This is a genomic window from Vibrio lamellibrachiae (assembly GCF_050337265.1).
GTDB lineage: Bacteria > Pseudomonadota > Gammaproteobacteria > Enterobacterales > Vibrionaceae > Vibrio > Vibrio kyushuensis.
This window is the reverse complement of record NZ_JAKJSU010000010.1, coordinates 170,450-228,120: the sequence shown is the minus strand read 5'-3', so window position 1 is coordinate 228,120 and position 57,671 is coordinate 170,450. Positions and strand designations below refer to the sequence as shown.

General features: G+C 41.4%; 52 protein-coding genes (2 of these 52 running past the window's edge). 35 read left to right on the top strand and 17 right to left on the bottom strand.

The window, feature by feature from the left end:
* From L4C54_RS17850 to frdA, 5 genes are all read right to left on the bottom strand, one after another.
* On the bottom strand, positions 1-461 hold the 5' portion of the coding sequence (locus L4C54_RS17850) for a porin family protein (protein ID WP_428809207.1). 142 nt of this gene lie to the left of the window's left edge; 461 of the gene's 603 nt are visible here — the first part of the coding sequence; it begins with the start codon at positions 459-461; its stop codon lies beyond the left edge, outside the window.
* A 283-nt stretch (positions 462-744) separates the two neighbouring features.
* Positions 745-1,125: a fumarate reductase subunit FrdD gene (gene frdD, locus L4C54_RS17845; protein ID WP_428809206.1), complete on the bottom strand. Its 381-nt coding sequence runs from the start codon at positions 1,123-1,125 to the stop codon at positions 745-747.
* Between the two features lie 10 nt (positions 1,126-1,135).
* Positions 1,136-1,519: a fumarate reductase subunit FrdC gene (gene frdC / locus L4C54_RS17840; RefSeq protein WP_428802730.1), complete on the bottom strand. Its 384-nt coding sequence runs from the start codon at positions 1,517-1,519 to the stop codon at positions 1,136-1,138.
* A gap of 2 nt (positions 1,520-1,521) precedes the next feature.
* Positions 1,522-2,280: a succinate dehydrogenase/fumarate reductase iron-sulfur subunit gene (locus L4C54_RS17835; protein ID WP_428809205.1), complete on the bottom strand. Its 759-nt coding sequence runs from the start codon at positions 2,278-2,280 to the stop codon at positions 1,522-1,524.
* On the bottom strand, positions 2,280-4,091 hold the full coding sequence (gene frdA / locus L4C54_RS17830; protein ID WP_428809204.1) for a fumarate reductase (quinol) flavoprotein subunit: 1,812 nt from the start codon (positions 4,089-4,091) through the stop codon (positions 2,280-2,282). Before frdA ends, L4C54_RS17835 begins: the two co-directional genes overlap by 1 nt.
* A gap of 418 nt (positions 4,092-4,509) precedes the next feature.
* On the opposite strand from frdA, the gene epmA reads away from it, so the two are divergent.
* Positions 4,510-5,484: an elongation factor P--(R)-beta-lysine ligase gene (gene epmA, locus L4C54_RS17825; protein WP_428809203.1), complete on the top strand. Its 975-nt coding sequence runs from the start codon at positions 4,510-4,512 to the stop codon at positions 5,482-5,484.
* A 74-nt stretch (positions 5,485-5,558) separates the two neighbouring features.
* Here the strand turns inward: epmA and L4C54_RS17820 are convergent, their stop codons facing one another.
* From L4C54_RS17820 to L4C54_RS17800, 5 genes are all read right to left on the bottom strand, one after another.
* Complete coding sequence (locus tag L4C54_RS17820) at positions 5,559-6,275, bottom strand: S1 family peptidase (protein ID WP_428809202.1); 717 nt, start codon at positions 6,273-6,275, stop codon at positions 5,559-5,561.
* 259 nt (positions 6,276-6,534) lie between these two features.
* A complete protein-coding gene (locus L4C54_RS17815; protein WP_428809201.1) occupies positions 6,535-8,712 on the bottom strand; it encodes a YjbH domain-containing protein in 2,178 nt (725 codons plus the stop codon).
* Positions 8,713-8,720: 8 nt separating this feature from the next.
* A complete protein-coding gene (locus L4C54_RS17810; RefSeq protein WP_428809200.1) occupies positions 8,721-9,497 on the bottom strand; it encodes a capsule biosynthesis GfcC family protein in 777 nt (258 codons plus the stop codon).
* Positions 9,494-10,183: a YjbF family lipoprotein gene (locus L4C54_RS17805; protein ID WP_428809199.1), complete on the bottom strand. Its 690-nt coding sequence runs from the start codon at positions 10,181-10,183 to the stop codon at positions 9,494-9,496. The genes L4C54_RS17810 and L4C54_RS17805 overlap by 4 nt, the downstream gene beginning before the upstream one ends.
* Positions 10,184-10,254: 71 nt before the next feature.
* Positions 10,255-10,491, bottom strand: coding sequence for a hypothetical protein (locus tag L4C54_RS17800; protein WP_428809198.1), 237 nt, complete (start codon positions 10,489-10,491; stop codon positions 10,255-10,257).
* A gap of 786 nt (positions 10,492-11,277) precedes the next feature.
* Here L4C54_RS17800 and L4C54_RS17795 point away from each other — a divergent pair.
* The 27 genes from L4C54_RS17795 to cysE all read left to right on the top strand — a co-directional run bounded on the left by L4C54_RS17795 (position 11,278) and on the right by cysE (position 39,933).
* Complete coding sequence (locus L4C54_RS17795) at positions 11,278-11,694, top strand: hypothetical protein (protein WP_428809197.1); 417 nt, start codon at positions 11,278-11,280, stop codon at positions 11,692-11,694.
* 1 nt (position 11,695) lies between these two features.
* Positions 11,696-13,429 carry a polysaccharide biosynthesis/export family protein gene (locus L4C54_RS17790; protein ID WP_428809196.1) on the top strand — a complete coding sequence of 578 codons (1,734 nt, stop codon included), beginning with the start codon at positions 11,696-11,698 and terminating at the stop codon, positions 13,427-13,429.
* Between the two features lie 31 nt (positions 13,430-13,460).
* Entirely contained in the window at positions 13,461-14,246 is a 786-nt protein-coding gene (locus L4C54_RS17785) for an ABC transporter permease (protein WP_428809195.1), read from the top strand.
* A 31-nt stretch (positions 14,247-14,277) separates the two neighbouring features.
* Positions 14,278-15,714 carry a KpsE/RkpR family capsule polysaccharide export protein gene (locus L4C54_RS17780; RefSeq protein ID WP_428809194.1) on the top strand — a complete coding sequence of 479 codons (1,437 nt, stop codon included), beginning with the start codon at positions 14,278-14,280 and terminating at the stop codon, positions 15,712-15,714.
* 36 nt (positions 15,715-15,750) lie between these two features.
* Positions 15,751-16,917: a nucleotide sugar dehydrogenase gene (locus tag L4C54_RS17775; protein WP_428809268.1), complete on the top strand. Its 1,167-nt coding sequence runs from the start codon at positions 15,751-15,753 to the stop codon at positions 16,915-16,917.
* Between the two features lie 389 nt (positions 16,918-17,306).
* Positions 17,307-17,948 (top strand): alginate O-acetyltransferase AlgX-related protein, encoded by a 642-nt coding sequence (locus L4C54_RS17770; protein WP_428809193.1) that lies wholly within the window; start codon positions 17,307-17,309, stop codon positions 17,946-17,948.
* Positions 17,949-18,243: 295 nt separating this feature from the next.
* Positions 18,244-19,389: a hypothetical protein gene (locus L4C54_RS17765; protein WP_428809192.1), complete on the top strand. Its 1,146-nt coding sequence runs from the start codon at positions 18,244-18,246 to the stop codon at positions 19,387-19,389.
* Positions 19,379-20,365 (top strand): glycosyltransferase family 2 protein, encoded by a 987-nt coding sequence (locus tag L4C54_RS17760; RefSeq protein WP_428809191.1) that lies wholly within the window; start codon positions 19,379-19,381, stop codon positions 20,363-20,365. Before L4C54_RS17765 ends, L4C54_RS17760 begins: the two co-directional genes overlap by 11 nt.
* Positions 20,362-21,639, top strand: coding sequence for a glycosyltransferase family 2 protein (locus tag L4C54_RS17755; protein ID WP_428809190.1), 1,278 nt, complete (start codon positions 20,362-20,364; stop codon positions 21,637-21,639). Before L4C54_RS17760 ends, L4C54_RS17755 begins: the two co-directional genes overlap by 4 nt.
* Positions 21,640-21,643: 4 nt before the next feature.
* Positions 21,644-22,780: a UDP-galactopyranose mutase gene (gene glf, locus L4C54_RS17750; RefSeq protein WP_428809189.1), complete on the top strand. Its 1,137-nt coding sequence runs from the start codon at positions 21,644-21,646 to the stop codon at positions 22,778-22,780.
* 49 nt (positions 22,781-22,829) lie between these two features.
* Positions 22,830-23,726 carry a glycosyltransferase gene (locus L4C54_RS17745; protein ID WP_428809188.1) on the top strand — a complete coding sequence of 299 codons (897 nt, stop codon included), beginning with the start codon at positions 22,830-22,832 and terminating at the stop codon, positions 23,724-23,726.
* Between the two features lie 67 nt (positions 23,727-23,793).
* Positions 23,794-25,131 carry a sulfotransferase family 2 domain-containing protein gene (locus L4C54_RS17740; protein WP_428809187.1) on the top strand — a complete coding sequence of 446 codons (1,338 nt, stop codon included), beginning with the start codon at positions 23,794-23,796 and terminating at the stop codon, positions 25,129-25,131.
* A 30-nt stretch (positions 25,132-25,161) separates the two neighbouring features.
* Positions 25,162-26,184: a glycosyltransferase family 2 protein gene (locus L4C54_RS17735; protein WP_428809186.1), complete on the top strand. Its 1,023-nt coding sequence runs from the start codon at positions 25,162-25,164 to the stop codon at positions 26,182-26,184.
* 2 nt (positions 26,185-26,186) lie between these two features.
* Positions 26,187-27,335 carry a glycosyltransferase family 4 protein gene (locus L4C54_RS17730; protein WP_428809185.1) on the top strand — a complete coding sequence of 383 codons (1,149 nt, stop codon included), beginning with the start codon at positions 26,187-26,189 and terminating at the stop codon, positions 27,333-27,335.
* A 16-nt stretch (positions 27,336-27,351) separates the two neighbouring features.
* A complete protein-coding gene (gene galU, locus L4C54_RS17725; protein ID WP_428809184.1) occupies positions 27,352-28,236 on the top strand; it encodes a UTP--glucose-1-phosphate uridylyltransferase GalU in 885 nt (294 codons plus the stop codon).
* Positions 28,237-28,274: 38 nt separating this feature from the next.
* Positions 28,275-28,925 (top strand): ABC transporter ATP-binding protein, encoded by a 651-nt coding sequence (locus L4C54_RS17720; RefSeq protein WP_428809267.1) that lies wholly within the window; start codon positions 28,275-28,277, stop codon positions 28,923-28,925.
* Positions 28,926-28,971: 46 nt separating this feature from the next.
* Positions 28,972-30,708, top strand: a complete 1,737-nt coding sequence (locus tag L4C54_RS17715; RefSeq protein ID WP_428809183.1) for an SLC13 family permease — start codon at positions 28,972-28,974, stop codon at positions 30,706-30,708.
* Positions 30,709-30,740: 32 nt separating this feature from the next.
* Complete coding sequence (gene cysD / locus L4C54_RS17710) at positions 30,741-31,655, top strand: sulfate adenylyltransferase subunit CysD (protein ID WP_428809182.1); 915 nt, start codon at positions 30,741-30,743, stop codon at positions 31,653-31,655.
* Entirely contained in the window at positions 31,656-32,312 is a 657-nt protein-coding gene (cysC, locus tag L4C54_RS17705) for an adenylyl-sulfate kinase (protein ID WP_428809181.1), read from the top strand. It abuts the gene before it with no gap.
* The gene (locus tag L4C54_RS17700) at positions 32,302-33,264 is read left to right on the top strand and encodes a DHH family phosphoesterase (RefSeq protein ID WP_428809266.1); all 963 of its coding nucleotides are present in this window, start codon (positions 32,302-32,304) and stop codon (positions 33,262-33,264) included. Before cysC ends, L4C54_RS17700 begins: the two co-directional genes overlap by 11 nt.
* Before the next feature lie 56 nt (positions 33,265-33,320).
* Positions 33,321-34,730: a sulfate adenylyltransferase subunit CysN gene (gene cysN / locus L4C54_RS17695; protein ID WP_428809180.1), complete on the top strand. Its 1,410-nt coding sequence runs from the start codon at positions 33,321-33,323 to the stop codon at positions 34,728-34,730.
* 80 nt (positions 34,731-34,810) lie between these two features.
* A complete protein-coding gene (gene wecA / locus L4C54_RS17690; RefSeq protein ID WP_428809179.1) occupies positions 34,811-35,893 on the top strand; it encodes a UDP-N-acetylglucosamine--undecaprenyl-phosphate N-acetylglucosaminephosphotransferase in 1,083 nt (360 codons plus the stop codon).
* A 190-nt stretch (positions 35,894-36,083) separates the two neighbouring features.
* Positions 36,084-36,617, top strand: coding sequence for a hypothetical protein (locus L4C54_RS17685; RefSeq protein WP_428809178.1), 534 nt, complete (start codon positions 36,084-36,086; stop codon positions 36,615-36,617).
* Between the two features lie 83 nt (positions 36,618-36,700).
* Complete coding sequence (locus tag L4C54_RS17680) at positions 36,701-37,135, top strand: rhodanese-like domain-containing protein (protein ID WP_428802708.1); 435 nt, start codon at positions 36,701-36,703, stop codon at positions 37,133-37,135.
* 172 nt (positions 37,136-37,307) lie between these two features.
* Positions 37,308-37,787: a protein-export chaperone SecB gene (secB, locus tag L4C54_RS17675; RefSeq protein ID WP_428802707.1), complete on the top strand. Its 480-nt coding sequence runs from the start codon at positions 37,308-37,310 to the stop codon at positions 37,785-37,787.
* Positions 37,788-38,008: 221 nt separating this feature from the next.
* Complete coding sequence (gene gpsA, locus L4C54_RS17670; RefSeq protein ID WP_428809177.1) at positions 38,009-39,046, top strand: NAD(P)H-dependent glycerol-3-phosphate dehydrogenase; 1,038 nt, start codon at positions 38,009-38,011, stop codon at positions 39,044-39,046.
* A 65-nt stretch (positions 39,047-39,111) separates the two neighbouring features.
* Complete coding sequence (gene cysE / locus L4C54_RS17665) at positions 39,112-39,933, top strand: serine O-acetyltransferase (RefSeq protein WP_428802886.1); 822 nt, start codon at positions 39,112-39,114, stop codon at positions 39,931-39,933.
* Positions 39,934-40,054: 121 nt separating this feature from the next.
* Here the strand turns inward: cysE and L4C54_RS17660 are convergent, their stop codons facing one another.
* The 3 genes from L4C54_RS17660 to argE form a co-directional block, all read right to left on the bottom strand.
* A complete protein-coding gene (locus L4C54_RS17660) occupies positions 40,055-40,594 on the bottom strand; it encodes a PadR family transcriptional regulator (RefSeq protein ID WP_428802705.1) in 540 nt (179 codons plus the stop codon).
* Positions 40,595-41,093: 499 nt separating this feature from the next.
* Complete coding sequence (gene ppc, locus L4C54_RS17655; RefSeq protein ID WP_428809176.1) at positions 41,094-43,727, bottom strand: phosphoenolpyruvate carboxylase; 2,634 nt, start codon at positions 43,725-43,727, stop codon at positions 41,094-41,096.
* A gap of 258 nt (positions 43,728-43,985) precedes the next feature.
* Positions 43,986-45,122, bottom strand: coding sequence for an acetylornithine deacetylase (gene argE / locus L4C54_RS17650; RefSeq protein ID WP_428809175.1), 1,137 nt, complete (start codon positions 45,120-45,122; stop codon positions 43,986-43,988).
* A gap of 173 nt (positions 45,123-45,295) precedes the next feature.
* Here argE and argC point away from each other — a divergent pair, with 173 nt between their 5' ends.
* From argC to L4C54_RS17625, 5 genes are all read left to right on the top strand, one after another.
* Positions 45,296-46,300: an N-acetyl-gamma-glutamyl-phosphate reductase gene (gene argC / locus L4C54_RS17645; protein WP_428809265.1), complete on the top strand. Its 1,005-nt coding sequence runs from the start codon at positions 45,296-45,298 to the stop codon at positions 46,298-46,300.
* A 68-nt stretch (positions 46,301-46,368) separates the two neighbouring features.
* On the top strand, positions 46,369-47,160 hold the full coding sequence (argB, locus tag L4C54_RS17640) for an acetylglutamate kinase (RefSeq protein WP_428809174.1): 792 nt from the start codon (positions 46,369-46,371) through the stop codon (positions 47,158-47,160).
* Between the two features lie 153 nt (positions 47,161-47,313).
* Positions 47,314-48,534 (top strand): argininosuccinate synthase, encoded by a 1,221-nt coding sequence (locus L4C54_RS17635; RefSeq protein ID WP_428809173.1) that lies wholly within the window; start codon positions 47,314-47,316, stop codon positions 48,532-48,534.
* A gap of 284 nt (positions 48,535-48,818) precedes the next feature.
* The gene (argH, locus tag L4C54_RS17630) at positions 48,819-50,693 is read left to right on the top strand and encodes an argininosuccinate lyase (protein ID WP_428802700.1); all 1,875 of its coding nucleotides are present in this window, start codon (positions 48,819-48,821) and stop codon (positions 50,691-50,693) included.
* A gap of 327 nt (positions 50,694-51,020) precedes the next feature.
* Positions 51,021-52,484, top strand: a complete 1,464-nt coding sequence (locus L4C54_RS17625; protein ID WP_428809172.1) for an alkaline phosphatase family protein — start codon at positions 51,021-51,023, stop codon at positions 52,482-52,484.
* A 73-nt stretch (positions 52,485-52,557) separates the two neighbouring features.
* Here L4C54_RS17625 and L4C54_RS17620 read toward each other — a convergent pair whose 3' ends face one another.
* Entirely contained in the window at positions 52,558-52,851 is a 294-nt protein-coding gene (locus L4C54_RS17620) for a DUF3624 domain-containing protein (protein WP_428809171.1), read from the bottom strand.
* Between the two features lie 66 nt (positions 52,852-52,917).
* On the opposite strand from L4C54_RS17620, the gene L4C54_RS17615 reads away from it, so the two are divergent.
* Positions 52,918-53,265 carry a RidA family protein gene (locus L4C54_RS17615; protein ID WP_428809170.1) on the top strand — a complete coding sequence of 116 codons (348 nt, stop codon included), beginning with the start codon at positions 52,918-52,920 and terminating at the stop codon, positions 53,263-53,265.
* A gap of 102 nt (positions 53,266-53,367) precedes the next feature.
* Here the strand turns inward: L4C54_RS17615 and L4C54_RS17610 are convergent, their stop codons facing one another.
* A complete protein-coding gene (locus L4C54_RS17610) occupies positions 53,368-54,840 on the bottom strand; it encodes a dihydrolipoyl dehydrogenase (RefSeq protein ID WP_428809169.1) in 1,473 nt (490 codons plus the stop codon).
* Between the two features lie 197 nt (positions 54,841-55,037).
* Complete coding sequence (locus L4C54_RS17605) at positions 55,038-55,766, bottom strand: glutathione peroxidase (protein ID WP_428802695.1); 729 nt, start codon at positions 55,764-55,766, stop codon at positions 55,038-55,040.
* Positions 55,767-55,974: 208 nt separating this feature from the next.
* Here L4C54_RS17605 and oxyR point away from each other — a divergent pair, with 208 nt between their 5' ends.
* Positions 55,975-56,871 (top strand): DNA-binding transcriptional regulator OxyR, encoded by an 897-nt coding sequence (gene oxyR, locus L4C54_RS17600; protein ID WP_428802694.1) that lies wholly within the window; start codon positions 55,975-55,977, stop codon positions 56,869-56,871.
* Positions 56,872-56,960: 89 nt separating this feature from the next.
* On the opposite strand, the gene L4C54_RS17595 is transcribed toward oxyR, so the two are convergent.
* Positions 56,961-57,671 carry the final stretch of a penicillin-binding protein 1A gene (locus tag L4C54_RS17595; RefSeq protein ID WP_428809168.1) on the bottom strand. It continues 1,905 nt past the right edge of the window, so only the last 711 of its 2,616 coding nucleotides appear in the window; the start codon falls outside the window, past its right edge; it ends in the stop codon at positions 56,961-56,963.

The window sequence follows — 57,671 nt, the reverse complement described above, 5'->3', positions numbered from 1 at the left end:
GCGCCAAGAGTAAAATCAGTCTCGCTTTCTTTATGCTTTTCTTTGCCTAGGTCATCTTCGTAGGTAAATGTGACTTTGTTCTTAGTTAATCCTGCCGTTACCCCACCAAAAATAGAAAACTTTTCATTTAGAGAGTGGACGTAGTCGTATGAAGCGAACCATTCATTTTGGTCGTATTCTCCTTTCAGTGAAATCCCTGAAGGCTCGTGAGCGACAGAAAATAACTCATTATCACCAGCAAAATTGGCAGTTAAAGTAACACGGTGAACGTTATTGATGTATGCACCACCACGAATGTGAAAAGCACCTGCACGGTCGGACTCTTTCCAGTCTGCTGCATCAACTTTCAATGTGGAAGAGTGAGAACCAAAGCCACCACCTGCGAAGTAGTCAACAGATGTAGCGAATGCAGAAGGTGCAGAGACAGCAGCGAGTAGAGCAAGACCAATAACTTTTTTCATTTTCAAGTACCGTATAAATTGTATTTAAACAAATATTGAACACTGTTCAATTCTATGCGGATAATTATGAACACTGTGCAATTGAAAATAAAGTTATCTCGATCATAAGCGATAGTTATCAGGCGGGCATGAGCATTAAGATGAAATAGTAAGAAAGGTGTTATTTGAAGAAGTGTTGTTGCTTTACAGGTAGAACGAGCAACGTGGTGAATATTAGGCAATAAAAAAACCACCTAGAGAGAGCTAGGTGGTTTAAGTAGGTGTTAACGTATTTGGCGGCTAATTAGATCATCAAAATAAAGATAATTGATAGCGCACTAATTAAAGCAGCAAAGAAGTAACAGCCTACTTTGCCTACCACACCGGTATGGAATTTGAGATCGTGCATACCATGGTGCAGTCGGTGCATAGCATGCCACATAGGCAGGGCTAGCGTACCGATGATAAACAGCGCACCAATAATGCTGGTGGCAAAGCTGCTAACACGCTCATAGCTAAGAGATTCAGCGTCAATAATCCCCAGTGGTGCAAGAATACCGAGTACTAATATCGTTACTGGCGTGATCATGGCAAACCATGTACCGCCTGCGCCAAATAGTCCCCACCAGATAGGTTCATCTGAGCGGTTTGGAGTCTTATTCACTGCGTAGTTATTCGTCGTCATAATAAACTCCTTAAACGATGATGAGAACAATGAGTGAGATAAACGCAACCGCTGCCCACTGAGTTAATACAATCACTTTCTTATCAACGGTTTTACCCTTCAAGCGAATTGGCATCACTTGCGGCATCATGCTAAAGAAAGTCTGAGCATGGAGTAGGCTACCCGCTAGCGCCACAATATTGATGGCGATAACAACCGGATTTGCCATGAAGCCTAGCCATGTTTGCCATGCGTCAGGACCTTTGACTAGTGATGCTAATCCAACTGTTAGAAATAGCGTAAATAGGATCAGAGGCAGTACCGTTGCTTCACGCAACATATAGAAGCGGTAGAAGGGGTGATTACTCCACCACGTACGCTTCATTTCACGAACGTAAGGTTTACGATTACTCATCCTTATGCCTCCTCTTTCTGTTTTGTTCCGTCAGGCTTTAGCATTGCAATGACAAAATCCATTGAAGATTCGATCTTGCCTTGGTTTACCGCAGCGGCAGGGTCGACATTTTTCGGACATACATCAGAGCAGTAACCGACAAAAGTACAGCCCCAAGCGCCATTATCACCGTTGATGATCCCCATACGCTCACTTTTACCGTTGTCGCGGCTATCAAGATTGTAGCGATGAGCCAGCGTTAACGCTGCAGGACCAATGAACTCAGGATTTAAGCCAAACTGAGGACATGCTGCGTAGCACAGACCACAGTTGATACAGCCTGCAAATTGCTTGTACTTTGCCATCTGCTCTGGAGTTTGAATGTTGGTACCATCTTCAGGCGTACGGTCGTTACCAATGATATAAGGTTTAATTGCTTCAAGACGCTCAATGAACGGCGTCATATCAACAATCAGATCCTTTTCAATTGGGAAGTTAGCAAGAGGCTCAATAGTTAAACCATCTGGGTAATCGCGTAAGAAGCATTTACAAGCTAACTTAGGTACGCCGTTGACCATGATTCCACACGAACCACAGATAGCCATACGACAAGACCAACGGTAAGAGAGGTCTTTGTCTAGGTTGTCTTTGATGTAACCAATCGCGTCAAGAACTGACATGGTGTCATCAAATGGGATCTCAAAAGCCTGCTTATGAGGCTCGCTGTCTTTTGCTGGGTCATAGCGCAGTATGTCTATTTTTTGAATTCGATTCGCTGGCATTACTCTTGCTCCTCTTTCTGTTTCGCTTGAGCAGCTTCCTCTGCCGCTGCTTTTTCAGCAGCTTCACCGTATAGGCGCGCTTTCGGTTGAGATTTAGTGATCGTCACTTCGCGGTAATCGATATTTGGAACCGCATCTTCTTGGTAGTAAGCCAAGGAATGCTTCAAGAAGTTCTCATCATCACGCTCGGTGCAGTCTTCATCCAAGCGTTGGTGAGCACCACGAGACTCTTTACGTAGAATTGCCGAGTGAGCCATCGCTTCTGCCACTTCAAGACCGTAGCCAACTTCAATGGCGTAAAGAAGGTCAGTGTTGAACACTTTACCTTTATCTTTAATACCGATGTTTTTGTAACGCGCTTTTAGTTCAGTGAGTTTCTCGATCGTCGCTTGCATCAGATCTTCTTGGCGGTAGATACCACAACCTGCTTCCATGGTGTGACCCATTTCAGTACGGATATCAGCCCAGTTCTCTTCGCCTTCTTGAGCCAAGATAGAAGCAATGCGTTCTTCCACTGCTTTCACTTGTTTATCAATAGACTCATCATTCCAGCCTTTGAACTCTTCAGCACGTTTAACGGCGTTTTCACCAGCCACGCGACCAAAGACAACAAACTCAGCCAGTGAGTTCGAACCTAAACGGTTTGCACCGTGCAGACCAACAGAGGCACATTCACCAACAGCAAACAGACCTTTGATTTGTGTTTCACAATCGCCATTAGTTTCAATACCACCCATGGTGTAGTGAACGGTAGGGCGAATTGGAATAGGTTCTTTAGCAGGGTCAACGTTAACGTATGCTTTTGAAAGCTCACAGATAAACGGTAAACGCTCTTGCAGGTACTCCTCACCTAAATGACGAAGATCTAGGTGTACCACATCACCGAGAGGGTGCTTGATGGTGTTGCCTTTCTGCTGCTCGTGCCAGAACGCTTGAGAAACTTTGTCACGCGGACCCAGTTCCATGTATTTATTCTTAGGTTCGCCAACTGGTGTTTCAGGGCCCATGCCATAATCTTGCAGGTAACGATAGCCATTCTTGTTGACGATAATACCGCCTTCACCACGACAACCTTCGGTCATCAAGATACCAGTACCTGGTAGGCCGGTTGGGTGGTATTGAACAAACTCCATATCACGAAGCGGTACGCCATGACGATAAGCCATTGCCATGCCATCGCCGGTTACGATACCGCCATTGGTATTGCAGTGATAAACACGACCAGCACCGCCAGTTGCCAAGACAACCGATTTTGCTCTGATGGTGATTAGCTCGCCTTCTGCCATATGAATAGCAATCAGTCCTTGAATCTCACCCTCTTCAACAAGAAGATCGACAACAAAGTACTCATCGAAGCGATTGATTTGGCTGTACTTCATTGAAGTTTGGAATAGGGTATGCAGCATGTGGAAGCCGGTTTTATCTGCGGCAAACCATGTACGCTCTACTTTCATACCACCGAAACGGCGAACGTTAACTTCGCCATTTTCTTTACGACTCCACGGACAACCCCATTGCTCCATTTGGATCATTTCACGGGTTGCGTTTTTAACGAAATATTCAACAACATCCTGTTCACAAAGCCAGTCACCACCACCAACGGTATCGTTGAAATGATTGTCTAGGCTATCTTCATCCTTGATAACAGCAGCGGATCCACCTTCTGCAGCAACCGTATGGGAGCGCATAGGATAAACTTTGGAAATAAGTGCAACTTCTAGTTCAGGGTTTGCTTCCGCAGCTGCAATAGCAGTACGAAGACCAGCGCCACCAGCGCCGATGACTGCGATATCTGTGGTGATTGTTTTCACAGTTATCCTCCAGTGAGTGATTGTTATTATTGAATGCTAGGTGCGTTCTTCTTGCTGCCCCTAGAGTCTTTATATTGAGTTTAGAGTGTTGAAGTAAAACAACTTTTCGTTTACTCAGCTCAAGCCGTTTTTTAATGGCAATGTTTCAAGAGCCAAGCCAGTTTAGAAGAGCGGAATGACGAATAAATTGACTCAGTCATCCTTTTTACTCGGAAATGCAAACATGAGCATACTTATTCCACTTTGTGTGATCGATGTCATAATTTTGTCTAATTTGAACGGTGAGATATATTGATAGAATAAAAGGAGCGAAAGGATAAATTCCATTTTAGAAATCAGCGTTTATCGCTAGAATACTTAACGTGTAACTATTTTCGTATAATCATTACCGTTAAAACGAACAGAGAAATGTAGAACCATGACAGAGCAAACTTGGCAACCGACCGCCTCTATTGAGCAGTTAAAACAGCGCGCAGCTTTACTGGCTAAGATACGTCAGTTCTTTGCCAAGCGAGATGTGATGGAAGTGGATACGCCAGCAATGAGTCATGCCACAGTAACCGATGTTCATTTGCATACCTTTCAGACCAACTTTATTGGCCCAGAATACGCGCAAGGGTGTTCGCTCTACTTTATGACAAGCCCTGAATTTCATATGAAGCGTTTGTTAGCGGCGGGCAGTGGTTGTATTTATCAAATCTGTAAGTCATTTCGTAACGAAGAGAACGGTCGTTACCATAACCCTGAATTCACCATGCTTGAGTGGTATCGAGTCGGTTTTGATCATCATAAGTTGATGGATGAGATGGATGAGCTTCTCCAGCTAATCTTAGGTTGCCCTCAAGCTAAGAGAATGACGTATCAACAAGCCTTTATTGATGTGTTAGGAATGTGCCCACTTGAAGACTCGATGGAGAAACTTAAACAAGCTGCGAGCACTCTAGGTTTGAGTGACATTGCAGATAATGAACAAGATCGAGATACACTGTTACAGCTTCTATTCTGTATTGGTGTGGAAACCAAAATAGGTCAAGACGCACCTGTTATGGTTTATGACTTTCCTGCTTCACAAGCGGCATTAGCGAAGATTAATAAAAAGGACAGTCGAGTTGCCGAACGATTTGAGGTCTATTTCAAGGGCATTGAGCTTGCCAATGGTTTTCATGAACTTGATGATGCCAAAGAACAACTCGCACGCTTTGAGCAAGATAATCAGAAGCGCCTTGAGGTGGGGTTAACTAAGCAACCCATTGACTTGAATTTAGTCTCTGCACTGGACGCTGGTCTTCCTAACTGCGCAGGCGTTGCGTTAGGTATTGATCGCTTGGTTATGTTAGCACTCGATTGTAAGCATATTGATGAAGTGACTGCGTTTGCATTTTCTAGGGCTTAGGGTAGGAAGAGAGAGGATGAAAAGCAGGAGGGTAAAAGCTAGAGAGAGGTTGCCAACGCTAGCTTTTACTTTGATCAATGCTGATTGTAGTCAGGCAGAGTAACTGTGGATGTCTCTTTTGTTGACTGCTGAGCAATCGATAAGTTACTTCGATAGTAATTCGCCATATTCTCTTCTAGCCAAGGCTGTAAATAGTGAGTCGGAATGAAAATACTGAGTCGTTCAATGTCTAATGGCTCTCCGTTTAAAAGCCTTGTGTCTCTTTTATCTGCAATGCCAGTAAGAATTCCAACCAGTTCGTCTTTCTCATTGTAGGCACCGCCACCACTCATGCCACCTTGTATAGCCGCATCCGTAATACTCGAAGGGCATTCTGCGTAGTTCTTGTCATTCACAAAGTTGAGATCAAGGTGATAAATACCACTACTGGTAATGACATCACCCGTAGCATTCATACCGAATGCCTTTACTAGCTCACCAGGATACACAGACCCTAATGGAGAAAGGTTATCAAGAGTATTATCAGACTGGATGAGTGCTATATCGCAATGTGGATGATAAGCAATGACTTTGTTGTAGCTAAGCAGGGCAACGTGAGCAGCTGTTAGGCTTAGCTCATTGGTGATGGGTACACTGGTTCCGTACCCCTGAAAGAGTATCGGAACACCGAGAAATTCATAATTGATATCAGGATGTTTCATCGCTGATTGAGTTGCTCCGTTACTGTGAACACAACCTGATAAAGCGATTGAGGCTAAAATAACGATAAATATCGTTCGAATAGTATGCATCTTCTCTCCTCCATGGCTCGTTGGCCTCGGATGGTTGATTTATATAGAGAAGTAATGCGCACTCTTCTTTTATTGACGTTCCATATCTAATGAAACCATAGTTGAATAACGACGAGTTGACGATGGAAATGTAACGAAAGTGTGACTATTTATGAATTTATCATTAGAGGTGTGATATTGAGTCAGGAATCAATAAGATGAAGTTCAGGAGTGAGGTTATCACTCCTGAAGCAAGATCACATAAGGTTTTGTGTGGTTTTTATTTGGCTGGGCGAGTATTCCATGGAGAGCGAATATCAGTTGTATCGTAAAGGTGGTACTTACGATTTAACATTTGCCCACCATCGCGTTGAAGTGGTAACCAAGAAATCGCAACGCGCTCTCGGCTTGGTTTAACCGTCATTAAATCTAGTGGTATCGACACATAAAACCCTTTGGTATAACTACCTTCACCATACTCTTCAGCAGATAAATTGGTTTTAGTAATAAATGCCCCAGCGGTTACACCACTATCAAACTGCTTAGAGTAGTCCAGAGTGAAACCTACATCGTCTGAAAGATAGCGACCCGCACTTAGTTTCATTTGAGTATCGTCAATGAGGCTCCAGAACTTTGGTTGCCAATATAATGTGGCGTGGCCAGTCAATGTGCCTGTTTGGACGTTATAGTAACGACTTGTTTGCTCATCAAAATGGCGTTCTTCGGTAAAGAGACCGAAAGTTGAGTCAGGATCTCGCTGAACAACGTAGTTGACGTCGGCACCAATCGCCCAGTTTTTTCCGAATGGGCGATACATGATTTCGGTACCCACACCAGCAAACATAGCTTCTAAATAGCCACCATAGGCTTGAGTATAAAAACTCTCTTGGTAACGATCAAAGTGAGTGAGCTGAAGGTTATCAACGCGTAAAAATTCATCGTAGTATTGACGAGATAACGTACGAACACGTTTTAAATCAGTACCATCTGGTGGAACGGTGTAGTTAAACTTATCGTAGTTATCGATAAGGTTGGCATAGACACTGCCTGAAGCACGCCAATTTGTACCAAGTTCATAGCTCGCATCCGCACTTATTCCGATCGCATATAGATAGAAGTTCTCAGAGCCCCCTATAGATTGCTGAAGTACAGGAGAGAAACCATAGTAGAATGGGTTTTCGATACTCGCTTTGGCATTGCGCCCTTGTTTGGTTGAGCTTTTGGTATAACTCGCATCATCGAAGCTTGCGTCAGGGTAGTCATTATCAGCAACGCGCTTGAAAGCGTTCGCATTAACGACGGTTTCTTGCATCGGCTGATGATGATTCGTATCGATAATATGATAGCTAGTCGCATCAATACCACTATTGGCAACAGACAGAGCAGCACGATGGTGGGCTTCACTAGCATCACGGTATTTTGTGGGCTCGCCTTCAATGATGATTACATCTTCATCCTGATAAATATTCAGCTCACTATAACCAGCGACTTGTGCGACTTCCTCGGTCAATTCATTCCACTCTTGATCGCTTAACTCATTTCGCTGTTCAGCTTGGCTATAACTCGGTCTAGGTTCATCTACCCAGTTCGGTTTAAGGCTAGAAAGGTTGGTTGCCATCGTAATGCCAGCGGTAAAAGTGTTACCTCGCTCATAGCTTAAGCGTAGATCTGCCCAGTCAGCTAAACCATAGACAATACCGAAATTCCAAGGAGTAGAGACATTCATATCTGAACTGCCATTAGTCACTGGGAAATCACTACTATAGTCGTTACCGTCATATTCGACTTTTAATCGAAGTGGCTCGTGGGGAGTTTGGTATTCAACTCCCCCAAAGAGTGAGGAGCAGCCTGAGAACATACGATTAACATCAACGCTTCCGCCATTGCCTTTAAATGTCGTGTCACGGCCACAGTCAACAGAAATTGATTTATCGCCTGATAGATTTGCACGATTGCCTAGGTAACCCCAACCAACACCAAGGGTGAAATCTAAAGGACCAACCTGTTTGCTAGCAGCAACAAATTCACCGTCGAATAACCCCGTTCCCCCAAAATCACGAACGCCAACCGATAATTCAGGTAGCCAATAACTTTCTTCTATTAAACGAACCTTGGCGTCCATGGATTTGTCGGTGTATTTGGTATCGCCGCTGAATCCCGGATCAGAGCTATACAGCATGTCATGAACTTGCGTGTAGCGAATAGTTGCCTCGAGCCAAGGAAAGAGCTGAAGAGTGGCTGTGTAATGAAGGTATTCATTATTATTGGTTGCCGAAGCGCTAAATTCGCCTTCTTGCATCATACGAGCTGTAGGCATTTGTATGAGGCCCACACCACCAAAATCAGTGTAAGAATGTTTAAGTTGTGGAGGACTAAACTCGTCGGCAACGACAGGGGATGCGAGAGCGTAACTTAGAGCCCCAAGAGGTGTTAACCAGCGGAGTGATATCGGATTCATGGGATTCATCATAATGGGTGTTTGTGCGTCAATAGTTCTAGAACTAACTGGTTTGTGTCTTTATTGGTAGCAGTCTTAGTGTCTATCGTGTTTAGAGGCATAGGAACGTAAATAATCGCACCCGGTGCGATGTTGTGAAATTGGTAATTCCAGTATGCGATTGGGTATTCAAATGTTATTCCATCGGGTTGAATAACCCAAACTGTACTCAGGTTTGATGTATTAATTCGTGCCACTTCTAAGTAATCAATAGCACTTTTTCGAGGGTACCATGGTAGTGAAGTGGGTTGTTTTACATACCCTAATATCTTAATTGAAGGGGCATCATTAACATCACCAAGGAATATCTGATAGTTCCCTTGCAAACGAGGGTTTTTAGCCATGGCTAAACGAGTGGTATCAGGATCGAGCGTAGTGAAAATACGAGATGAAAATTGCCATTTTTTTAGCTGTACTGAAAGTGCGTCCCAATAGTGTTTTTCGTCGACGTTCGCTTCGTGTTTCTGGGATTTGAGTGATGTTAAAGTTTTTTCTTTCAAGTGAAAGGGTGTATTTCCGTCGAATAACGCTGACTTTAACCAGTCTATTTCCATTAGCGAAAGTTGGTGGTAATTCGTTGCTGTCATCACGGCTGTATCGAGCCTTGGAGCTTGCTCAAATGTTAGGGTGATGGACTCATGCTGACTGTGTTGAACTTCAATAATAGTTTCAGATGCAATCGCATAGCTGGTTAGGCTTACCAATACAGCTAGGTTGATAAGCCATGATGTGAAGAGTGTCTTCATTGTGTTACTTCCTGCTGGTAAGGCTTTCCAATCACGAGTTTGAAGGTGGCGCTATTTGGAATCACAGTTTGTTCGCTAGCGATGACGTTACCTGTTTTTGGGTCCAGCCAGTAGTGATTATTTGACTGATATTCGATTACTGGTATTGATACGGTTTCTTTTACATGCAGTAGAGCTCGCTTCTCAAATGGCAGCTGTTTTTCTACTTTTCCAATCACTTCAAATCGAGACTGTGCTTCATATTGAATGTGGTAACCCGGTTGCCAACTGATTGTGTATGACCAGTGATGTGGCGTTGTTGGGAGATGTAAGCCACGAGCTAGAGGATCCGTTTTTTCTGAGCGAAGAGAGATTAGGTTTGTATTGGGGAAGTTCGCTGTTTTTATTATGCGCCCGGCTTGAGTCACTATCATTTCATTGTTTGCAGACAGCCACTTTAGTGCTTCAGGTACTTGATCATTTTCATGTTCTACCCAAGCTAAAACTATTAATACTTGTGGATTACTCCCAAACTCAATGACCTGGCTAGCGTAAGGGATGTTATTGACCTGTTCTTGAGTGATTGATGAAGAGTCATGACCAAACAGAGCAAGAGAGAAGGAATCTGATAGATCTTGGGAGCTTTGTGTGCAACCAAGTAATGCTAACAAGGGAGTAAGCAGCAGCAGTCGAAATGCGATTTTCATGCTAGAAACAGTCTTTTTATATAGTGGATGTTAAAAAACAACCGCCGAAGCGGTTGTTTTAAGGGCGCTGATTAGCGAGGGACAGTGACTGAAGTCGTTGTGCCTGAACCAGAGTTACTTGCTGCAACAACAACACCAGCTACAAGTGCGCCAGTAACAGCAACAGCAGTAGGTGCGATAGTACCAACAGCAGCAGTAGCTGCGTTCGCACTACCAGCAGCAGTGCCAGTCGTTGTTGTAGTTTCAGCAGCCATTGCTGCACCGCTGAAAACGACAGAAGTCAAAAGCGCGATAGCTGTTTTCTTCATTGGATATCTCCGTTATGTCATTTATGCAATATCTAAAATAAATTTAGATATAGTGCCCACCATAATAATAGGCGCGCCTACAATATAGACAAATTATATTAAAGTAAATTGCAAACATTAAATTAACTTTAATATTGAATTAGACGAAGTCGGTATTTACTAAGTTGGGATGTATAAATGTTGATCGTTACATCTTGTTACACTTTGAGGCGAGTTAACATTTAATGATGATATTTTGGAATAATCGATATTCCAAAAACAAGCTATAACTATTTAAGGATGTTAATTAGACTATTACCACTTAAATTGAACGCCTGAATGAAGGTCACAAAACTGAAGTATTGGTAGGGTGAATGCTAATTCTCTTGCTTGGTTGACGTTTTTTGGTCATGTAATGGATTTTTTTACTATTTATAGTGTTTTTGGTTTGATTTTTGGTCGATTGTAAATTACAGTACGTCGTTCTGAGTCTTATTTCTTTGTGATATATATATCAACTGTGGGTGAAATTAACATTTAAGCTTCAATTGTGGCGAGGGTGTTAACAATATCTCGTATGAGACGTTATTGATAAAATCCTTTATTTTATTGTTTTGACGAAAAAATGTTCTTTATGGATAATCGCCGGGTTTTATAACGGCATACTGCTTATGGATAGAGCTGTTAATAATTAAATTAGCTTTAACTTATACGTAGTGTGGTTTCGTTTACCAATGGGCGGTAGCATGTTTAATATGTTTAGTGATCTTTATGTTTAGTGCTTTTAATATTAAAAGTGAAATAAACGTGTCACATTTTTTTATTTCTATTGTTTCTCTCTTTCTTGCTGGTTGCTCTAGTGCACCTCGTGAAATTACAGCCCAAGTTCCCTTGTTAGATGATCAAAAAATCACACAAAACTTTATTGTGACAGACAGTAGTTACTGGTCGATGTTCGCAAATAACGCCATTTCTCAGGTTCAATATCAGCAGCAAAGCGTCCAGTTAGGTGCAACTTACACTTCAGCGCTAGGGCTACACTGTCGAAGCTTTCACGCAATCAATAATCAACAAGATACTGTAATGAGCAATCGTGTAGTGTGCCGTGAAGTGCAATCGTTAGAAAATACGCAATCAAATGAAAAGTCTCCGTGGTACATGACCAATGCACTAGTTGAGGCTCACGCGCCAAAAAGTAATGCTCAGTTAAATGGTGCTCAATAATATGACACTCAATCGCCTTCTAATTTCAATGTTATCTCTATTGATTTGCTTTTCAAGTGCAGTAACTGCAATGGACGCAACTCAATATCTTCAGGCGCAAAACGCGATGCAGATGAGTTCGTCAGAGGTTCCAACCTCAGCGACAGCACCACAAGCTAATGACATGGGCTCTTATAGTGCTACGAATCGTGACAACCTAGTTTTACCGGGTGAAACGGACGTTCGAAAGTTACTGCCTTCGTCAGGTGAAGACCTTCCGCCGCCCTACGGTGCGAACTTATTTGCTGGTGGTTATGAAACTGAACGTGTCGATGGGCTTAATGAAAACTACCTAATTGCGGCTGGAGACAAAATTAACCTTTGGATTTGGGGCGCTGTTACCTATTCAAACGTTGCAACGGTTGATAACCAAGGCAACATTTTTATTCCTGAAGTTGGCCCAATATCGGTGCTTAACGTACCAGCTAGTCAGGTTAATGATGTTGTGACACAAAGCATCAAGAAGGTGTACACCAATAGCGTGAGTGTCTACGTTAATCTTCTGACGTCAACACCCGTTAGCATTTACCTTTCCGGACCTGTGATTCGCCCTGGCCAATACGCAGGTATGGCATCTGATAGCGTACTGTATTTCTTAAAACGAGCAGGGGGAATTGACCCTGAACGTGGCAGCTATCGTGAGATAGAAGTCGTTCGTCAAGGTGATGTCATCGCCAATATCGATCTCTACGATTTTATTCGCAAGGGTAAAATGGTCAATGTACCGTTTAAAGATGGCGATGTGATCTTGGTTAAGCCTCAGAAATCAGCGGTAACGGTTGCTGGCGGTGTGCGTAACCCATTCCGTTTTGAACTCGAAGAGAAAAAAACAACCGGTGAGCAGCTTTCATATTACTCTCGACCGCTAGCTAAAATTAGCCATGTCGGTGTGATTGGTAATCGTCCAGAAGGTCCGTTCTCTCTTTACATGACGGCTACAGAGTTTGCTCAGTTTGAACTTAGTGATGGCGACAAAGTTATTTACAACGATGATCTTCATGCGCAAGTGATTGATGTACAAATCTCAGGTAGCTACCTAGGCCCTTCGTATTTCACCGTGAAAAACAACACGCGCCTTCATGATGTACTTAACTATATTCCAGTAGAGCCTGAGCTTTCTAACTTTGGTTCTATTTACGTGCTGCGTAAAAGCGTGGCCGAAAAACAGAAAGAGATGATCAATGACTCTCTAGAGCGTTTAGAGCGAAGTGTATTCACCGCGCCAGTAGGTTCAAGTGGTGAAGCCGCAATTCGTGCTAAAGAAGCCGAACTCGTATTGGCCTTTACTGAGCGAGCAAGAAGAATTGAGCCATTAGGCAAAGTGATAGTGTCTGAAAAAGGCAATGTCGCAAACATTCTTCTAGAAGCGGGCGACCAAATCATCATTCCTCGAAAAACCGATTTGATTCAAGTCGGCGGTGAAGTTTTGATGCCGCAAGCTGTTGTGTATAACCCTAAAGCTTCCATTGACGATTATATTGCATGGGCTGGTGGTTTTAGTGAGCGAGCGGAAGATGAACGCATTGCTGTTGTACGTGCAAATGGCATGGTTGAGTTTAATAGCAATGCAACCATTCAGCCTGGTGACCAAGTATTGGTTATGCCTAAAGTTGATGTGAAGACGATGCAAGCAGTGAAAGACATCACTCAAATTATCTATCAGATCGCAGTTGCTGCGAACGTTGTCATCAACTGATTATTTAACAATGAATTAAGCTGAATCGTTTATGGCTAAGGTAGTTCAACGCTCAAACCTAAAAATTTGGGGAGATGTCATATTCGCCATCTTCCTTCGCGAGATAAAAAGTAAATCGAACGACAAACTAGGTGTCGCTTGGTCTGTTGTCTCGCCAGTCGCCTTTATTTTTATGCTCTCTTACGTTCGTGGTCGAATGGATGGTGGCGAAACCCATGGAATACCGACCTTCTTCTTCATGGTTTACGGTATGCTGTTGGTCCAGTTTTTTCTGGGTGTAATAGGCACTGTTTCTGCTTCGATAAAGAAGAATAAACCTCTTTATGCATTTAGGCAGGTCCAGCCAATTAGCTCGGTGATTGCCATTTCAGGGTTTGAGTGTCTAGTCAAAGCTGTTGTGATTGTAGTCATTGGTGTAATCAGTTTTTACCTTGGATTTGATATTCAAATTCACGACCCAATCAGCTTGATATTTAACATTGTACAAGTGGGTATTCTTGCGACAAGTATTGGTCTTTTGTTTTCATTAGCGAGCTGTTTCATCCCTGAAGTAGAAAAAATCAGAACGTTGTTGATGCGGCCAATCTTCTTTATTTCGGGCATCTTTTTTAGCCTTCAAGATATACCAAGAGAGTTTTGGCCCTATCTAACTTGGAATCCATTGCTCCACGCCGTTGAGCTCACTAGATTTGCAGCTTATCCGCATTATGGTGATGCAGGTGTTAGTAGTTTCTATCTCACTATGTGCACATTAGTGAGCCTATTTTTTGCTTTAGCTTGTTACCACATTAGCTGGAAGCAAGCGATTAGCCGCTAAGTAAGATTCTACTTAGCCTAGTAAGAACAAAATGATGACTGAACAAAAATTTCAAGAGTTTAAAAAATCGTTATCTCAGCCAGAGTTCAACAACATTGATTTCCTAGTGGCGAAAGCTGAACAGATTGAAGAAAGTGATCCTGAGTTATCAGCACGAATTTTAGTGCGAGTAAGAAATTTAAAGAAAGCTAGAGTCGTGAAGCAGAAAGAAGAACAAACGACGGAACCAAGTAGTAAAACGAAAGACCCTGTTACTCCAATTAAAGTTGATGAAGCAAAGCTAAAGGTAGCTCAGCAAGAGTCGGTCAAGTTAGAACGATTGCCTAATTCAATAGCTAAACAGTGCGTAAACAAAGCGACAAACTCTAAATGGGCACAATACCTAATCCAATCCCCGTTCATTAGCCTAGTTGTTATTCCAAGCCTGATGTTTGCTTTTTACCAAACTCTTTGGGCGAGTGAGCGTTATGAAAGTCAAGCGCAAGTGATTGTGCAACAGCCTGATGGTATGGCAACCATGGACGCTTCAATGGCACTGTTAACGGGGCTTGGTGTCAGTGGTTCAGGCGTGTCTGACACTGAACTGGTTAAAGCTTATATCTACTCTAACGATATGTTGCAGTATTTGGACAACAAGCTTGATTTGCATAGTCACTACAGCCAAAGATCGATTGACGTATTTAGCCGTATGTCAGGAAGTGAGAGTAAAGAAGGATTTTTAGAGTTTTATAAAAACCACTTAGAAGTCTACATCGAAAGCAAGTCTCAAGTAGTGTACATCTACAGCCAAGGATTTGAGTCAGACTTTGCTCACCAGCTGACTCAAACTATCGTCGACCGCGCCGAATGGTTTATCAACTCCATTGGACATCAGTTAGCCGAAGCGCAATTAGAGTTCATTAAAAAAGAACATCAAATTGTTGAAGATAAGCTTGAATCAGCGCAGCGAAAACTACTTCAGTTTCAACAGAAATACAACCTGCTAGACCCAACAGCTGAAGGGTTAGCCATGCAACAGATTACCTACACCCTTGAAGGGCAGATCACAGCAAAGGAAGCTGAACTGAAAGGGCTCAATAACATCATGAGCCCAACAGCGCCACAAGTGGCCCGAGTGAATAATGAGTTGAGTGCCTTGAAAGCGCAGCTTAAACGTGAACGTAGCAAGCTTTCAGATGAGAGTGGAATCAATATTCCGGTCAGCGAAATATTAGCGAACTTTACCGATCTAAAGATCAAAATGGAGCTTGCGTTACAGGCGTATACCTCATCTCAAGTATCGTTAGAAAAATCAAGAATAGAAGCATACAGACAGCTTAAGTATCTGGTGGTGGTGGAATCTGCGACTAAACCAGAAGAGAACAAATACCCCGATGCTTTTTACAACATATCCCTGTTTATCTTAATTACTTCAATGGTCTTTGCCATTGGTAGAATCATAATGTCCGTCGTTATAGAGTTGAAATAAAGAAGTATGAATATGAAGAGTACGCATAAAAAAACTTTGAAGGTTGCAGTTGCTGGTACCGGATATGTTGGGTTATCTAATGCAATGCTATTAGCACAGCATAATGAGGTGGTCGCTTTAGATATCATTGAAGATAAAATTGAGCTGCTGAACCGAAAAATATCTCCTATTTCAGATTCGGAAATCGAAGATTTTCTAACTAATAAAGAGCTGAACTTCACAGCAACAACGAATAAGCATTATGCGTATAACAATGCTGATTATGTTGTCATTGCAACCCCGACAGATTACGACCCTGAAACAAATTATTTTAATACTCGCTCAGTTGAAGCTGTTATTAAAGATGTGATGGATATAAACCCAACAGCGGTTATGGTTATTAAATCAACGGTTCCTGTTGGTTACACTGAACGGATTAAGAAAGAGTTAGCGTGTGAACAAATCATTTTCTCTCCTGAATTTTTACGAGAAGGGAGAGCTCTTTATGACAACCTTTATCCATCACGAATTATCGTCGGTGAAGAGTCACTACGAGCTAGAAAGTTTGCTGATTTGCTTGTTCAAGGTGCACTAAAAGAACAAATCGAAGTATTGCTAACCGATGCAACAGAAGCAGAAGCAGTAAAGCTGTTTTCTAATACTTATCTTGCAATGCGTGTAGCCTACTTTAATGAACTAGATTCCTATGCAGAAGAACACGGCCTGAATTCGAGACAAATCATCGAAGGGGTCGGGTTAGATCCTAGAATAGGAAATCACTATAACAATCCCTCTTTTGGCTATGGCGGTTATTGTCTGCCCAAAGATACTAAGCAGCTAAGAGCAAACTATCAAGACGTACCTAACGATATTATTGGAGCAATTGTTGAAGCAAATAGAACACGTAAGGATTACATTGCTGAATCAATTATAAAGCGAAAACCTCAAGTGGTTGGTATATACCGCCTTATAATGAAGGAAGGATCTGATAATTTTAGAGCATCAAGTATACAAGGGATTATGAAAAGGCTAAAAGCAAAGGGTATTACTATTGTGGTATATGAGCCAGAGCTTAAAGAAGAGGAGTTTTACCATTCTAAGGTTATTCGTGACCTGAACATTTTTAAGGAGTCCTCTGACGTAATTGTCTCAAATAGAATGCATGAAAATCTAAGCTCTGTCTCTGATAAAGTTTACAGTAGAGACTTGTTTGGAAGTGATTAAGATATATAAAGAGTATCTTTGTTATATGGTTTTAATTAATTATTAAGTATGTGAGCGTAGATTGGTGTTATGTCTATTGACGAGCTAGATTCAATCTTTACTATAGATAAAGGTGTACTTTTTAAAAATAAATACGGCCCTTTATTTCTTCGTCAGAAAGATAGAGGTCAAAGGCAGTTTGATTATCTATTAGGGAAACGTGTTAGTAATTACTATGTAAGCTCTTTCAGGGAGAATGTTAAGTTTTGTAGTGAGTACTGTATAAAAAATAACATAAAGTATCAACATGTTATATTTCCTAGCAAAGAAGTTATATATAGAGAGTTCTTTAAAAGTAACGGCGTGATATTAGTAAAATTGCAACTAAAGAACACCTAGCAATTGATGAGGTGATATACCCTAAGTTAACTAGGAATCATTACATTCATGATGATACACATTGCTCTGACGCAGGGTATTTAGAGGTTCTTAATCAAACATTAAGTAAGATCGGCGTTGAATTGCCAGTATATTCTCCGGTCGAAAAAGAAAATATTAAGCCTGGGGATCTTGGGAGGATGCTAGAATTACCTCCAATTAAAAGAAATGTAATTGTCGGATTCGATGTGGATAGTAATATTAAATCGTTTTCAAACTTTAAAGCATTACCAGGTAATAGTGGGGAGATGCACTATAAAATAAACAAAAATGCACCTATAAAAAATAGAGTCCTATTGTTTGGAGATAGCTTCTTTGTGGGTTGCATGAAGTTACTCGCTCACTTTTTTGAAGAAGTCATTTATATTAGACGACCATATTTGATGGAATCAGTTGTAAATGTGCTTTTACCTAGTATTGTTCTTACTGGTAATGCTGAGCGTTATTTAGTTAATGTTAAAAATAAAAATGAAGATATTCCATTTTTTGTTCATTTGATGAACTCTGGTTTTGAATACTCAAAAATGGATAGCGAATCGATGAAAGCATTCAATAGTTTATTTTTAGGAAAACACTCGAAAGAATATAAAGAATGGTTTTTTCTATTGACTTAGAAGATAGATTGCCTCTCATGACTGTGGAGGAAATAAGAAACCTCGAACTCACAGAAGAAATGATTGATATAGTAAGAGATTACGCAGTCAAAACACATAGCGTGGACTTAAATAAATCTTATCAAGTATTAGTTTACCTTAGTAGCCTAAGACCTAATGGGAAGTATATAAAAAGAAAAATAAATGAACTAAAGCTTTGTATGCAAATAAGTTGTTTAAATGAATGGTTATAATAACTGTAAGTCATTAAGGTTTATAGTTAAATATGAGTTAAATATGAGTTAAATAGGTTTATATGAGATTAATTTTCCATGGCGGGTTAAGTAAGTCCGGTTCGACTACTATTCAAACGGTACTTCAAAATAACAAAGAAACTCTTAGAGAACGCGGCTATCTTATTCCAAATACAGGTATAAAATTCCGAAGTAGGCATCATTATTATTACTCGTTAAATGGAGGGGACTACAAGGATCTAGTTGACCAATTGTATTCTGAATTTATAGATTCTGGTTGTCATACAATTATAATGTCTGAGGAAAGCTTAAATAAGAGTATTTGCTATGATAAGCATAATTACCTTAAGAAGGTTTTTGCTAATGTTGAGTTTGTTTTTTACTTAAGGAGGCAGGATACTTTGCTAGAAAGCTATTACAATCAAACTATCAAAGTACCTTGGGACAAAAATAGAAGCCAATCACCTAAGTCAACCCTAGTTGATTATTCAGAAAGCCTACATTGGCTAAATTATGGAAATCTTCTCGATTGTTTTTCGAATATTGTTGGTAAGGAAAATATTAAAGTGATTCCTTTTGAGAGAGGCCAGCTATCTAATAATATAGCAAAGGACTTTCTTGAGAAATATTGTAATGTTGATACTTCGGGGTTAAATGTTATTGAACGCGTTGATAATACATCCATACCATACTCATCATTAGGCCTAGCCATTGAAATAAATAAGATAGACATGAAGTTTCTAGGTGAACCCTCATTTATACGAAGAGCATTACATGAGTTTTTCCGAGCTAGATACAAGGACGTATCATCTAATATACTGACGTATGATGAAAGAGTTTCGTTAATGAATACCTATGTGGAAGGAAATAGTTATGTTGCTAGAGAGTATTTGAATCGTTCTGATGGGCGGTTATTCTACGAAAACTTGCCTGATAAAAACACTCCTATCCAGGCAACCGAAATTCTAGAAGCCGATGAAAATGATTTTATTGAAAAAATAAAACCAATTTTAGAACACCTAAAAGGTGACGATTTATCAAAAATCAATCAAGATTATATATTAAATAAAACGTTAGGGTTCATGGATAAAAATGAAAGCACTCTAAGAAGTGATTTTTTCTATGAGCTATTAATTCAAGCTAGGGCTATCAGGCCTAAAGGGCCAAGGGTTTTAAGGCTTTTAAAAGGGTGTGCAGATGAAGATTAATGTTATTATTCCAGTTAAGAATGAAGAGCACGGTGTACAGCGTTGTATTGATTCTTTTGTTAACAATAACACATTAGATCTCCACTTTATTGTGGTTGACGACAATTCAGAAGATGGAACGTACGAGAGTACTTTAAATTACTTTAAAGACAACAATATACCCGGTGTTGTTTTACGTAACAATACTCAAAATCCTGGGGCAGGAGCTTGTCGAAATATTGGAATTAAGCATATTCAGAACAGTGCTAAATATATCATGTTTTTTGATGCGGATGATACAACGAATAAAGGCTCGTTATCTAAGATGCTATCGGTAGCTGAGAAAGATAAAGCAGATTTTGTTGTAGCTAAATATAATTATTGCCGTAGTGAAGATGTTTCTGAATCCAAGGGGATGCTGAACCAAGATAAAGACAAGTGGCGTTGGTCACTTGGTAATGCCGATTATGTCACCATTCGACCTGTAGACAAGCCCTACCTAATTGAATGTGTCAATTACCCTTGGAATAAACTTTATCGCGCAGCCTTTGTTAAACAGTCTAAGTTAACATTTTCTGAAACACTGGTTAATAATGATATATATGCGCATTGGCATAGCTATGCTAATGCAAGCAAAGTCAGCCTTGTTGATACAAAGATATGTAATCACTTCGTTATTCCTGGTAATAGCCAAATTACATCGACGTTTGATAAAACCCGCTTCTCTGCTTTTACTGCGTTAGAAGAACTTGAACAGATGTTACGAAATGATGAGAAGGTATACAGAGTTTATTTCCACCTCTACTTGAAATTTAAGCTTGGGTTATTTAAGTGGATTCATGAGCAGTTGCCAGTTCCACTGAGAAAAGAATTTCGTCAACTAATGAAGATCTCTTATCAATCTTTAAGTAGTAGTGATGTACTTAAAGTCAGCTTAATGATGCCCAATGTCGCCTCTGATGCCGCCGAATTTAAAATGGGAGTAAAATCTCTGTGAAGCTTTCGATCATTGTAACCTGCTATAACATAGCTCCTTATATTGAAAAGTGTTTAGACAGCATTTGTAATCAAACGCTAAGGGACATTGAGATCATTGTTATTGATGATGCATCTACTGACGATACTCAACGTATCGTAGAAAGTTATCAAAAGTGTGATCCTAGAATTAAGACCAAGTTTTTCACTGAGAACACCATTGGCGGTGTATCAAGTGCCGCTAATGCTGGTATTGATATGGCAACTGGTGACTACATTGGATTTGCCGATGGAGATGACTGGTATGAGCTTGATATGTTTGAAAAGCTCGTTAATTCTGCCGAGAAGAACAACTCTGATGTCGCGTTTTGTAATTATTTAGAGTTTAATGAAACAACTTCTGAGCTACTAAAGCCTTCGGATGCTGGTAAGTGGCATTCGCTTAAGCCATACGACTCTAGTGGAGATTCCAGCGATAGCTTCAAGAAGGCTTTTTTGCGACTAAACCCTGTGCCTTGGCGGAAAATCTATAAAAGGGAACTACTGGGTGACAAGATACGCTATCCAGTTGGTGATTACTTTTTTGAAGATAACCCTTTTCACTGGGAAACGACACTTCATTCAGAAAAGATCAGCTTTGAAGACTTCATCGGTTGTTATCATCGGATCAATAGACCTGGACAAACTATGTCTACGGCTAATTTTAAATTGATTGCAATGTATGAACACCACTCGACGATTCTTGATACGTTACAGGCTGGTAATGTTGATGAAGATTATAAAGACCAATCTATCGCATGGCTTATCGGTAACACGGAATGGATTACTCGAAAGATTGGTGATCAGTACTTAAAGGATAACTTTAGAGCGTTTCAGTCTGAGTTATTTAAGTATGGAAAAGATTCAGTTAACGATACTTTAAGCAGAATCCACGTTGGTAATCGAGGTAGAGATTTAGTTCGCTTCGCACTGATTAAAAATTATCGTGGTTTTAAAATAGCGGTTACTGAACAAAAGTATACAAAAGTTGATTATGGTTTGATCTCTATCTCAGAGATCGGCTTTTGGAAGACTATTGGTCTGTTTTTGAAAAAGCCTTTAATGAACATGTTTAAGACCCCTAGTAATTCTGATAGCCAAAAGTTAGCGTTATTACATAGAGAGTCAATTGATAAGGCAACAATTGAGTTATTGGATGAGCTTAAAAAAGTAAAACAAGAGTTGACCGTCGTTAAGGGTGATTTACGCTCAATTAAATTAGCAATGATTTTAAATAATGAACCGAGTGAGAGATAGTAATATGAATATTTCATTAGTTGGCGCTGGTATATCATGTGCAATCATTGGCAACAAGTTGGCAAAAGAAGGTCATAAGGTTACTATTTTTGAATCGCGTAACCATATAGCAGGGAACTGTTATACTCAGCGTGATGAAGATACTGGTGTGATGGTTCATACTTATGGTCCTCATATCTTCCATACAGATGATAAAGAAGTATGGGATTTTGTTAATGACCTGACTGAATTTAAACCGTATGTAAACCGAGTGAAAACAACCTCTCAAGGGGCTGTATATTCGCTACCAATAAATCTTCATACGATTAATCAGTATTTTGGTAAAACATTTAACCCAACTCAAGCAAAAACATTTATCGAGTCAGTGGCTGATACAAGTATAGAGACGCCAAATAGTTTTGAAGAGCAAGCATTGCGTTTCGTCGGTAAAGATTTTTATGAAGCTTTCTTCAAAGGTTATACGATTAAGCAGTGGGGAATTCATCCTAATGAATTGCCAGCAAGCATTTTAAAGCGCCTTCCTGTACGTTTTAACTACAATGACAACTATTTCGCTCATAAGTATCAAGGTATGCCTGCTGATGGTTATACCCCTATCGTAGCCAACTTAATAAACCATGAAAATATCGAAGTACGTTTAAATTCTCCATTTTCGAAAGATATGGAAGAAGAGTTCGACCATGTGTTTTTTAGTGGACCTCTAGATAGCTACTTTGATTACCAACTAGGCCGATTAGGTTATCGTACCCTTGATTTTGAAACTGAAGTACATAAAGGCGACTATCAAGGCACAGCAGTAATGAACTATGGTGATGAAAATATCCCGTACACTCGAATTACCGAGCACAAGTACTTTACTCCATGGGAAGAGCATGAAAATACGCTTATCTATAAAGAGTTTAGCCGTTTAGCGGAGCAAGGTGATGATCCATATTATCCAATCAAGTTTACTTCAGGTAATGCACTATTTGATAAGTACGTAGACCTTGCAAATAAACAGTCTAAAGTAAGCTTCATCGGCCGTTTAGGTACATATCAGTATATGGATATGGATGTCACCATTCGCAAAGCACTTGATGCTTCTAAAATTGCATTAGATGCCATTAGTCAGCAGGCTGATATTCCAGCATTTTTTGAGTAATTCCAACTGCTGACTAGATCTAAGTTGTTTTAGTCAGCAGTCATTTCTTATGCCAAATTCTAATGTATATGCTGTTGTGGTTACGCACAATCGAGAAAAGCACTTAGAGCAATGCTTATATTGCCTTATTAACTCTGAAGTCCTACCAACAAAAATTATTGTTGTTGATAATGCATCGACAGACAGTACGTGCTTAGTTATTCATCGTTTTCAAGAAACGCATTCACAAATTGAGCATTATCCACAAAAGATTAATTTAGGGGGCGCTGGCGGCTTTGAAATAGGTACTCGTATTGCTTATGACCAAGGTGCAAGTCATGTATGGCTGATGGATGATGATTGTTATGTTCAAGAAGATAGTTTGAAACAGTTATTGTTGACTGATTCATTACTAGAAAAATCACGTCAGATAGGGGAGCGACAAGTTGGTCTTATTTGTTCAAAAGTAAATTGGGTTGATGGAACTGTGTGTGAAATGAATCAACCCACAGTTAACTGGGACTATTTAAGCTCATTTACTGATGAGAATAAAGTTATCAAGGTTGAAAGCGCTTCATTCGTCTCTTGCTTAATTAAAAGGCAAGCGATCGAAAAGTTCGGTTTTCCAATAGGGAAGTTTTTTATTTGGTTCGACGATGCTGAATATACATTACGAATCTCCAAACAATTTGATTGTTACTGTGCGCTTTCTAGCCAAGTCGTTCATGCAACACCAAGAAATGAGGGTGTCTGGTTTGGTAATATAAACCAATATAATATTTGGAAGTTTCGCTATGGAGCTCGAAATGAAAGTTGGTATCGTCTTCATAAGGAAAGCCTGTCTTCTTGGTTATTTTATTTATCCTCTCGCTGGAATGAGATGAAAAAAGGAAAAGTTAGCTATAAATATCGAGTTAGAATTTTAGCTAGCATCATAATCGGTACTTTAGGCTGGTTCTTAAGGTGATTATAAATAATAAACCTGAACGTTCTAGTGTACCTCTTTTAAATGTTACTTTTTAGTATGTTGCTATATGAAATCATCTTTAGCCTTAATGGCTCTTCGCGTTATCCCTAAGAAAAAACAACAGTCGATGATTGTTCGTGCTATGAACTACTTAATCGAACCTAGTGCATTACATGAGTATTGTGGAAAGTCTGTTAGCATCGCTCTTTCTAACACAAAGTATAAATGGTCAGTTCTATTTAATGGAAATGAATTTTTATACTATGAAGGGCATGGTAATGTATCAATAACCTTAAGTTTTGATGACGTATTAAATTTCCCTAATTCTGAGCAAGTTAAAAAGAAAGTTAATAACAATGAAATTGTTATTAATGGCAGTGATACTGATCAACTATTTGTTCTTGAATTAATCGATTCAATCGATCAGGTTAAAGTAACAAGGTGCATTCGATACTTACGTCGTTTAGTTGGTGTTAAAGAAAAGCATATTCAGGATAAAGAGTTAGCTTTATTAACAATTCGAGATGTTGGTAGTGATAGCGATGTTGATTACCTAAGAGATCAGGCTGTTAATTGTGAGGGGAAGTCGCCAGAACTTGCTTATCGATTAATGCATATAGCTTATGGAGCTAGGCCAAAAGGCCCATTTATTAAACGTAAGTTAAATGAGTACCGCCAAAAAGGATTTAATAACTTAACACAAAGTATAGGTAAAACTCAGACGTGTGGTATTACTATTCCAAATAGTAACATCGTCTATGTACCAACACCTAAAGTAGCATGTTCTTCAATAAAATTGGCTTTGTATCAACATACTAAAGGGCATACTTTCGAAAAAGATAATTATGGTAGCAGGCATATTCACGACTACTGGAACAGAAAAGAATGTCCAATTCATTTGTTTGAGAAGCGTGTTCTTATAATTAGGGACCCTGTAGAGCGATTCCTATCCGCCTATGCTAACCGAGTTTTGGATCATGGTGAACTGAATCGAGCAGCTATTGAAAAATCTGCTCCTTGGTTATTAAAGACATTGCCAACTTTTAAGCCTTCGATCAGCCAATTTATTAAGCATTTGGACCTTTATATCTTAGCGCCGTCAATCGAGCACCACTGTCAGCCGTTGAGTTGGAAATTAGGTGATGATCTCAATCAATTTACGGATATTTTTACTTTCAGTCAGATTGGTAAATTTGAAAAGCTATTACAAGTTCACTTGGGAGATAAGTTCGAAATACCAAAAGCTCAGGTTGGCAAAAATAAAGTAACACTTGAACAATTATCTAGAGATGAACTAGAAAAGTTATTAGATTTTCTAGTTAGAGATTATCAACTGCTTTCTCCTTGGTACAGTCAAGAGGTGGTGAGAGATAAATGGAAGCAAAGAATGAAAATGGCATCTTAATCAGTCAATGGATTAACTTAAGTATACCCTATGATTACTGTCTTACTCCCTGCATATAATGCTGAGAAATATATTTCTCGAGCAATCGAAAGCGTATTATCTCAAACTTATATAGACTTTGAGTTACTTGTTATTAATGATGGCTCAACAGATGATACATTGAATATTATTAAATCTTACACCGATGATCGAGTTAGACTTGTTAACTTACAAGAGAATGTTGGCCTTATTTCAGCATTAAATACTGGGTTGAATTTAGCTGATAGTAAATATATTGCCCGTATGGATGCGGATGATATTTGTCAACCGACTCGGCTTGAAAGGCAAGTAGAGTTTTTGGAAGGTAATGCAGAATATGTCGCTTGCGGAACGAGTATAATTAACTTTAATGATTCAGGTGAAGGCTATATGCGATATCCGGAAACAGATGAAGAGATTAGAGTTGCACTGACGTTCTTTGAAAGAAATATCTGTCACCCTACAGTTATGATCAGGCGCTCTTCATTGGAAGATAACGGCATAAAATATCGAAGTGAGTTTAAATATGCCGAAGACTACACGCTTTGGATTGACCTAGCTCGCATTGGTAAGTTGTATAACCTAAAAGACGGATTGCTTTATTATCATAGACATGAAAATCAGGTTTCAAGTGTTTACTATCCTGAGCAGATGAATGTTTCTCGAAAGATTGTAAGAAATCAGTTAAATACCGCCTTTCCATCTCTAACTAGCAAAGAAGTTCAGCTGATTAAGAACTTATGTATTCATGAGCAAGGAATATACCCAGAAATACATCTTACTCTGACTGAGATAAAGGAAGTAATTAATAAGGTAGAGGCGATAAATAGTGAACTAAGCCTATTCTCACCAGTTCACTTGAAAAAGATACTCTTTTTTAAACGATTCCGATGTTCTTTTTATTACATATATAGATTCAATTATTTTGTGAAACTTCGTTGTTTTATTGGGTATTTTTATCATCAGCCCATTCGAGCCGTAAATGAACTTCAATCTATAATTAAGCTGTTATTTATAAAGAAAAGTAAGATATAACAATGTATAAGAAAATCGTTATTACATCTAACAGCAGTTGGTTTGTTGCTAACTTTTTTAGCTCTTCAATAGTTGAGTTTATGAAGAATAACAATGAAGTTATTGTCATAGCGCCAAGAGATATTAATTCCGAAAAGCTCATTAATCTTGGCTGTAGTTACTTTGATATCCCAGTTTGTCGTTCTGGAATTAATCCAATTGAAGAATTAAAGACACTGTTTAAATTACATTGTCTTTTATCAACACTATCGCCTGATTGTGTTCTTAACTTCACACCAAAGTTGAATATCTACTCTACTTTAGTAAGTCGGTGGCTAGGAATAAAAGTGATTAACAGTATCGCAGGGCTAGGGTCAATTGCTTCCGAGAAAGGCTTAAAGTCTTTATTGGGTCGTATATTGTTTCGTGTCACCCAGCCATTATCTGATCACACCATATTTCAAAACAACGATGACTTGGCATTTTACTTAAAGCGTAAGTATGTAAAGCCAGAAAAATGCTCTAGAGTCCATGGGATTGGTGTCGAGTTAAGTAAGTTCAAACCTGTCCATTCAAATGATGATGGTACGGTTCGCTTTATACTGTTTGCTAGGATGCTAAGAAACAAAGGGGTAGTGGATTTTATTCACGCTGCAGAAGCGGTAAAAGAGCATTATGAAATACGAAGCAAAGCGAGCCTAGCTACTTCGAGGTTCGAATTCTCATTATTAGGTTTTATAGATGAAGAAAACCCACAAGGGCTACCACTTTCAGCAATTAAGTATTGGGATCGCAACACCATTGTCTCTTACATAGGAGAGACAGATGATGTTTTTTCTGTAGTAAAGGATTTTGATTGTGTTGTGCTTCCGTCTTACTACCGTGAAGGAATACCACACTGTTTAATTGAATCGTGTGCAATGGCTAAACCCATTATCACTACAGACAATGTTGGTTGTCGAGAAACAGTTATCGACAGTTTGAGTGGCTATATTGTTCAACCGCAATGTGTCCCAGATTTAAAGCAAGCAATGATTAATATGATCGAACTATCCCATCAAGAGAGACTTGCTATGGGAAAACAGGGCCGTAAAAAAGCTGAAAAAGATTACTGTCACATCGGTGTGGCAAAGCATTATATGCATACCATTAATACTATTTTACAACGTTAAATTGAGCTTAAATATTATGATAAAAAAATGTCTATTCCCTGCAGCCGGTTACGGCACGCGCTTTCTACCTGCAACCAAGTCTATGCCAAAAGAGATGATGCCAGTAGTAAATAAACCACTGATTGAATATGGTGTAGAGGAAGCAATTAAAGCCGGTATGCGAGATATGTGTATTGTTACTGGCCGTGGTAAGCATACGCTTATGGATCACTTCGATAAAAACTACGAGCTAGAGGATCAAATTGCGGGTACTAATAAAGAAGTATTGTTGGATGATATTCGAAATATTATCGATTCAGCCTACTTCACTTTTATCCGACAGCGTGAAATGAAAGGGCTAGGGCATGCGATTTTGACTGGACGTGAGCTGGTTGGAGATGAACCGTTTGCTGTTGTCCTAGCTGATGATTTATGTGTAAACCCTAAGGGTGATAATGTACTCGAACAAATGACGGCACTGTACAAGCAGTTCCGCTGTTCGATTGTAGCCGTACAAGAAGTGCCAAAAGAAGATACGCATAAATATGGTGTAATTGCAGGAGACATGATTCGTGACGACCTTTTTCGTATTACCGATATGGTAGAGAAACCAGAATCAGGTACAGAGCCAAGTAACCTTGCGATTATAGGTCGCTATATTCTTACTCCGGATATCTTTGATTTAATCGAAGAGACAGAACCAGGGAAAGGTGGTGAAATTCAAATCACTGATGCACTGTTAAAGCAGGCACAAAATGGTTGCGTTATTGCCTACAAATTCAAAGGTGAGCGCTTTGATTGTGGTTCGGTTGAAGGTTACATCGATGCAACAAATTACTGCTTTAATAATATTTACCTTAAAGACGTCAATGTAGAGCTAAAACGAGAGCCGACAGAAAAAGAAGCTGAATTGGCTTATTAACTTGGTGAACCGGCAATTAACTCTCTGTAAATAATGTGATGATAGAACTACAAAACCTTACTAAATATTATCCTTCTGATCTCGGCAGCCAATACATCTTTCAAGATGTAAGCTTCACCTTTCCAAGAGGTAGGAATGTTGCTTTGCTTGGGTCAAATGGCGCAGGTAAATCAACGCTTTTTCGCATTATTGCAGGGAGTGAATATCCAAATTCAGGCAAGGTAGTCACAGACCAAGCGATATCTTGGCCCGTGGCACTTGCTACGGGTATTCACCCTCAAATGACGGGGCGTGAAAATACACGCTTTATTGGTAGGGTAAACGGCGTTGCTAACTTAGATGAGTTTGAGAAAAAGGTACAAGAGTTTGCGGGGCTTGGGGTTAAATACGATCTTCCTGTGCGTAGCTACTCAAGTGGTATGCGTGCTCGTCTAACCTTTGGCTGCTGTATCTCTATCGATTTTGATGTCTATTTGATTGACGAAGCAACGTCGGTGGGTGATCAGTCGTTTCGTAAAAAAGCCAAATCAGCCCTACTGGAAAAAAGCCAAACGGCTAGTGTGATAATGGTTAGTCATGATTTAACCGAAATTCGAGAGTTTTGTGATAGCGCGATTGTACTTCATCAGGGAAAGTTGCATTATTACGAAGATCTAGAGTCTGGAATTGAACGTTATCAGTCATTCTAAGTCATTAAATAAAGATAGATCGAGAACCTAACATGAAGAGTAACCAATGTTACTAAGCATATCTCCTGCAGTAATTGTAGTCGGCATTTTTCTATTAACGATAGCTGGCTTAATTAAGTTTCAAAGCCACCCTGAACGAGTTTTTGGATCAGTACTATTGGCGCTTTATACGCTAGGTTTTGTTAGTACAGAGCAAGTAATTAATAGCTTTTCAAATCAGGGCTTACTTACTTTAGTGCTGTTGATGATCTGCTCATTTGCTTTAGAGAAAACGAAACTACTTCGAGCAATCGCACAATACGTAATTCGTCCTGATTATACATCGACCTGGCTTCGTTTATTTGGTCTTACAGCATTGTCCTCTGCCTTCTTAAACAATACAGCAGTGGTCTCAACGATGCTTGCCCCCATTCGTAACAACATTCATCACCCTGCAAGCAAACTATTGTTACCACTTTCTTATGCTGCAATATTCGGTGGTACGTTAACCCTCGTAGGAACGTCCACCAATTTGATTATCAATAGCATGGTAATAGAGAGTGGGCTACCTTCTATCGGCTTTTTTGACTTTACAGTGGTTGGCCTTTCTATTGTTGCCGTTTGTGGTAGTGGTTTATTCATTTTATCGCGTTTTTTACCGGTTAATTCGCAAGGAGCAAATCAAACAACGGATTATTTCATTGATGCTAAAGTTCAACCGAAGTCGTCGTTAATAGGACAAAATATTGAACAGAATGGTTTACGTAATCTAGAGTCGCTGTTTTTAGTTGAGATACTGAGAAAGGGACGATTGATTTCACCTGTTTCCCCCCAAGAGTTAATTGAAGAAAATGACCGGCTTATATTTAGTGGGGATATCAAAAAGGTAACCTTACTTAGCCAGTTCGATGGTATTAAGCTTTTTGCCCATGAAAACGGTCTTCCGATTAACAACCTAACTGAAGTGATTATTAAGCCAGAAAGCGTTCTTGTAGGACAAACATTGAAGCGTGTAGGCTTTAGAGCTCTATTTGATGCTGCGGTTGTAGCTATCCGCCGTGATGGAGAAGCCATATCAGGAAAGTTAGGAGATGTTGACTTAAGATCGGGTGATTTCCTAGTGTTAGCTGTCGGTGAAGATTTTAAAACTAGGCATAACATTAATAAGAACTTCTATTTGATTAGTGGTGTTAAAACTGAGCAAACCTTAACGGCCTTGCAAGAGAAGTTTTCCATAGGTGGATTCGCTTTAGCTGTCGGACTTGCTGCATTTGGGATTGTCCCTTTATTTAAAGGGATGTTACTCCTCTTAGGCATTTTACTTTTTACAGGTTGCCTGAACTCCAATGAAGTACTACAGCGGATGCCGAAACAAATATGGCTTATCATTGCTTCCGCTTTATTACTCTCTCATGCATTAACCAATAGCGGTGCACTAGAGAATCTAAGTAATGTAATTCAATTGAGACAAGATATATTTACCCCTCTCTTTGGGTTATTATTAGTGTATATATTGACCTGGCTGATGACGGAGCTAGTCACAAATAATGCCGCGGCAGCACTTGTTTTCCCTATTGCTTATAGCTTAGCGGAAAGTTTATCAGTAAACCCAATGGCTTATATTTTTGCTGTAGCATTTGGTGCGAGTGCTAGCTTTATTAGCCCTTATGGATATCAAACGAATTTGATGGTGTTTAACGCAGGGCAATATCGAATTAAAGATTTTTTGAAAATAGGTATGCCTATCAGTGTGCTATATGGCACAACAGTGGTTAGCGCAATATACCTATTTATAGGCTTATAGAAAATTAATATAAAGAACAGTAGGAAAATGAAATGAACATTACGCCTGAAAGAATGACTCATCTAAAACAGCTTGAAGCTGAGTCTATTCATATTATGCGCGAAGTAGCGGCTGAGTTCGATAACCCAGTAATGCTTTATTCAGTTGGTAAAGATTCATCGGTAATGCTTCATTTAGCAAAGAAGGCCTTTGCTCCTGGTATTCCACCGTTTCCACTGATGCACGTAGATACCACATGGAAATTCAAAGAGATGATTGAGTTTCGTGATTATATGGCTGACAAGGTGGGTATGAATCTATTGGTTCATCAAAACCCTGAAGGGTTAGAAATGAACATCAGCCCATTTGTTCATGGTAGTTCAAAGCATACCGATATCATGAAAACCCAAGGGTTAAAGCAAGCTCTTGATAAATATGGCTTTGATGCCGCCTTTGGTGGTGCGCGCCGTGACGAAGAGAAATCTCGTGCCAAAGAGCGTGTTTACTCTTTCCGTGATGAACATCATCGGTGGGATCCTAAAAACCAACGTCCAGAGTTATGGAACGTTTACAACGGTAAGGTAAATAAAGGCGAGAGCATTCGTGTTTTTCCATTATCAAACTGGACAGAGCTAGATATTTGGCAATACATCTACCTAGAAAGCATCGAAATCCCTGGCTTATACCTTTCTAAAAAGCGCCCTGTGGTTGAGCGCGACGGCATGCTTATCATGGCTGACGATGATCGCATGGAGCTTAAAGAGGGGGAAGTCATCGAAGAGAAGATGGTTCGCTTCCGTACTTTAGGTTGCTACCCACTAACTGGCGCGGTTGAATCAGAGGCCACTACGCTTCCTGAGATTATTCAAGAGATGCTGCTTACAACGACTTCTGAGCGCCAAGGCCGTGCAATTGATCACGATAGCTCGGGTTCAATGGAGAAGAAGAAACGTGAAGGTTACTTCTAAATGAATTCGCCTTACGTACAAAAAGACAACGATAGCGTTAGTGATGATGTGGTATGGCATAACTCTACCGTTTCACCGCAAGATCGTGCTATGCAGAAACAGCAAAAGCCGGTTGTTCTTTGGTTTACTGGGTTAAGTGGTTCAGGTAAGTCAACCGTGGCTAATGCGGTTGAAAGTAAGCTTCTTAGTTTGGGTAATCATAGCTATCTGTTAGATGGTGATAATGTTCGTCACGGCTTAAACAAAGACCTAGGGTTTAGTGATATTGATCGTGTCGAGAATATTCGCCGTATTAGTGAAGTCGCGAAACTGTTTGTTGATTCTGGAACGATAGCGCTAACCGCGTTTATCTCTCCATTTATTGCTGATCGAGAGCAAGCTAGAGCGCTGTTTTCTGATGGTGAGTTCTTAGAAGTGTTTATTGATACACCACTTGAAGTGTGTGAGTCACGTGACCCTAAAGGGCTATACAAAAAAGCTCGTGCTGGTGAGATTAAACATTTTACAGGCATTGATTCCGCTTACGAGGCACCAACGTCACCAGAAATTCACGTCAAAACAGCAAGCCAAAGTGTAGAAGAGTGCGCAATTGATGTTGTTAATAAGCTTTCTGAAATGGGCTATTTATCCCTAAGGGGAGATGATGGTGCATTATGATGTTTTTAACGGAGATGCAGATGGCATCATCGCTCTGCTTCAACTTCGCAAAGCTGAGCCTAAAACATCGACATTAGTCACTGGCGTTAAGCGTGACATTAAGTTACTTCAGCAAGTCGCTTCGCAGTCTGATGCAAGTGGTGTCACTGTGTTAGATATCTCAATGGAGAAGAATATCGATGCGCTCTATGAGCTTATCGAGCGAGATATTCCGGTTTTTTATTGTGATCATCACCGAGCTGGCGAAGTCCCTCAGGCTAGTAATTTTACTGCTCTGATTAATCTTGATGCACAAACATGTACGAGCTTGTTGATTAATAAACACCTAGGTAATCAATTTGCTTCTTGGGCTGTAGCAGGAGCTTATGGCGATAACCTGTTTGCAAGTGCTGAAGAGTTGGCTAATCAAATTGGTTTATCTGCCGGTGAGCGAGAATTCTTGAAAGAGTTGGGGACGTTAATTAACTATAACGGTTATGGCGCATCATTAAATGACTTGCACATTGCTCCACAAAACTTGTTTGTTGAATTAATGAAATACGACTCGCCATTTTCGCTGCTACAAAACCTTAGCTCACCATACCAGTTATTAAAGCAAGGTTATGAAGCTGACTGTAAGCACTTAGCGCAGCTAAAACCGATTGAAAGCAGTGATCTTACAGAAGTGTATGAGCTTCCTTGTGAAGCTTGGGCAAGACGTATCAGTGGTGTTTTTGGTAATACGTTGGCCAATCAATCTCCTGATAAAGCGCATGCAGTCATTACTTTAAATGCTAATCAGCAAGATTATACGGTGAGTGTTCGTGCGCCTCTTAATAATCGCACTGGTGCAGACGAGATATGTTCACAGTTTGCAACAGGTGGTGGTCGAAAGGCTGCAGCAGGAATCAATCAATTGCCAGTTAGCGATAAACAACGATTTATCGATGTGCTCACTAAATTTTATAACTAATTTATGTTTGGCCTAGTGCGGTTTGCTAGGCCAAGCTCAGTGATAGGAAAAGAAAAATGTCACATTCATCAGAATTAATTGCTCAAGATATTGAAGCGTATTTGAAAGTCCATGAAAATAAAGACCTACTTCGTTTTTTAACTTGTGGAAACGTTGATGACGGGAAATCAACGCTTATCGGTCGGTTACTTTTTGATAGTAAGCTTATTTATGAAGATCAGATGGCTGCTATTGAGAAAGATTCTCAGAAGTTTAACACCACTGATGGAGATTTTGATTTAGCATTGCTTGTTGATGGTTTGCAGTCCGAGCGTGAGCAAGGCATTACGATTGATGTTGCTTACCGTTATTTCTCTACAGATAAGCGTAAGTTCATTATTGCGGACACTCCAGGACACGAGCAGTACACTCGTAATATGGTTACTGGTGCATCTACTTGTGACCTAGCGATTGTGATGGTGGATGCACGCCACGGTATTCAAACTCAAACACGTCGTCATAGCTATATTTGTAGTTTACTAGGTATTAAGCACATCATCGTTGCAATCAACAAGATGGACTTAATGGACTACAGTCAAGACGTATATCAGAAGATTAAAGCAGATTACCGAGAAATGGCGAAGAACTTCAATATTGAAGATATTCGTTTTGTACCAATTTCAGCATTAAACGGCGACAACGTAGTGACCCCAAGTGAAGAGATGGATTGGTACCCTGGTGCTACGTTAATGAAGTTGCTTGAAACCGTAAAAATTGACCAAGATAAAGATCTTGAGCATATGCGTTTCCCTGTTCAGTATGTGAATCGTCCTAACTTAAATTTCCGTGGTTTTTGTGGAACACTAGCGTCAGGTGTTGTTCAAGTTGGTGATGAAGTTAAAGCACTACCATCTGATAAAGTATCGCGTATCAAATCTATCTACACTTTCGATGGCGAACTAGATATTGCTTATCCTGGCCAAGCCATTACGCTTACCCTTGAAGATGAAATTGATGTTTCTCGTGGTGATATGCTCGTTCACCTAGGTCATGAGCCTAAGGTAACGAATAAGCTTGAGTCTCACATTGTTTGGATGGATGAAACCCCCCTACGTACACACAAAGAGTATACATTTAAGTTTGCGACTAAGGCGTGCACAGGTAAGGTTTCAGATATTGTGCATAAGGTGGATGTGAACACCTTAGACAAGCATGCTGAGAAGGCTGACTCTTTGGATCTAAACGAAATTGCCCTTACTTCGATTAATTTGGTAGATAAAGTTGCTCTTGATCAATATCAAGTTCTGCCTCAAACAGGCTCTTTCATTGTTATTGACCGCCATACTAACGTGACTGTTGGTGCGGGTGTGGTTACACAAGCATTTGATGGTTCAGAAGCTCAGCAGAGAGTTTACTCCATGGCTGAAAAAGATCTAAATACTTACGTGAGAAAGCACTTCCCTGAGTGGGGTTGTAGCGAAGTTTAATTCGCGGCTAGCCCAAGCTGTAATAGTAATAATCAAACGTTTATAGCGTCCTAGGCTAACTGGGGCGCTTTTTTATTGAGATGACAATGTACTTGATATTTTTGTTGATAACCATAATCGCCGTATCTTTGGTTTCCCTTGTGGGGCTCAGGCGTGTGGCCATTGCTTATGGTTGGGTTGACAGCCCCTGTGATAGGAAGAACCATACAGGTCAAGTACCGCTAATTGGTGGGGTCAGTGTCTTTATTGCTCTGTGTTCTATTTATTTGTTTGATACTCAGCTTATCCATTTACAGAATAGCTATTTCCTAATTTCATTAATTCTAGTCTCACTGGGCTTTATTGATGATAAGTTCAATCTAAGTGCACTATCTCGCTTGTGTCTACTTTTTGCAATTTCAATATGGCTCGTGAGTGCTGAAGGGCTTGTTATCTCTAATCTTGGTGATCTGCTTGGAATTGGCGAGATTATCTTTAAAGGGTATCAAGCTACTATCTTCTCTATATTTGCGATCGTAGGTTGTGTGACATGTTTTAACATGATTGATGGTATTGATGGCTTACTCGGTGGGATCTCTACCATTATATTCCTTAGCTTAAGTCTCTTGTTGTATCTCTCAGGCCATTATGGCGAAGCGATATTTAGTTTTGTCTTTGCGGGGGCACTAGTCCCTTATATTATTTTGAACTTAACTTATCGGGTTAGCAGTCACCGCAAAGTGTTTATGGGTGATAGCGGTAGTTTTTTAATCGGATTTACAGTGGTTTGGCTGCTTATTGTAGCCACACAGCCAAGTGTTACTCCCAACGGTTTAGGCAAAACAATTAATTCAGTGACTGCTTTATGGGTAATAGCTGTACCTTTAATGGATATGGTGCTTGTGATGTTTAAGCGAGTAATGAAGAAACAATCCCCGTTTAAAGCTGATCGTACCCACCTACATCATGTTTTACTTAAGCACGGTTATTCTAACCACCAAACTCTGTTTATTATTTGTTTGTTCTCGATGATCGTTTCATCGGTTGGGATAGCTGCTGATAGTAGCTTCATGGATGAGAGCATTATGTTTATTGCTTTCTTAGCTCTATTTGTTCTTTATTCCTTTGTGAATATTAAACTGAGTAAAGGGTCGAAGCTTGTCTCTACTGCACCTGTAAGATAGCTTATCGATGATTTTAAAATATTTTTTTTCATTCACTATTCCCCTTATTTTTTCATCATTAATTAGTTATTCCACTTTAGCTTTTTCTTCTCCTTTATCTTGTTCTAAGTTATTAAGTTACAAGCTATTCCTTACTGGTATCAAAACCGGCGACATGAACCAAACTCAGCAATGGAATGGCAGTCAAGTTATGTCAAAAAGCAGCAGCCGTGCAAGTATTTTAGGTATTGGATCATCGTATACCCAAAGCTCTGAAATGTCCTTGAGTGAAGGTCAATGGCTGACTCAATCGTTTCACCAAAAAGTAACAGGCTTTCGTAAGCGAGACATGCAAGTCTCTTTCCCTGATTCCTCACATCAATCTTTGGTGACACTCAATAATAAAGAGTATCGCTACGAAAGTATCGGTGAGCATCTTCGTGATATTGATACGATTACTATGCAGATACGACAGAATCTATTAGACGAGAGAGAAAGCTTCTCACTTGTGCGTCAAGCGTCAGACGGTATTGAGCAGTATCAGTATGAAGTGCTAGAGCTTCAATCAAAAGAGTATGATAGATGGGGACATATGGAAGTGATTCCAGTTAAGCAAAGTGGCACAGACAGAATTACCTATTACTTTTCTCCTGAACTCGATTATCAAATTGTAGAAGCGTATTACCATGGCTTCCTATTAAATGGTCGAGCTGAGTTGGTTGACTTCACGTCTAGTTGCAATTGAGGTCTATCCTGACTAGCCTCATCAACGCTTCCTCGCTATACTCCTGACTGAATTTTAAGCCAAAAACAGTAAGAGTGCAGGATATGCAAGAATACATAGATTTTTTCCAAGAAAATATGATCCTATCTTTGGTATGGGCCGGTCTTTTTGTCGCTTTAATCATGAGCTTCGTAAAATCAGCAACCGCTGCATATAAAGAGGTCACAGCGTCTCAAGTGACTCTGCTTATGAACCGTGAAGAAGGTGTTGTGGTTGATATCCGCTCTAAAGATGAGTTCAAAAAAGGTCACATTACTGACGCAGTTCACATTTTACCTTCAGATATCAAAGAGGGTAACCTGAGCAACCTTGAAAAGCACAAATCTAACCCAATCATTGTGGTATGTAAGACAGGTCAAACGGCAGCAGAGAGCGCTAACCTACTTGCAAAAGCTGGCTATGAAAATGTAAACCTTCTTAAGAATGGTTTAGCTGGTTGGAGTGATGCAAACTTACCACTCGTTCGTGGTAAGAAATAAGCACAACCCAGTGATAGTAAGCCTAGCTTGATGATGTGTTGCCTAAAATGGCAGCACTTATCATATAGAGATGTGATAGTTTCCACGAAACTGCGGATTTAATTACGCAATGTAACATCTCTCGGTTAGTCTCAATGACAGAATTTATTACCCGAATTTAAAGGATTTCAACATGGCTGAAGCAGCACCACAAGAACAAGCGCAAGATTTCGCTATCCAACGTATCTTTCTAAAAGATATCTCTTTCGAAGCACCTAACTCTCCAGTTATGTTTCAAAAAGAGTGGAACCCAGATGTGAAACTTGACCTAGATACGCAAAGCCGTGAGCTTGGTGAAGGCACTTACGAAGTTGTTCTACGTTTAACTGTAACGGTTAAAAACGCAGAAGAGACAGCTTTCCTTTGTGAAGTTCAGCAAGGTGGTATTTTCACTGCTGGTAACATGGAAGCGGGTCAACTAGCACATTGTCTAGGTGCATTCTGCCCTAACATCCTGTTCCCATACGCTCGTGAAACAATTTCTAGCCTAGTTGTTAAAGGTACGTTCCCTCAACTAAACCTTGCACCAGTTAACTTTGATGCATTGTTCATGAACTACCTACAGCAACAAGCTAAAGAAGGCGAAGCGTCTCCAGAAGCTGAAGCAAAATAATAACCTAAGCAGGCCATTGCTAAGCGCTTCTTTGCTAAGTAATAGGTTGCGATAGGTGAACAATACGTGGGTTTAATCACTAGCGTATTAAAGAAAATGCACAAAGCATCAAATTAGAATGATGCGATGTGCATTTTTTGTTTAGAATGACAATAAACTCATCTCTATAAACAAGTTCTTATTAACTCGTTCTTGTAAAACAAAAGTGATCAGGCAAAGTAATGACAGACTCAAATGTGAATAATGCTTACGGTAAAGAGATTGCGATGACCGTTATAGGTGCAGGTTCTTATGGCACCTCGCTAGCTATTTCTCTGGCCCGTAATGGCGCTAACGTTGTAATTTGGGGACATGAACCTAAGCACATGGCTCAATTAGAAGCTGATCGTGCTAATCATGAATTCCTACCGGGCATAGACTTTCCTGAAAGCTTGATTGTTGAATCAGACATAGAGAAAGCCGTCCAAGCCAGTCGCGACCTACTTGTTGTCGTGCCAAGCCATGTGTTTGGAATTGTTCTTGGCAGCTTAAAGCCTCATCTACATGAAGATACTCGAATTTGTTGGGCAACTAAGGGGCTTGAACCTGAAACAGGCCGTCTATTAAAAGACGTAGCTAACGAAGTGCTTGGCGAAGGTTATTCTCTGGCTGTGTTATCAGGGCCTACTTTTGCAAAAGAACTTGCGATGGGTATGCCAACTGCGATTTCAGTTGCTTCTCCAGATGCTCAGTTTGTCTCTGATCTTCAAGAAAAAATCCACTGTAGCAAGACCTTCCGTGTTTATGCTAATAGCGACTTTACTGGCATGCAACTTGGCGGTGCGGTTAAAAATGTTATCGCGATTGGCGCTGGCATGTCTGATGGTATTGGCTTTGGTGCAAACGCTCGTACTGCATTAATTACCCGTGGTCTTGCTGAAATGACACGTTTAGGCGCAGCGCTTGGCGCACAACCTGAAACCTTTATGGGTATGGCAGGTCTTGGCGATTTAGTTCTTACTTGTACTGATAACCAATCACGTAACCGACGCTTTGGTTTAGCACTTGGTGGCGGTAAAGGCGTGGAAGAAGCTCAAGTAGAGATCGGTCAAGTGGTTGAAGGCTACCGAAACACCAAAGAAGTGTGGATGTTAGCTGATCGTATGGGCGTAGAGATGCCAATTGTTGACCAAATCTATCAAGTACTGTATCAAGGAAAGGATACACGTTTAGCGGCGCAAGATTTACTTGCTCGTGATAAGAAGTCAGAAGGGAAGTAAGAGTCACCTTGCATGCAGCGCCTGTTACATAGAAGCGCTTAGGTGAGTTTGGAAAGGGATTAATGATGAAGCATTGTGAAAAAAATAAAGTATGGAAGGCGATCACGCGTGAAGCCCGTGAACAGTCTGAACAAGAACCAATGCTGGCGAGCTTTTATCATGCCACCATCATTAATCACGATAGCTTAGCCGCTGCGCTGAGCTATATTCTTGCGAATAAATTAAAAACTCCATCAATGCCAGCGATGGCTGTGCGTGAAGTGGTAGAACAAGCCTTTGCTGCCGATCCCGAGATCAGCCGTGCTGCGGCGTGTGATATCTGCGCGACGGTTACTCGTGACCCTGCTGTAGCTATGTACTCATTGCCATTACTGTATTTGAAAGGTTATCACGCACTGCAAGGCTATCGTGTCGCTAATTGGCTGTGGAAGCAGGGGCGTGTTGCACTGGCCACCTATCTTCAAAACCAAATCTCTGTTGCCTGCCAAGTGGATATTCACCCTGCGGCTAAAATTGGTCGTGGCATCATGCTCGATCACGCAACGGGTATTGTGATTGGTGAAACCGCGATTGTTGAAGATGATGTTTCTATTTTGCAAGACGTAACTCTTGGCGGTACGGGTAAAGAGTGCGGAGATCGTCACCCTAAGATTCGCGAAGGCGTGATGATTGGCGCAGGCGCGAAAATACTGGGTAATATTGAAGTTGGTGAAGGTGCGAAGATCGGCTCGTGTTCAGTCGTGCTACAAGCGGTACCAGCTCATACCACGGTTGCAGGTGTACCTGCAAAAATAGTGGGTCGCCCTAAAACGGATAAACCATCACTGGATATGGATCAGCAGTTTAATGGTAAATCTCAGAGCTTTATTGGTGGTGATGGGATTTAAACTTATTAGTAAGCTTTAGCTAAATATAAAGCGATAAGTACGATATTCAAGTTAGACAAATCTTAAAGGACGATGTGAAAGCATCGTCCTTTTTCTTTAATTCGAATTAACCTATTTCGAACTATCCGATAGCACCAAGTTCAACCAGCACTTCTTCAGCCCAGACTAACCAAGCTTGACGAAGTAACAGGTTACGACGAAGTGTTAGGCGTTCTAGACGTTGCTGTTTATCAAGCGTTGATGGCGTTGCGTAATACGCCGCTTCAATTTCTTGATAGTGAGCAACAAGCTTATGAGATTCAGCCACTAGCTCATGCAGTTGAGTGTGGTAAGGCGCCGAATCTTGCACTGCGCATGCCATTAGCTTCGCTGAAAATTCATCTCTAACGGTTGGGTGTGCAGTCGGTTGATCAAACCATTCACCTAATGCGCCACGGCCAGCGTCTGTGATGGAGTAAACTTTGCGATCAGGCTTGCCTTCTTGAGGTTCAAGAACACAGGTAACGAGCTCATTTTGAGCCATTTTATTGAGTTCACGATACACTTGTTGGTGGCTAGCTTTCCAAAAATAGCCAATGCTAGCGGAAAACTCTTTCGTGATATCGTATCCAGTTGCGTTGCGTGTACTAAGTACAGTGAGGATTACGTGTGGTAATGACATGTCTTTAATCCAAATAGGTCAATAAACTACAAAATAACGATGTTCAAACATTGGTTGTGCTTCATGGCACTTATTATTTCTATGTTCAAACAACACCAACTTTATCGTGTTGGTTATGTCACCTTTTAAAAGCCGTTTATCACCTAGCCGGAGTCGAGCTGATATTGAGTTGTTATTATGACTGCGAGATATTTAGTATATGTGTGCTATCGCAGTGGTGCAGTAGTATATCTAAATATAAGCATAAAGTGGAATAGAAGGCGGGGTTTACAATAAAAACTGATAATTAACTCAATAACGTTGCAAAAATGGAATATTAATCTGCAATAATGGGTCGTTTTGTGCCTTTTCTAGTGTTGTTTTTGATATTTGATAGGATTAATAGAAGATAAAAATAGAAATGCAGCACGCTAATTGTGCTGCATTTTCTTTGTTTCATAGATTTTAGAGCTTATTTCATAGAACTACAAGGTAGATCAAGAAAGTGCATATTGCTCATCTAACCTGTATTTCGCATACCTGCGGCTATTCCGGCAATGGTCACCATTAATGCTTCTTCAAGCTCAATCGCTGGCGTGTCTGTTTGACGAGTACGGTAGAGCAATTCAGCTTGTAACATATTCAATGGCTCAACGTAGATGCTACGTAAACGAATAGATTCAAGGCCCCAAGGGTCGCTCTGCATTAGGTTCTCGTTGTTTTCCACATTCAGTACCGCTTTGATGTCTTTTTGCAGTTGATCTCTGAGGCGGTCACCTAATGGGATCAGTGCAGGATCAGCAAGACGCTCATCGTAGTAACGTGAAATATCGATATTACATTTTGAGTAAACCATCTCAAGCATACCAAGACGAGTCGAGAAGAATGGCCACTCGCGACACATTGTTTCTAGCAGTTCTTGATGCCCTTTATCGATTGAGTATTGAATTGCTTCACCAGCGCCTAACCATGCTGGCAGTACCAAACGGTTTTGGCTCCATGAGAAGATCCATGGAATAGCACGTAGACTTTCAACACCACCGTTAGGGTTACGCTTTGACGGGCGAGAACCGAGTGGCAGTTTGCCTAGTTCTAGCTCAGGCGTTGCTTGGCGGAAGTAAGGAACAAAATCTGCTTCGCCTTGCACGACATTACGGTAAGACTCACACGAAACCTCAGACAGCACATCCATAAGATCGCGCCAATCTTGCTTAGGCTCAGGAGGCGGAAGAAGGTTCGCTTCTAAAATAGCACTCGCGTACATGTTAAAGCTATTCACCGCAACTTCAGGCAAACCAAGCTTAAAGCGAATCATCTCGCCTTGTTCAGTAACACGCAGACCACCTTTCAAGCTTTTTGGTGGTTGAGATAGCAGTGCAGCGTGCGCAGGTGCACCACCACGACCAACGGTACCGCCACGGCCATGGAACAAGGTCAGTTCAATGCTTTCTGCATCACAAACCTTAACCAGTGCGTCCATCGCGCTGTATTGAGCCCAACCCGCAGCCATAACACCGGCATCTTTGGCTGAGTCAGAGTAACCAATCATCACCATTTGGTGATTTTGGATAAAGCCGCGATAAAGGTCGATGTCCATCAACTGCTTAATAACCGCTTCCGCATTGTTTAAATCGTCAAGCGTTTCAAATAGTGGGCAGACATCCATACGGTACGGACAGCCTGACTCTTGAAGTAGTAAGTGAACAGCCAATACATCAGATGCCGTACGTGCCATTGAAATTACATAAGCGCCAAACGCTTCGCGTGGTTGAGTTGCCACAATCTTACAGGTGTCTAAAACTTCTTTAACTGGTGCTGAAGGCTCCCAATCACGCGGTAAGAGTGGGCGTTTAGAGCTTAGTTCGTTCGTTAAGAAAGCAATTTTGTCTTGCTCACTCCACTGGTCATAGTCACCAATACCAAGGTATCGAGTAAGCTCAGAGAGAACATCAGAGTGACGCGTGCTCTCTTGACGGATATCCAAACGAACAAGGTGAACACCAAACGCTTTAATACGACGCAAGGTATCGAGTAATGAGCCGTCAGCAATAACGCCCATGCCACATTCATGCAGTGATTGGTAACAAGCGTAAAGAGGTGTCCATAATTGGTCGATATGTTGCAGTGGTGCTTTAACCGCAAGCTTTTGACCGTTTACTTTGGCATCAAGAATTTCTAGTGTTTCGTTCAGTAGTGAACGAAGCCCTTTTAAAACGGCGCGGTAAGGTTCGTGTTGATCATCGCCAGCCAGTTCACGAACGGCATCGTTGCACTGAGTCATCGATAGTTCAGAAACGAGCTCGTTGATGTCGCCTAAGTATAGATCAGCGGCTTTCCAGCGAGAAAGTAGCATTACTTCACGAGTGATTGTGTGCGTCACAAATGGGTTACCATCGCGATCGCCACCCATCCATGATGAGAAGTGAACAGGGCGTGCATCAATTGGCAAACCTTCACCAATGTAGCTCTCAAGGCGCTCATCAAGCTCACGTAGGAACTCTGGTACACCTTCCCATAATGAATTTTCTACAACCGCAAAACCCCATTTCGCCTCATCGATTGGCGTTGGGCGCTGCTTACGCATGACATCCGAGTGCCAACCTTGAGCAATAAGTTGCTCTAAGCGACGCTCTGTCTTTTGGCGTTCTTTGTAAGAAAGATCACTAAGCTCTAATTTAGACAAGCACTCGTTGGTTTTAACCAACTTGTTGATCATCGTACGACGGGTGATCTCGGTAGGGTGAGCAGTCAGTACCAGCTCAATATTCAGGTCACGAACCGCTTGAGCAGTATCTAATTTACTGATGTCATTTTTACTAAGCTTGGAAAACAGACTACTAATGGCGTCTGGCTCACATACATGCTCTTCACAGTGGCGTGAAATGGTATGGTATTGCTCGGCCATATTGGTCAAATTTAGGAATTGGTTAAATGCGCGTGCAACCGGCTTAAGCTGTTCATCAGGTAAGCTCTTAATCTCTTCAATCAGAGTTTCGCGGTCGGCTTTATTGCCTGCACTTGCTGATTTAGAAAGCTTACGAATAGTCTCAACTTTCTCTAAGATAACGTCACCATGTGCATCTTTAATGGTGTTGCCAAGCAAGCGGCCTAGCATGCTTACGTTACTTTTGAGTGCAGCGTATTTTTCGTTCATTTGTCATCCTGCCTTGTAAAAAAATTACATCCAGTGTTCCTTCATTAGTAGACAATCTAGCGAAAAATGCTAGTAAGAGTCAAACATTGAAGCATAAGTTTGCATTTATTGTGTGAGTGAATGTAAATCAATAGAAGTGCGACTTGATTGATGAATTACTGAAATTTTATTACAGGAATAGGGTGGGAATGCGTGCTAGTTACTTGATAACAGCACGCTTTTTCTATTAAAGGCTAGGTGTAGGATGTTGATCTAGGGTTAAAAACAGTACTTATACATGGCCTTAGAAAGAATATTGATGGTTGGATCGATAAATTCGAAAGCTAAGAATTCATCAGGTTGATGCGCTTGATCAATCGAACCTGGGCCTAAAACTAATGTTGGGCATAGCTCCTGTAAGAAAGGCGCTTCGGTGCAGTAGTTCACCGTTTCTGATGGAGTTTCACAAATGGACTCTACGCCCGCAATAAATGGATGGTCATGTTGGCATTCATATCCAGGAATCGGTTCGTGCAATGGCGTGACTTCTACGCGTCCAGGCCACTTAGCCTCCACTTCTTTTAGTGATGAACGCAGCATGTTATCCAGTCCATCAAGACTGATGCCAGGAAGTGGACGCACATCGTAGTGAAGCTCACAGCAGCTACAGATACGGTTTGCACTATCGCCACCATGAATGTGACCAAGATTAAGTGTTGGGCTTGGAATGGCAAAGCCCGGGTGGTGGTATTCTTTGATTAGCTTGTCGCGAAGCTGCATCAGTGCAAACATCACTTCATGCATGATCTCAATAGCGTTGACACCAAGGGCAGGATCGGATGAGTGACCTGATTTACCTGTAATTCGCACCGCGTTAGCGACGTGTCCTTTATGGCCTCTAACTGGCACTAAGCTCGTCGGCTCACCAATGATGCAGTAGTCAGGTTTAAAAGGGGCACTCTCAGTAAAGTGACGCGCACCAAGCATGGTGGTCTCTTCATCACAGGTTGCCAAAATATACAGTGGCTTGGTTTGCTTACTCCAATCGACTTTCTTTACCGCTTCAATGATAAAAGCAAAGAAGCCCTTCATATCTGCAGTACCTAAACCGTAAAAGCGATTGTTAGCCTGAGTTAATGCATGCGGTTCAAAGCTCCAACGTCCATCATCAAAGGGTACGGTATCACTGTGTCCAGCGAGTAATAGTCCACCTTCACCCGTGCCTTTTTTGGCAATCAGGTTGTGCTTTCCTTTTTCGACTTCGGTGATCGAGACTTCAAAGCCGATGTCTTTTAACCAGGTGCCGAGCTTTTCGATTACCTGACTATTGCCTTCATCCCAACTTGGGTCGGTTGAACTGATTGAAGAGGTTGAAATAAGACCTTCATAGACCTCAAGGAAACTGGGTAATTGCATATTATCTTCACTTCTACTGTTGACAGAAATACGTTAAGAGGGTAAAACACATATTAAATCATTATTTATGAATAAAAAATCAATTTAAGCGGTTTTTTTAAAATTAATAGTCAATTTTGCTTTAAGTATGAACTTGAGCCTGAACTTGGAAGTTGTAGATGTCACACGCTGAAATACTAAAAACCACAATTATTGGCGCTAGCGGTTATACCGGAGCTGAATTGGCTGTGATGGTGCAAAAACACCCACAGCTTACGCTATCAGGTTTATACGTTTCCGCCAACAGCGTCGATGCAGGAAAGAATATCGGCGAACTCCATGGCAAGCTAGCAGGTGTAGTCGACATGCCTGTTCAACCTTTGGTTGATGTACAGAAAGCAGCGGCAGAGTGTGATGTGGTTTTTCTCGCGACAGCACACGAAGTGAGTCACGACTTAGCGCCAGTCTTTTTAGAGAATGGCTGCCAAGTGTTTGACCTTTCTGGTGCATTCAGAGTGAAAGGTGAAGGTTTCTATCAGCAGTATTATGGCTTTGAACATCAGCACGCAGCGTGGCTAGACAATGCGGCTTATGGCTTGGCGGAGTGGAATGAAGACGCGATTAAGCAAGCTCAGTTAGTTGCGGTCGCTGGGTGTTACCCAACGGCATCACAGTTAGCGATTAAACCTTTAGTAGAGTCGGGATTACTCGACCTTAATCAATGGCCAGTGATCAATGCAACTAGTGGTGTGACGGGCGCGGGCCGTAAAGCTTCTATGGTGAACAGTTTTTGTGAAGTGAGCCTTCAGCCTTATGGTGTTTTTGCTCATCGTCATCAACCTGAGATCGCGAGTCACTTAGGCCGTGATGTCATATTCACTCCGCATTTAGGTAATTTCAAACGTGGCATTTTGGCGACGATTACAATGAAGCTCGCACCGGGTGTAACGGCAGAGCAGGTTAATAAAGCTTTTGCCATAGCCTATGAAGGCAAGCCTGCGGTTCGTTTGCTTGATGAACAAATGCCAAGAATACAGAACGTAGAGTTCACCCCATTTTGCGACTTAGGTTGGAAGGTCCAAGGTGAGCACATCATCGTAGTTTCTGCGATTGATAACCTACTTAAAGGCGCTTCAAGCCAAGCGATGCAGTGCTTAAATATCCATTATGGATTTAATCAATTGACGGCCTTGCTTTAAGTATTAAGTATCGCCAGTCATTGAAATAAAATGTTAACTAGATAAGACAGACGCAGTAAGGAACAGCTATGACAGTAAACCAAACAATGCCACTAGTGATTAAGTTAGGCGGAGCTGCATTATCGTGCAGTGATACGCTAAGTCAGCTATTTGCTGCCATTGAAACTTATCAGCAGCAGGCTCGACGACAAATCGTCATTGTTCATGGTGGTGGTTATCTGGTGGATGACTTAATGGGTAAGCTGAATCTGGAAACAGTAAAGAAAAACGGTTTGCGTGTTACGCCTTACGATCAAATTCCTGTGATTGCAGGTGCTCTTGCTGGAACTGCGAATAAATTGCTACAAGGGCAAGCAATTAAAGATGGTCTTAAAGCTGTAGGTTTGAGCCTTGCCGATGGTGGATTGTGTCATATTGAAGAGCTAGACCCTGCACTTGGTGCAGTTGGTAAAGCGACTCCAGGTGACTCTACTATACTGCAGGCGATATTAAATACCGGAGCACTGCCAATCATTAGCTCTATCGGGCTGACAAAGGAAGGCCAGCTAATGAACGTGAACGCTGACCAAGCCGCTGTTGCAGTTGCTGGGGCACTTGATGCCGAGCTAGTGCTACTTTCTGATGTTAGTGGTGTACTCGATGGTAAAGGGCATTTAATTGAAAGCCTTACTGAGCAGCAGGCCGATGCTTTAATTAAAGGTCATGTTGTGACTGATGGCATGATTGTTAAGGTAGAAGCAGCGCTAGAAGCTGCGAATGATTTAGGTCGCTCAATCCAAGTTGCGACTTGGCGTTACCCTGAAAAATTAGTCAAGTTATTTGCAGGTGAGAACATAGGAACACTTTTTTTGCCTAAATAACGTCTTACCTAAATAACTGATGCCCTGATAGACGTTAGTGGATAAAAACGAATTACGATTTTACGCATAGGCGTGAGATTAAAAACAAACAATTTTAAATGGAAACCTTAGCACTGACCGCCAAGCGCAGCGCAAGGAATGTGGAGAAAGAAAATGAGCAAAGTTCAAGTTAAAAAAGTAGTTGTCGCATATTCTGGCGGTCTAGATACCTCAGTAATCATCCCATGGCTAAAAGAGAATTATGACTGTGAAGTGATTGCGTTTGTTGCTGATGTAGGTCAAGGCGCACATGAGCTAGAAGGTATTGAAGCAAAGGCAAAAGCATCAGGTGCTTCTGAGTGTTACATTGCTGACCTGAAAGAAGAGATGGTGGCTGACTACATCTACCCAACGCTTAAAACTGGTGCTTACTACGAAGGTAAATACCTTTTAGGAACATCAATGGCGCGTCCTATCATTGCTAAAGCGCAAGTTGAAGTAGCACGTAAAGTTGGCGCTGACGCACTGTGTCACGGTTGTACTGGTAAAGGTAACGACCAAGTTCGTTTTGAAGGTGCATTTGCTGCACTCGCACCAGACCTACATGTGATTGCCCCTTGGCGTGAATGGGATCTAGTAAGCCGTGAAGAGTGCCTAGATTACCTAGCTGAGCGTAATATCCCTTGTAGTGCATCACTGACTAAAATCTACTCTCGTGACGCAAACGCATGGCACATCTCAACAGAGGGTGGTGTTCTAGAAGACACATGGAATGCTCCAAACGATGATTGCTGGGATTGGACTGTCGACCCAGAGAAAGCGCCAAACGAATCAGAGTCAGTGACGCTGAAAGTTGTTAAAGGTGAAGTCGTAGCTGTTGATGGTGAAGAGATGACGCCATACAACGCATTGGTTTACCTCAATGAAAAAGGTGCGAAGCACGGTGTTGGGCGTATCGATATCGTAGAGAACCGTTTGGTTGGTATGAAGTCTCGTGGCTGTTATGAAACTCCGGGTGGCACCATCATGATGGAAGCGCTACGAGCTGTAGAGCAATTGGTTCTTGATAAAGCGGCATTTGAATTCCGTGAAGAGCTAGGTGTTAAAGCTTCACACCTAGTCTACGATGGTCGTTGGTTCACTCCTCTTTGTAAGTCTATTCTTGCAGCAACAGAAGAGTTAGCTCAAGACGTTAATGGTGAAGTGGTTATCAAGCTTTACAAAGGCCACGCAACTGTGACACAAAAACGTTCTGCAAATAGCTTGTACTGTGAAGAGTTCGCGACATTTGGTGAAGATGAAGTTTACGACCAAAGCCACGCTGAAGGCTTTATCCGTCTTTACTCACTATCAAGCAGAATCAGAGCGCTAAATGAAGTGAAGAGAGCCAAATAGGTTCGCTTAAATAGACTTCAGCTCGTAATGAATAAAGAAAGCCCACTTGTTTTTGCAAGTGGGCTTTTCTTTTTCACAGTGTTTTAATTGGCTGTGGGTACGTATCAAAATATTAAACCGCATCTAAATTGAAATTATATGAATAATTATGTGAAATAAGTGCATTTTTACCTTGTTTTTATATTGAATTACTGTAAGTTTGAATCATACAAAAAGAGAAGCTGAATTTAATCAGAGTTGATCGTTGCACAAGCAGTAGATACTGAGCATTTAGGAGAGACACAATGGCATTATGGGGCGGTAGATTTACCCAAGCGGCAGACACTAGGTTCAAAGACTTTAACGATTCACTTCGCTTTGATTACCGATTGGCTGAGCAAGACATTGTTGGTTCTATTGCTTGGTCAAAAGCACTGCAATCTGTTGATGTTCTCAAAGAAGAAGAGCAACAGAAGCTTGAGCTAGCACTCAATGAATTAAAACTCGAAGTGATGGAAGACCCTCATCAGATTTTGCGTTCTGATGCGGAAGATATTCACTCATGGGTTGAAACACAACTGATTGGCAAAGTTGGTGACTTAGGTAAAAAGTTACACACTGGCCGTTCACGTAATGACCAAGTGGCGACAGACTTAAAATTATGGTGTCGTCAACAAGGTCAACAGTTACTTATCGGTCTTGACCGTCTTCAAGCTAAAATGGTCGAGGTTGCCAGAGAGCACCAAGGGACTGTTTTACCAGGTTACACTCACTTACAACGTGCACAACCGGTTACGTTCGCTCACTGGTGCTTGGCTTATGTTGAGATGTTAGAGCGTGATTACTCTCGTTTGAGTGACGCGATTAAACGTCTTGATACCTGTCCTTTAGGTTCAGGTGCACTAGCTGGAACGGCGTATCCAATGGATCGTGAAGAGTTGGCGCATAATCTTGGGTTTCGTCGTGCAACACGTAACTCGTTAGATTCTGTATCTGACCGTGATCATGTGATGGAGCTAATGTCGATTGCTTCTATCTCAATGCTTCACCTTTCTCGTCTTGCAGAAGACATGATTTTCTATAACTCAGGTGAGTCAAACTTCATCGAGTTAGCCGATACTGTGACATCAGGATCTTCATTGATGCCACAAAAGAAAAACCCAGATGCATTGGAACTTATCCGTGGTAAAACGGGCCGTGTATATGGTTCATTAGCCGCGATGATGATGACAGTAAAAGCATTGCCATTGGCTTACAACAAAGACATGCAAGAAGACAAGGAAGGGCTGTTTGATGCGCTCGATACTTGGAATGATTGTATGGAAATGGCAGCGCTTTGTTTCGAAGGCATTAAAGTCAACGGTGAGCGTACGCTAGAAGCGGCAAAACAGGGTTATGCAAACTCAACAGAACTTGCTGATTACCTAGTGGCGAAAGATATCCCGTTCCGTGAAGCTCACCATATTGTGGGTGTGGCGGTCGTTGGAGCGATAGCCAAAGGTTGTGCGCTCGAAGAATTATCAATTGCTGAGCTCAAAGAGTTCTCAGATGTGATTGAAGATGATGTTTATGACATATTGACCATAGATTCCTGTTTAGAAAAACGTAGCGCATTGGGTGGCGTATCACCGAAGCAAGTTGCTTACGCGGTAGATCAGGCAAATAAACGTCTGGCTCAACGTGATACATCTGCAGTTAAAGTACGTGCTGCGCGTCTCACTGATATCGAATCATTAGAAGGCATGGTCGCTTACTGGGCGAATATGGGTGAGAACCTACCTCGTTCACGTAATGAACTGGTGCGTGATATTGGCTCGTTTGCGGTGGCTGAGCATCATGGTGAAGTGACAGGTTGTGCATCACTCTATGTGTATGACTCTGGCTTAGCTGAAATTCGTTCTCTCGGTGTCGAAGCTGGTTGGCAGGGGCAGGGGCAAGGTACAGCTATTGTTCAGCACCTTGTTGAGAAAGCGCGTCAAATGGCGATTAAGAAAGTATTCGTCCTGACTCGTACACCTGAGTTCTTTATGAAGCACAGCTTTATTCCAACATCTAAATCACTGCTTCCTGAGAAAGTGCTGAAGGACTGCGATCAGTGCCCTCGTCAGCATGCTTGTGATGAAGTTGCGCTGGAAGTGAACTTGGTTGAACAGATCATTGCCAAAGTTAATGTTGCTTAAAGAGTATTTGGTCGTTATGTAAGCGATTGAATAAAAGGCCGAAAAATAAAACTTAAAAAAAGATCAAAAAAGATCCTCTTTTAAAGGAACTAATGAGAAAAGCGGTAGTCCTAATATGTACCACTGCTTTTTCTTAGAAGAATCTAAGAAGGCCCCGCAACCGACATTGGCTGCGGGGCTTTTTTCTTTTTATCTGTTCATACTCTCTTATCCCCTATGCTTATTACTGATGATGTGTCGTCAAATAAGTTTCAATAAACATTCATTAAACTGATACATAGCTTGGCTACCTTTGTTTGCGGACATTCATCCCATCGGAGAGAAGTAGTGAAAGGATTTCAACTAGGTTTAGCACTAAGCGGACTTGTCGCATCAACAGTGACAATGGCGCAGCTGCCTCAACAGAGCGACACTTGGTACACGCAAGGGCGCAGTGCGATTGCTGCAGCAAAAGAACTTCAACCGATCAATGGACCTGCAAAGAATGTCATTTTGTTTGTTGGTGATGGCATGAGTGTCGGCACAATGACTGCCGCTCGAATCTATGCGGGCCAAAACAAAGGTATGAAAGGGGAAGAGTACTCGCTCGCAATGGAGAACCTACCTCATACTGCACTCGCTAAAACCTATAATACCGATATGCAAACCCCAGATTCTGCAGGAACGGCAACCGCCATGGTTGCGGGTGTGAAAACTAAAGCAGGTGTGATCAGCGTGAATGATAACGTTCAGCGCGGATTTTGCAGCAGCATGAAAGGTAATGAAGTGAAAACGGCCTTTCAGTCAGCAGCAGAAAAAGGGCTATCTCTTGGTGTGGTATCTACCGCACGTTTAACCCACGCCACGCCTGCGGTGACTTTTGCTCACAGTGCTGACCGCAACTGGGAAAACGATGCTGTGATGCCTAACATTGCTAAGAATAATGGCTGTAAAGATATTGCTAGTCAGTTTGTTGAATTTGATTATGGCAATGGTTTTCAAGTTGCTTTTGGTGGTGGTCGCCGCGAATTTCTACCTGTCGATCATCTTGATCCGGAAGGCCAAAAGGGTAAGCGCAAAGATAATCGAAACCTGATTGAAGAGTGGCAAGAGCGCTACCCACAAGGCCAGTATGTCTATGACCGTAAAGGTTTCGACAAATTAACAGGTAAAGAGCGTGCATTTGGCCTGTTTGAAAGCAGCCACATGCAGTATGAGTCGGATCGTAAGCTAAACGACAAAGAACCCTCTTTGGCTGAAATGACCGATAAGGCGATTCAAATCTTAGCCAACAATGAAAATGGTTATATTCTGATGGTCGAAGCGGGGCGAATTGATCATGCTCACCATGATGGCAATGCGGCGAGAGCATTAGAAGATACCGTCGCTTTTGATGATGCAATTCGTCTTGCGATGAAAAATACCAATCCACAAGAAACTTTAATTATCGTTACCGCTGACCATGCGCATACTTTGATTTCAAATGGCTATGCAGAGCGTGGCAACCCAATCTTGGGGTTGTCTAAGCAGAAAGGTAAGCTCAATCAAGATGACTTTGGTAAGAACTACACGACTCTTGCTTACGGTAATGGACCGGGCGCGGTAAAAGGTGAGCGTGACAACCCAACAGCGGAAGAAGTGAAGAAGCTAGATTACTTGCAACAAGCATTGGTTAAGCTCAGTTCAGAAACACACTCTGGTGAAGACGTCGCGATATTTGCTCGTGGCCCGCAGGCTTGGTTATTTCAAGGCGTGGTAGAACAGCACTACATTTACCATGTGATTGATGAGGCGCTTAAGCTTAACCGTTAAGCATTGGCTGTTTATTGCTTATCGAGAGTTAAATTATAGAAAGTTAAATAACCGTAAACGGTTGGACAAAACTCTAGTGCTTGCCTGAAGTGCTGGAGTTTTTTTTATCCTGTTTCTTTTTAAGTTGATTCTCTTGGTAGGGGATCACAATAAACTTCATCCATAGGTGCAAGAACAGTAAGCCATTAAAAGCAAAGCCCGCCATGATTAGTGCAATAGATTCGATGCTAAAGGGGGTTTCTCGGCAGGTGAACCACCAGACCACGCCACACAAAACAGACAGCGATGTAAGCTGATCCATACATCGTTTACAGCGACCAATTTTTTTCCAAAACCAACCGGGCTTATCACACGTTTTACATGTCATGAAGATTGCTTATTAGGTAGTATATAAGCCAATAGAATATCGCAAATAAACAAGAAAGTGAGCAAAATGATTGAACGTCTAGAAACTAAGCAGCGCATGAGCCGTATCGTTAAACACAATGGTACGATCTATTTATGTGGTCAAGTTTGTGCTGATGCTGAAAAGGGCATTAAAGAGCAAACTCAAACTATGCTAGATAAAGTGGAAGCACTGTTAGAGCAAGCGGGCAGTGATAAAGAGCACATGCTGTCAGCGACTATTTTCCTAAAAGATATGAAAGACTTTAAAGAGATGAATGAGGTTTGGGATCATTGGGTTCCAGAAGGTCATGCACCTGCTCGTGCTTGTGTCACTGGCGACATGGCTCGTGAAGCGTTATTGGTTGAGATCTCTGTGATTGCGGCTGAAAAGTAATTTCTACTTTCTTTCGAAAAGTAAAAAGCGAGCTCCTGATTAAGAGGCTCGCTTTTTTTATTTAAAGTAGGTTATTTAGAGTTCATTAATTGGATAAAGCAATTAACAGCCTGGTCCGCAGTCTAGACAATGTTTAACCATTTCCGGCCCTAAATGCAGTTTCGCGTTTAAATCACGAAGTGCAGTACGAACACCTTCTTCAATCACTGGGTGGTAAAAGGGCATATCTAACATTTCTGATACTGTCATCTTATTTTGGTGTGCCCAAGCTAGTAGGTGCGCTAAGTGTTCAGCATTAGGTCCCATCATCTCAGCCCCAAGGAAGCGTCCTGTACCTTGTTCGCCGTAGACATGCAAAATCCCTTTGTTACGTAGCATGACACGTGAACGACCTTGATTTTCAAAAGAGACTTCACCCGTTGCGAAACATCCACATGTGCCAAGACGTTGCTCTAGCTGCTTATAAGTTTCACCGACCATCGCTATTTGTGGGTCAGAGAATACTGCTGAAATCACTGAGCGACGTAGGCCTGCTCGAATATCAGGGAATCGACCCGCATTATCACCTGCGATTCGCGCTTGGTCTGCGGCTTCATGAAGCAGTGGAATTTGGTTGCTAGCGTCACCGGCAATGAAGATGCTTTCGACCGATGTTTGCAGCGTGTAGTAATCCGCTGTTGGGACGCCGCGCTCATCAAGCTCTAGACTTGTCGTTTCAAGCGCGAGTTTATCAACGTTTGGACGACGACCAGTCGCCGCTAACACGTAATCAACAATGAAGGTTTCGAGTTCACCATCATGGTTGATGAACATGATTTCTACTTTGTCCGTTGCGTTGCCATTGGCATCGAGTACGCGTCGCATAGTTTCGATTTTCACATCAGCATCAAGGTAGAACTCTTCTTTGAATGCTTTGTCTGCGTAAGCCATTACTTCTGGATCGGTAATTGGACCAACTTGTCCACCCAAACCAAACAGCTTCACTTTAACGCCTAAACGATGAAGAGATTGACCTAATTCTAGGCCGATAACACCAGGGCCAAATACGGCAACAGCTTCAGGTAGGTCATCCCAATCAAAGACATCATCATTAATCACTAAGCGATCGCCGAGTTCGTTCCAAACCGCAGGGTAAGCAGGGCGAGAGCCTGTCGCAATAACAATGCGCTTAGCGGTAATCGTCGTATGGTCATCAACAATCAGAGTATTGTTATCGATGAACTTTGCGTAGCCAATAATTTTGTCTTCCGCTGGAATTTCATCAACACCTTCAACAACAAAGCCAACGAAGCGGTCACGTTCACGCTTAACACGGTCCATCACTTCACGACCGTTTATGATGGTTTCACCTTGAGGGTAAACGCCAAATCCAGGTGCTTTCTCAATTTGATGAACACTTTCAGCCGCCGCTATAAGTAACTTAGAAGGCATACAACCAACACGAGCGCAGGTTGTGCCAAATGGGCCACCTTCAATCATCACGACACTGGCTGTATTTGCTTTTGCTGCTCGATAAGCGCCTAAACCTGCAGTACCACCACCAATAACAGCTACATCTACATTTATTTGTTTCATAATGACATCTCTAATTATGTTTCTAATGCCTTTAACTAAAGGCGAAAGGAAAATTTATTGTATTGACGAGTTCTATATTGAAGTGACCTTATGTGACGAAATAAGCCTAAAAGTCACTTGGATATAGCTCGTTATCTCGATGTGGCTACCTAGTGCCCGATACACTAGGTAACTATTTTTCAAAGAGTTAGGAGGAATTAACCTAGGTAAGTCTCTAGCTCTTCGCTACCACCGATGTGCTTACCACCGATGAAGACTTGAGGAACGGTTGCTTTACCCGTTACAGCGCGAAGGCTCACTGTTGTTGCATCTTTACCCAGTACCACTTCTTCGTAGTTCAAACCTTTGTCGATTAGCGTTTGTTTCGCTTTCACACAGAATGGGCAGCCCGGCTTGGTGAAGACAGTGATTGATTCTTGTGTTTTGTAGTCTGGTGCAATATGGCCAAGCATTGTGTCCGCATCAGAAACTTTGAACGGGTCGCCTGGTTCGTTAGCTTCGATGAACATTTTTTCTACTACGCCATCTTTCACTAACATGCTGTAGCGCCATGAACGCTTGCCAAAGCCAAGGTCATTTTTGTCGACTAGCATGCCCATGCCGTCAGTGAACTCAGTGTTGCCATCTGGAATGAAAGTAATGTTGTCCGCTTCTTGGTCATTTTTCCAAGCGTTCATTACAAATGTATCGTTCACTGATACACATAAAATCTCATCGACACCGTGCTCTTGGAATACAGGGAACAGTTCGTTGTAGCGTGGAAGGTGGCTTGAAGAACATGTTGGTGTGAATGCACCTGGCAAGCTAAATACGATAACTGTTTTGCCTTTAAAAAGTTCTTCAGTTGTTACGTTTACCCAAGCATCACCTTGACGAGTTGGAAAAGTAACTTGTGGTACGTTTTGGCCTTCTTTAGATGTAAACATAATCATTTCCTATCTTTAAATATTGCTGAATTAGTTTGAAGTCTTAATCAGCGTTTTGCTGTGCTCCGTTTTGTTGAAGCTATTATTGATAATTTCCTTTGATAGGGATAATCGTTTGGTGCTATCGTTTCGATAGGAATTTTCTATTAGGTTAATTAGACCATTGAGGTCAATCGACCTTAATTAGTTGATATTGAGTAGAGCAGATATGAACATTCGTGATTTAGAGTACTTGGTAGCACTGGCTGAGCATCAGCACTTTCGCAAAGCTGCAGAGTCGTGCTTTGTTAGCCAACCTACGTTAAGTGGGCAAATACGCAAATTAGAAGATGAAATTGGTAGCGCATTGTTAGAGCGTAATAGCCGTAAGGTCTTGTTTACTGACTCTGGATTACAGCTTGTTGAACAAGCCAAAGTCATCCTTGGTGAGGTGAAACGGTTCAAAGATATGGCGAGCGGTCAAAGCGGTGAAATGGTAGGCCCGATGCAAATTGGTTTTATTCCAACTGTTGGTCCATACATATTGCCAAAGATCATCCCGCAGCTTAAATCCACTTACCCTGAATTAGAGATGTTTCTTCATGAATCTCAAACCCATGACTTAGTAAGAAAGCTTCAAGACGGAAAGCTCGATTGTTTGGTCTTGGCTTCGGTAGCAGAAACCGCACCGTTTAAAGAGATTGAACTCTATGAGGAGTCACTTGCTCTGGCTGTGCCTTGTGATCATGAGTGGGCAGGATTAGAGTTTCTTAATGTGGAAGAGCTTAACGGGCGTACTGTTTTGATGCTCGGAGATGGTCACTGTTTGCGTGACCAAGCATTGGGTTACTGTTTTGCCGCGGGTGCAAAAGAAGATAAGCGCTTTAAAGCGACAAGTTTAGAGACACTACGAAATATGGTCGCAGCCGGTGGGGGGATTACGTTACTGCCGGAGCTTTCCGTACCAAAAGAGTCAACTAAGGACGGCGTGTGTTACGTGAAAAAAATGGACCCACAGCCTTCACGCAAAATAGTATTGGCTTATCGTGCTGGCTCACCATTACGTGCTCGCTTTGAGCTGCTTGGAAAAACCATTAATGAGATTTTGCAGGCTGAATCGGTATAGATTTACGCTTTATAGATGCAGTTAAAGCAGAGAAAAGAAAAAGGGTTGGCTATCATAGCCAACCCTTTGAGTTTTAATTAAACGATTCGTTAGAACAGCTCTTCACTACCACCAGAGCTTGAGTAAATCGTGTCAGTGATTGATTCCTCAACAAACTCTGTTGGCTCTGTCCCTTCTAGGAAATATTCAAACATAGAGCTTGAATCAAACTTATTGGTTAACAGGCCTGAATCTCGGTCTATACGTACACGAACAATATTTTTTGGCAGTTGCTTACGTTGAATAGGGACGCCATCTAGTGCGACTTCCATAAAGTCTACCCAAGCTGGTTGAGCCGTTTTAGCGCCAGCTTCACCACCAGTAATCTGATTCTTACCGAGATTTTTATTTGCGGTTGTTTTGCCTAATTTACGGTTGTGATTGTCAAAGCCAACCCAAGATATAGCGACCATTCCGGGTCCATAACCGTTGTACCAAGCATCTTTAGAGTCATTGGTTGTCCCTGTCTTACCTCCAATATCACGGCGTTTCAGAGGCTGTGCGCGCCAACCTGTACCATTCCAACCTGTGCCATTACTCCAGTTACCGCCACCCCAAACGTTGCTGTACATCATCTCACGCATTAAAAATGCGGTTTGTTCAGAAAGAACTTGAGGTGCATATTGCGGCTCTTGTGGGTCAAGACTTGGTTCAACATCTTGCTCCATAAACTCATTATCACTGACATCGGCTTGATGTTGAGTCGGAATATCACAATCTTGACGGCATATGATTTTCGGCGTTGCTTGCCATTCAATGTC

Coding starts and splice junctions, on each gene's coding strand:
- frdD (WP_428809206.1), bottom strand. CDS start 1,125: ATGACGACGAATAACTACGCAGTGAATAAGACTCCAAACCGCTCAGAT.
- frdC (WP_428802730.1), bottom strand. CDS start 1,519: ATGAGTAATCGTAAACCTTACGTTCGTGAAATGAAGCGTACGTGGTGG.
- L4C54_RS17835 (WP_428809205.1), bottom strand. CDS start 2,280: ATGCCAGCGAATCGAATTCAAAAAATAGACATACTGCGCTATGACCCA.
- epmA (WP_428809203.1), top strand. CDS start 4,510: ATGACAGAGCAAACTTGGCAACCGACCGCCTCTATTGAGCAGTTAAAA.
- L4C54_RS17820 (WP_428809202.1), bottom strand. CDS start 6,275: ATGCATACTATTCGAACGATATTTATCGTTATTTTAGCCTCAATCGCT.
- L4C54_RS17815 (WP_428809201.1), bottom strand. CDS start 8,712: ATGAATCCGATATCACTCCGCTGGTTAACACCTCTTGGGGCTCTAAGT.
- L4C54_RS17810 (WP_428809200.1), bottom strand. CDS start 9,497: ATGAAGACACTCTTCACATCATGGCTTATCAACCTAGCTGTATTGGTA.
- L4C54_RS17805 (WP_428809199.1), bottom strand. CDS start 10,183: ATGAAAATCGCATTTCGACTGCTGCTGCTTACTCCCTTGTTAGCATTA.
- L4C54_RS17800 (WP_428809198.1), bottom strand. CDS start 10,491: ATGAAGAAAACAGCTATCGCGCTTTTGACTTCTGTCGTTTTCAGCGGT.
- L4C54_RS17790 (WP_428809196.1), top strand. CDS start 11,696: ATGACACTCAATCGCCTTCTAATTTCAATGTTATCTCTATTGATTTGC.
- L4C54_RS17785 (WP_428809195.1), top strand. CDS start 13,461: ATGGCTAAGGTAGTTCAACGCTCAAACCTAAAAATTTGGGGAGATGTC.
- L4C54_RS17780 (WP_428809194.1), top strand. CDS start 14,278: ATGATGACTGAACAAAAATTTCAAGAGTTTAAAAAATCGTTATCTCAG.
- L4C54_RS17765 (WP_428809192.1), top strand. CDS start 18,244: ATGAGATTAATTTTCCATGGCGGGTTAAGTAAGTCCGGTTCGACTACT.
- L4C54_RS17760 (WP_428809191.1), top strand. CDS start 19,379: ATGAAGATTAATGTTATTATTCCAGTTAAGAATGAAGAGCACGGTGTA.
- glf (WP_428809189.1), top strand. CDS start 21,644: ATGAATATTTCATTAGTTGGCGCTGGTATATCATGTGCAATCATTGGC.
- L4C54_RS17745 (WP_428809188.1), top strand. CDS start 22,830: ATGCCAAATTCTAATGTATATGCTGTTGTGGTTACGCACAATCGAGAA.
- L4C54_RS17740 (WP_428809187.1), top strand. CDS start 23,794: ATGAAATCATCTTTAGCCTTAATGGCTCTTCGCGTTATCCCTAAGAAA.
- L4C54_RS17735 (WP_428809186.1), top strand. CDS start 25,162: ATGATTACTGTCTTACTCCCTGCATATAATGCTGAGAAATATATTTCT.
- L4C54_RS17730 (WP_428809185.1), top strand. CDS start 26,187: ATGTATAAGAAAATCGTTATTACATCTAACAGCAGTTGGTTTGTTGCT.
- galU (WP_428809184.1), top strand. CDS start 27,352: ATGATAAAAAAATGTCTATTCCCTGCAGCCGGTTACGGCACGCGCTTT.
- L4C54_RS17720 (WP_428809267.1), top strand. CDS start 28,275: ATGATAGAACTACAAAACCTTACTAAATATTATCCTTCTGATCTCGGC.
- L4C54_RS17715 (WP_428809183.1), top strand. CDS start 28,972: ATGTTACTAAGCATATCTCCTGCAGTAATTGTAGTCGGCATTTTTCTA.
- cysD (WP_428809182.1), top strand. CDS start 30,741: ATGAACATTACGCCTGAAAGAATGACTCATCTAAAACAGCTTGAAGCT.
- cysC (WP_428809181.1), top strand. CDS start 31,656: ATGAATTCGCCTTACGTACAAAAAGACAACGATAGCGTTAGTGATGAT.
- cysN (WP_428809180.1), top strand. CDS start 33,321: ATGTCACATTCATCAGAATTAATTGCTCAAGATATTGAAGCGTATTTG.
- wecA (WP_428809179.1), top strand. CDS start 34,811: ATGACAATGTACTTGATATTTTTGTTGATAACCATAATCGCCGTATCT.
- L4C54_RS17685 (WP_428809178.1), top strand. CDS start 36,084: ATGTCAAAAAGCAGCAGCCGTGCAAGTATTTTAGGTATTGGATCATCG.
- L4C54_RS17680 (WP_428802708.1), top strand. CDS start 36,701: ATGCAAGAATACATAGATTTTTTCCAAGAAAATATGATCCTATCTTTG.
- secB (WP_428802707.1), top strand. CDS start 37,308: ATGGCTGAAGCAGCACCACAAGAACAAGCGCAAGATTTCGCTATCCAA.
- gpsA (WP_428809177.1), top strand. CDS start 38,009: ATGACAGACTCAAATGTGAATAATGCTTACGGTAAAGAGATTGCGATG.
- cysE (WP_428802886.1), top strand. CDS start 39,112: ATGAAGCATTGTGAAAAAAATAAAGTATGGAAGGCGATCACGCGTGAA.
- L4C54_RS17660 (WP_428802705.1), bottom strand. CDS start 40,594: ATGTCATTACCACACGTAATCCTCACTGTACTTAGTACACGCAACGCA.
- ppc (WP_428809176.1), bottom strand. CDS start 43,727: ATGAACGAAAAATACGCTGCACTCAAAAGTAACGTAAGCATGCTAGGC.
- argE (WP_428809175.1), bottom strand. CDS start 45,122: ATGCAATTACCCAGTTTCCTTGAGGTCTATGAAGGTCTTATTTCAACC.
- argB (WP_428809174.1), top strand. CDS start 46,369: ATGACAGTAAACCAAACAATGCCACTAGTGATTAAGTTAGGCGGAGCT.
- L4C54_RS17635 (WP_428809173.1), top strand. CDS start 47,314: ATGAGCAAAGTTCAAGTTAAAAAAGTAGTTGTCGCATATTCTGGCGGT.
- argH (WP_428802700.1), top strand. CDS start 48,819: ATGGCATTATGGGGCGGTAGATTTACCCAAGCGGCAGACACTAGGTTC.
- L4C54_RS17620 (WP_428809171.1), bottom strand. CDS start 52,851: ATGACATGTAAAACGTGTGATAAGCCCGGTTGGTTTTGGAAAAAAATT.
- L4C54_RS17615 (WP_428809170.1), top strand. CDS start 52,918: ATGATTGAACGTCTAGAAACTAAGCAGCGCATGAGCCGTATCGTTAAA.
- L4C54_RS17610 (WP_428809169.1), bottom strand. CDS start 54,840: ATGAAACAAATAAATGTAGATGTAGCTGTTATTGGTGGTGGTACTGCA.
- L4C54_RS17605 (WP_428802695.1), bottom strand. CDS start 55,766: ATGTTTACATCTAAAGAAGGCCAAAACGTACCACAAGTTACTTTTCCA.
- oxyR (WP_428802694.1), top strand. CDS start 55,975: ATGAACATTCGTGATTTAGAGTACTTGGTAGCACTGGCTGAGCATCAG.